Below are 56171 nucleotides of genomic sequence, written 5' to 3'. Positions count from 1 at the left end.
CGGCGCACAGGGCGCCCTCCTCCATCGCCAGCTCGAAGGGGTCGCCGCAGCAGGCGCAGACCGGCGGGCCGAGGAAGGTGACGGCGGCGAAGCAGTCCGGGCACAGCGCCCCCGGCTCGCTCACCACCGCCCCGCAGGACAGGCAGCGCGGCGGCAGCAGAAGGTCGAGCAGGGCGCGGGCGAGGCGGGGCATGGCGGCGGGCGGGCGGCAGCGGCGGCGATGAACGGCCCCGCCATTAAGCCACCACCGCCGCGCCGCCGCCACTGCCGCCTACGCCCGCGACTCCGCCACCGCCTCGCGGGGGCCGCCGCGGGGGCGGGCGGGGGGGCGGCGCGGGTGGCAGAGCGGCGCGGGCCGCCGCCGACGGCGACCGGGCGGGCCGTCTCGCCGTCCAGCCGCAGGAACAGGGTCTTGCCGTCGCGGCGGCGCACCGGCGCCACCCCGCCCGGCGGCGTCAGGGCATGGCCGAGCAGGTCGGCAAGGCGCAGGTCGAGCACGTCCTCGATGCCGGTGCGGCCGAGGTCTTCCGGGGCGATGCGCAGCAGGGCGGCGCCGGCCCGGTTGATGCCGACGATGCGGCCGCCGCCGTCCAGCGCCACCAGCCCTTCCGCCACCGTGCCGATGCCGGTGGCCTGGGGATGGACGCGCAGGCGGGCGGCGGCGGTGCCGTGGAAGGCCTCGAACAGCCGGTTCTCGATCATGTGCGCCGCCACCAGCACCAGGCTGGCGGTATGGGCGCTGCGGCTGCGGCAATGGCCGGAAATGTCGAGCGCCCCCAGCAGCACCCCGTCCGGCCCGGCCAGTGGCGCGGCAGAGCAGGTGAGGAAGGTGTTGCGCTCCAGGAAGTGCTCGCCGCCGTGAACGGTGACCGCCGCGCCCTCGGCCAGGGCGGTGCCGATGGCGTTGGTGCCGCGATGGTGCTCGTGCCACGAGGCGCCGGGGCGCAGCGCCACCCGGTCGGCGCGGTCGATGAAGTCGGCATCGCCCAGGGCGTCGAGCACGAAGCCGCGATCATCGGCCAGCAGCACCATGCTGCCGGAGCCGCGGGTCTGCGCGTGCAGGTATTCCAGCACCGGACGGGCGCGGGTGAGCAGGTGGTGGCGCCGCTCCACCGCCCGGGCGAGGCCGTCGGCCATCAGGTGCGCCTCGTTGGGGCGGCCGAAGGGCATCAGTCCGGCCTCGACGCTGCGCTGCCACGAGCGCGCGACGGTGGCGTCGAGCATGCCGGGCGGCGGCACGGTGCCGCGCTCCAGCAGGTGACGGGCATGGCGCAGGGCGGAGCCCTGGGAACGGCTCGGTGCGGTGCTCATGCGGGACATCCTCCCCGAGGGGCCTCTGCGTGGAGGCTCACCTTCATCGTTCCGCAAAGTGTTGCGGACCCCGCCGGTGCTGACAAGGGAAAGGTGACAGGTGTCCCGCCTCTGTCCCGTTTCGGGACACCCTGTGCCGCGGCGGGACAGGGGGCAGCGGGGGCGATTGCTGAAGTTTCAAGGGGTTGGCAGTTGGCATGCGGGGTGCTGAAGACCGTGCTGTTCGCCCCCGCAGAGGGGCACCGTCCAAAGACAGCACCCAGGGAGGGTTCTCCATGCTCTATGCCGCGCCCGGTTCGCCCGACGCCCCCGTGCAGTTCAAGACCCGCTACGACAACTTCATCGGTGGCGAGTGGGTGCCGCCGGTGGAAGGTGCCTACTTCGACTCGGTGACGCCGATCACCGGCAAGCCCTTCACCCAGGTCGCCCGCTCCACCGAACGCGACGTGGAACTGGCGCTGGATGCCGCCCATGCCGCCGCCGACCGCTGGGGCCACACCAGCGTCGCCGAACGCGCCCTGGTGATGTCCCGCATCGCCGACCGCATGGAAGCCAACCTGGAAAAGCTCGCCTATGCCGAGACGGTGGACAACGGCAAGCCGATCCGCGAGACGCTGGCCGCCGACATCCCGCTCGCCATCGACCACTTCCGCTATTTCGCCTCGTGCATCCGGGCCCAGGAAGGCAGCCTGGCGGAGATCGACGCCGACACCGTCGCCTATCACCTGCACGAGCCGCTGGGCGTGGTCGGCCAGATCATTCCGTGGAACTTCCCCATCCTGATGGCGGCGTGGAAGCTCGCCCCGGCCATCGCCGCCGGCAACTGCGTGGTGCTGAAGCCGGCGGAACAGACCCCGGTCGGCATCCTGGTGCTGATGGAGCTGATCGCCGACCTGCTGCCCAAGGGCGTCATCAACGTCGTCAACGGCTTCGGCCTGGAGGCCGGCAAGCCGCTGGCGTCGAGCAAGCGCATCGCCAAGATCGCCTTCACCGGCGAAACCTCCACCGGCCGGCTGATCATGCAGTACGCCAGCCAGAACCTGATCCCGGTGACGCTGGAACTGGGCGGCAAGTCCCCCAACATCTTCTTCGGCGATGTCGCCAATGCCGATGACGAGTTCTTCGACAAGGCCATCGAAGGCTTCGTCATGTTCGCCCTCAACCAGGGCGAGGTCTGCACCTGCCCGTCGCGCGCCCTGGTCCACGAAAGCATCTACGACCGCTTCATGGACCGCGCCCTGTCGCGGGTGCAGGCAATCCGCCAGGGCAACCCGCTCGACACCGGGACCATGATCGGCGCCCAGGCCTCCGACGAGCAGTTGAAGAAGATCCTGTCCTACATCGACATCGGCCGGGGCGAAGGCGCCAAGGTGCTGACCGGCGGCGGCGCGGCCAAACTGGGCGGTGATCTCGACGGCGGCTATTACGTGCAGCCGACCGTGTTCCACGGCAGCAACTCCATGCGCATCTTCCAGGAGGAGATCTTCGGCCCGGTGGTCGCCGTCACCACCTTCAAGGACGATGCCGAGGCGCTGCACCTGGCCAACGACACCCTCTACGGCCTCGGCGCCGGCGTGTGGACCCGCGACGGCAGCCGCGCCTACCGCTTCGGCCGCGGCATCAAGGCGGGGCGCGTGTGGACCAACTGCTACCACCTCTATCCCGCCCACGCCGCCTTCGGCGGCTACAAGCAGTCGGGCATCGGGCGCGAGACCCATCACATGATGCTCGACCACTACCAGCAGACGAAGAATTTGCTGGTCAGCTATAACCCGAAGGCGCTTGGGTTCTTCTGAGGAAAGCCCCATATTTTCTGCGGGCCGGCCGGATCAGGCAGGGACCGGCCCGCAGCTTCCCTCCCCGAGGACCGCGGCGGATGCAGAGGCTGCACCGCCACGGGACTCCAAAGTCAGAAAAATCATGACGCTGGAACCACGTCCAAGGGAGATATGACCGATGGGTCAGACTGCATTCTTCATCCCGTCCCTCAACCTCATGGGCCCCGGCTGCCTCGCCACGGCTGTCGACAGTATACGCGGCTACGGCTATCGCCGGGCGCTGATCGTCACCGACGCGGTGCTGGCGCGCATCGGCCTTGCCGCCAAGGTGGCGGACCAGCTGGCCGGCGCCGGCGTGCGCAGCACGGTGTTCGACGGCGTCCACCCCAACCCCACCACCGCCAACGTGGAAGCCGGGCTGGCGCTGCTGCGGCAGGACGACTGCGATTGCGTGATCTCGCTTGGCGGCGGCTCGCCGCACGACTGCGCCAAGGGCATCGCCCTGGTGGCGGCCAACGGCGGCACCATCCGCGACTATGAGGGCATCGACCGCTCCGCCCGGCCGCAGCTGCCGCTCATCGCCATCAACACCACCGCCGGCACCGCCAGCGAGATGACGCGCTTCTGCATCATCACCGACGAGGCGCGGCACGTGAAAATGGCCATCGTCGACCGCCACGTCACGCCCATCCTGTCGGTCAACGACCCGGAACTGATGCTCGGCAAGCCGGCCGGACTGACCGCCGCCACCGGCATGGATGCCCTCACCCACGCGGTGGAAGCCTATGTCTCCACCGCCGCGACGCCCATCACCGACGCCTGCGCCCTGAAGGCGGTGGAGCTGATCAGCACCCACCTGCGCACCGCCGTGGCCGACGGGCAGAACCTCGCCGCCCGCGAGGCCATGGCCTATGCACAGTTCCTGGCCGGCATGGCGTTCAACAATGCGTCGCTCGGCTTCGTCCACGCCATGGCGCACCAGCTGGGCGGCTACTACGACCTGCCGCACGGGGTCTGCAACGCGGTGCTGCTGCCGCATGTGGAGGAATACAACGCCCCCGTCGCCGCCGCCCGCCTGAAGGACGTCGCCAAGGCCATGGGGGTGGACGTCAGCGGCCTGGACGATGCCGCCGGCGCCAAGGCGGCCATCGCCGCCATCCGCTCGCTGTCGTCGGACATCGGCATCCCCGCCGGCCTCGCCGAACTGGGCATGAAGGATGAGGACGTGCCGGTGCTGGCGGCCAATGCCATGAAGGACGCCTGCGGCCTGACCAACCCGCGTCCGGCCGACCAGTCGGCCATCGAGGCCATCTTCCGCGCCGCCGCCTGACCGGGCCGGCGCCCCCGCTTGTTCTCCCCGCCCACTGCCGGGAGCGGCTGCCTGCCGCTCCCGGATTTTTTCAGCGGTGGCGGCGGACCAGCCGCAGCGGGCGCGGCAGGCCGAAGGGGCGCACCTCCACCACCGTCGCCACATGGCGCCAGCCGGCCTTTTCGTTGGCGCGGCGGGATGCGGTGTGGGAATGCCACACCCGGCTGAACACCCGGCGGAAGCCCAGTTCCTTCAGCTCCCACGCCGAATAGGCCTTGATGGCGGGGCCGAGGCCGCGCCCGCGCAGGGCGGGCACGGTGTAGAACTCCACCGACTTGGCCTCGTCGGCGGCGAGCGGCCAGAAATTGCGCTGGCGGTAGCGGTCGCCGAACCAGTGGAACTGCACGCAGACCAGATCGCCGCCGTGGCGGATGCCGTAGCTGGCGGAGCCCGGCCCGGCGTAGTGGGCGCGCTCCCGCAGGCCGGAGTCGGCCGCCGCCTCCACCTCGCCGCGGCTGACCGGGCCGAAGGTGAAGCCGGCCGCCTGCCAGGGGCCGAGGTCGGGCGGCGTCACCGCCTCCAGGTCGAGGCCGTAGATGGCGTAGATCTGGTAATCGCCCAGCACCAGCCGGGCGGCCTGCTTGGCGGCACCAAGGGCGAGGGCGGCGGCCATGGCGGCGGCCCTCAGGCGGTGCCGCGCATGAGGCGGCGGACGCGGGCCTTGAGGCCGAGGGCGTCAAGGCCGTCGCCCACCCGCTGCACCGCCTGCTCCACCGCCGTCTGCAGGGCGATGCCGCGCCACGCCCGCAGGGTCGGACGCAGGACGTACAGGTCGATGCACTCGCGGCTGGCGGTGGAGAACAGCTCCTTGTGCGGCCCTTCGCCCTGGGTGAAGTCGAACACCCGCACCGCCGGATCGGCGAACTGATCCTCCAGCAGCAGCCACTGCAGCACCGTGCCGGGCGACAGCGCCGCCAGCGCCGGGTCGTAGCCGGTGTAGGCATAAAGCGCGATGCCGTCGTCCACCGGGCAGTAGGTATAGGCCGCCGGCTGCCCGTCGCGGAACAGCAGGTAACCGCGGGCGGCATTGCGCTCCGCCCGCGCCGCCATGTCGCGCAGGAAGTCGGGCGAGTCGGGCAGGCCGGCGTCCATCAGCCGTTCCTGGTAGGTCGAGGCCGACAGCGGCCGCGCCAGCCGGTGGAACTCGGCCAGTTCGGCGGCGGTGCGGTAGACGCGGAAGTCGCAGGCCTCCGCCCCGTCGCCGGCGAACTTGCGCACCTTGCGGCGCAGGGTGGAGCGGGTCTTGCCGGAGAAGGCGGCAACATAGGCGTCGTGGCTGCCGGTTGTATCGACCCAGTGGCGCAGGTAGCGGCGCGGGGCATAGAGCAGGTGGCGGCCGTGGCGGCGGATGCGGAAGGCATCGCCGGAATAGGGCTGCGACGGGATCATCAGCCCGTCCACGCCGGCCGGCAGGGCGGGCGGCACGGCCGCCTCCAGGTCGTCGCCGAGCGCCGTGAAGTGGGTGTCGCGCACCAGCAGCGCCAGCCGCAGCACGGTGACGTAGCGGTCGCCGACGGAGATGCGCAGCGGCAGGGTCTTGCGGCTCCAGCCGGCGGCGAGGGGATCAGCGGTCATAGGCGCCACACCAGGTCGTTGAGGCGGTTGCTGACGAGGCCCGGCAGGACGGAGACGAACTCCACATCCAGCGGCGGTGCCGGCACGCGGGCGGGGGCGGTCAGCGGCGCGCAGGCGGCGGCATCGCTGACGGTGGCCATGCGGAAGTCGGACGGGTGGGCGGCGACGAAGGCGCACAGGTCGGCCAGCCGGCGCTGGTTGATGCGGTTGGGGCGCAGGTCGCGGAAGGTGAAGTCGCGCCGCTTCACGAACTCGAACGGATGGGTCAGCAGCACCACCGGGCCGCTGCCGGCGGCGCGGGCGGCGCGCAGCAGCCGGCGGGTGGTGCCGAGGCCAGTGCCGGTGGTGGTCAGGCACTTGCGCCGCGACGGGCGCAGCGGCAGGCCGACGTCGTAGGTCAGCACCGGCAGCTCCACCACCCCTTCCACCTGATGGGCGCCGCCGGCCAGATGCAGCGACGGATCGCTGCTGCGGTGGATGCCGAGGCCGATGTTGGAGGCCACGGTCAGCCCCAGCCGCCGCATGGCGCGGTAGATGCCGCGGTCGGCCATCAGGTTGCCCATGCGCAGGGACCGCGGCCGCGGCAGGCCCCAGCGTTCCATCACCGCCATGCCGTTGGCGATCACCGCCTCCACCTCGTGCGGCGGGCGGTCGCACAGGGTGTCGGAGACGGCCAGCGGCCGCCGCACCCGGTCCGGCCAGTCGGGGAAGCGGAACACCTGCCAGCAGGGGTGCAGGTGCAGGCCGACCTCGTGCCCCGCCTCGGCGATGCGGCGGGCGTAGCTGCGCATGGGCTCGTCGCCGAAGTGCTGGGTGCACAGGGTCTCGACGAAGAAGGTGCCGCGCTGGCCGTGCGCCGCCAGGGTGCGCAGCAGGAAGTCGAGCCCGTGGCCCTCGCCGTTGACCGTGCAGGCCACCACCGGCTCGGCCAGGGGCTTGAACCGGCGCGGATCTTCGAACGCGCCGGCGATGCTGAACTCCACATCGACGGTGATGCAGAGGTCGGTCGGGGCCCTGGGTGCCATGCTCTCCCGCCTGTGTGGTCGCGGCTGCCGTGGAGGGGTGGAGGATCGCAGCGCGTGCGCCAGTGTGCCACCGCACCCCGCCGGAGCCAGCGGTGCATGGGTCGTACCACGCGGGGCGGACGCCGGCGGCCGACCGTCGGCAGCCGGCCATCCACCCCCTTCGTTTGATTGACGGAGGACATGCTTTCGGCCACTGTCGGCGAAGGGTCGGAGGGGGTAGATGAACCTCGAAGAGATGAAGGCCGGCATCAAAGGCGCTATCACCAGCCTGCTCTTCTGGCTTGTGCTGGTGTACGTGCCGGTTGCCGTGGTCGATGTGCCGGCGCTGCTCGGCCTTGATCTCGACGCCATGGCGCCGGGCGATCCGGCGCGCATCGGGCTGCTGGTGTTCCTGTGGGGGGCGCTGGTGGTGTTCTTCGTCTTCGGGCTGATTGCCGGCGTGCGCGGCGAGCGGCAGGCCGCCTGGGCCGCCCGTCACCGCCGCAGCGACGCTCCGGCCGCGGACGAAAAGCCCGTCCGCCATGCTGGCACCGGCTGACTGGCGGCGTCTCTCTCCCATTTTTCCCCGGTGCTGCGCTTGGCATCCCGGCCGGGCTTCCGGGGGGAGGCGGGGCCTGTTCGGGCGCGCACTTGTTCCGAGGACGTTCCCGAGCGCGCTCATGGGCACCCACAGAATGTGGTATCGGCCCCGGCCTAATTGCTTCCGGCTCGGCTAAGATTGCGCGGCGCTCCTCCCGTCCCCGTGCGTCATACTTGACCTCCGCATTGGCAGGAGGATCGCATGAAAGTTCGGGCTCCTTTCGTTGCTTCCATTGCCCTTCTCGCTCTTCCCGGCCTCATCGGCTGCATCGCACCGCGCGGATCCGAGGCTCCGCTGGCGGCACGGGCGGAGGCAGTCGCCGAAGACGTCGATTGGGGCGTCGCGCCGACGGCGGAGATTCGGATGGCGGAGTACCATGCCCCGACCCCGACGCGGGTTGCCGGTGGAAACGTCATCGGTACGGCCTCGCTCGCCTCGATGATGCAGGAGCAAGACCCGGTCATCGTCGATGTCCTCGGGGGAGCACGGCATCCTGGTCTTCCCGGCGCGGTATGGCTTAAGGGAGCGGGGCTCGGTACAGGCTACGACGACGACGTGCAGGCCCGGCTGGAGGCCAAGCTCGCCGAGCTGACCGGCGGTGACAGATCCCGCCCCGTAGTCTTCTACTGCCTCGATCCGCAGTGCTGGTTGTCTTATAACGCCGCGCTTCGTGCCGCCCGCATGGGATACGAAAATGTCTACTGGTATCGCGGTGGCATCAACGCCTGGCAAAGCGCAGGCCGACAGACTGTCGAGGTCTCCGAAACGGCTTGGTGACTGATAGGTGGCTCACGGGCGACGCCAGGATCTGCTCCGCGTTGGGAACGTCTACGGCATTGCCCGATGCCCACCAGCATCCTGATAGCTGTCCACGGCACGGCGGATATATGCAACCGCTCGGAGGCCGAACGCACAGGTCCGCCGACCGGGATGCTGGTGGGGACGGCGGGACTTGAACCCGCAAGGCCGAAGCCGGGCGATTTTAAGTCGCCAGAGTTTACCAATTTCTCCACGTCCCCGCGTGGCCAGAGGCCGGCATTTTTTCGTTTGCGGACAACGTTGTCAATGTTGATGCCAAGCACCTGGCAGGTCTAAGCTCCACACTGGAAAATGCACCAGCGCTCTCCCTGCCCTCGCCGCTCAGCTTTCCAGCATGCGGCGGAGCAGGTTGACGTCTTCCGCGAAGGCGGGGTCCTGCCCGATAAGTTCTTCCACCTTCTTGACCGCATGCATTACTGTCGTGTGATCACGACCGCCAAACTTGCGGCCGATTTCCGGCAGCGAGCGGCTGGTGAGCTGCTTGGCGAGGTACATGGCCACCTGCCGCGGCCGGGTCACGGCGCGGGCGCGGCGGGCGGAGTGCATGTCGGAAATGCGGATCTGGAAGTGTTCCGCCACCTTCTTTTGGATTTCCTCGATGGTCACCCGGCGGTCGTAGGCGCGCAGCAGGTCGGCCAGCACCTCGTGCGCCGTCTCCAGGCTCAGCTCGCGGCCGACCAGCTGGGCGTGGGCGACCAGGCGGGTGAGCGCCCCTTCCAGCTCGCGGGCGTTGGAGGTGATCTTGTGGGCGAGGAATTCCTTCACCTTCACCGGCACCGCCACACCCATCTGGTCGGCCTTGGAGTCGAGGATGCCGAGGCGCAGCTCGTAGGTGGTCGGGTGGATGTCGGCGACGAGGCCCGAGGCCATGCGCGAGCGCAGGCGGGCGCCGATCTCTTCCAGGTCGTTGGGCGACTTGTCGGCGGAAATCACGATCTGCCGGCCCTGGTCGACCAGGGCATTGAAGGTGTGGAAGAACTCTTCCTGGGTCGAATCCTTGCCGGAAATGAACTGCACGTCGTCGATCATCAGCACGTCGACGGTGCGGAACTGTTCCTTGAAGCTGATGGTGTCCTGGTGGCGCAGGGCGCGCACGAAGGAATACATGAACTTTTCCGCGCTCATGTAGATCACCCGGCGGTCCGGCCGGCGTTCGCGCAGGCGGTGGGCGATGGCGTGCATGAGGTGGGTCTTGCCGAGGCCGACGCCGCCGTAGAGGAACAGCGGGTTGAACGACACCTGGTCGGAGTCGGCCACCCGGTTGGCGGCGGCATAGGCAAACTCGTTGGGCTTGCCGACGACGAAGTTGGCGAAGGTGTAGCGGGCATCGAGCGGCGCCGACAGGTCGTCCACCACCGGCGCCACCGGCAGCGCCGCCGGGGCGGCGGGTAGGCTCGGCAGGGCGGGCACGGCGGGACGCGGCGACTCGACCATGAACGGACGCTCCGGCAGGGCGGCAACGGCGGCGGTGAGGGCGGGGCTGGCGACCACGGCCGCCGCCGCCCGCGGACGCTGCTCCGCCACCGCCCGCGGCGCACCGGCGACTACGGCGATGTCGATGGAGCGCACGGCCGGGTTCTCGCCGTTCCACAGGGTGCGGATGCGGTCGGCGTAATGGGTGAGCACCCAGTCGCGGATGAAGCGGGTGGGCACCGCCAGGGTCACCGCGCCGTCGCGCAGGCCGGCGACGGTCATCGGCTTCACCCAGCTCTTGAAGGCGGCATCGCCGAACTCTTCCCGCAGACGATCCTGGACGCGGTCCCACTGGGTGGCGAGTCCGACGTCCATCCGGCCATGGTCCATAAACGACTCCGACGCGCTCTCAACCTGCAACGATGCCCGAGACACCGCGGCCTCCCCAATCGAGTTTCACAGGGAACCGGCCCGCCGTGCCCCGAGCAACGACAAAGGCCACGCCGGACCCCATTTCCGGTGGGTCCGGTGGTTCCACGCTTATCCCATGCGTTCCGTCGCGCTGACGCGGCGGCCTCTTCCCCCGTCGCCCTGGTGGCGGCGCCTGCGCCGGCGGTGCCGGCAACGCCGTCGCGCTGCCCCGGCGGGAGCCGGGGAGAAGGCGCCGGGCGGCGCGCCTCCTGTCCGTTGCGGTGCGCCCGGCCGGCCTGGGAGGCCAGCTGATCGGCACCGGCCGCGCCATGGCGGCAGCGGGCGGCCTCTGAGAGGACTCGCCCCGGACCCGTTAATGATTCCCCAAAACGCCCCGGCAAGAAAGCCGAATCTTTGGCATAATGATCCGGGCACCAGGCCAGAACAGGCAAAAGGAAATCACGCCCTTCAGAGAAATTCTGAAAGACTACATAAAACTTTTTCTATTTCGATGATGGCGCCCCTGGACGGGATGCCTCCCTAAGCAAGCCATGACGGCTGGCCGAAGGCAATATGTCCGAATAGGGAACGCATGACTTTTTGGTGGGGCGAGCGCCCGTACAGCGCGCAAAAGGCCGCGCCTCCGCCGGGCGGAGGGCGGCCCCGGCCGAATCCGGTCCCGGCTGCAACCCTGCCGACAGGCGGCAGGGGCGGCCGGACGGCAATGGACGTTACGCGGCCTTCAGCGCCTTCACGCGGGCGTTGAGGCGGGAGATCTTGCGCGACGCGGTGTTCTTGTGCAGCACACCCTTGGTCACGGCGCGGGCGATCTCGGGGCCGGCGGCGGTCATCGCGGCCTGGGCCTGATCGTAATCGCCGCTGGCGATGGCCAGCTCGACCTTCTTCATGAAGGTGCGGGTGCGGGACTTGCGGGCGTGATTGATCTCGTAACGCTTGGCGTTGCGGACGATGCGCTTCTTAGCCGACTTGTGATGGGCCATTGCCTAACCTTGTCTCTCTGTCCGTTCTATAACCGGCTTCGTACCGTGAAGCGCGGGTTATAAGGAATCACGGGCATGCCGTCAACCGGCAGCTTGTGGAAAACCTCCGAAAGGCCCGGCGAACCGTGCCTTTGCGGAGTCGCGGCAGCCGCCGCACGGGGCGGCGGCCGGTGGCTGCGGGGGCGACTCCGCCCCTCAGCGGTTCTTGAAGTTGGGCTGGCGCTTCTCCACGAAGGCCGCCATGCCTTCCTTCTGGTCCTCGGTGGCGAAGGTGGAGTGGAACAGCCGCCGCTCGAACATCACGCCCTGCTGGAGGGTGGTTTCATAGGCGGCGTTGACCGCTTCCTTGGTCATGAGCACGGCCGGGCGCGACATGCCGGCGATGCGCTCGGCGGTCTTCACCGCTTCGTCCACCAGGTCGGCCACCGGCACGATTCGCGACACCAGGCCGGCGCGCTCGGCTTCGGCGGCGTCCATCTGGCGGCCGGTCAGGCACATTTCCATGGCCTTGGACTTGCCGACGAATCGGGTCAGGCGCTGGGTGCCGCCGGAGCCGGGGATGGTGCCGATGGTGATTTCCGGCTGGCCGAACTTGGCGTTCTCGGCGGCCAGGATGAAGTCGCACATCATGGCGATCTCGCAGCCGCCGCCGAGGGCGTAGCCGGCGACCGCGGCGATGATGGGCTTGCGGCAGGTGGTGATGCGCTGCCAGCCGACGGTGATGAAATCCTGGAGGTAGGCGTCCATGTAGGACTTGTCGGCCATTTCCTTGATGTCGGCGCCGGCGGCGAAGGCCTTTTCCGACCCGGTCAGGACGATGCAGCCCACCTCGTCGTCGGCCTCGAAGGCATCAAGCGCGGCGCCCAGGTCCTTGATCAGCCCGACGCACAGGGCGTTGAGGGCCTTCGGCCGGTTGAGGGTGATGAGGCCGACGCGACCCCGCGTTTCCACCAGGATGTTCTCGTAGGGCATCGGAAAATGCTCCGTGGTCGATGGCTTGGTTAATGGTCTTGGACGAATGGGGCCGGGGCGGGCGGGGCGGTCAGTCGGGCGATACCTCGAACCGCACCACCAGGCCGGCGGGCCCGCCCGGGTGGGGGCGGGGAAACTCGATGCGCAGGGACTCGCCCTCGCGGCGGAACTCGCTCTGCCCCACCTGCTGCCAGCCCAGCTGCGGCAGGGTGGCGACGTAGAAGTCGAGCACCTGCTGCGGCGTCGTGCTGCCGGTGGCATAGGCCTCGACGATGCGGCCGTAGGGCGTGTCGAACAGGGTGGTGGCGTCGTCGCTCTGGCGCAGGGCGGGCATCAGCGGCAGGTCTTCGAAGCCGTCGAGGAACGACTCCGCCCGCCCGCTGCCGGCCGCCGCCAGCACCGCCAGGACCGCGAGCACCGCACCGGATGCCCGTATGAACGCCGGAATGCGCATGGCGCTCACGCTATCTCACCGCTGTCGTTTGGCACAGAAAAAAGTCGAACGGCCGGCCTGCACGATGCGCCGGATGCCGGGCGCCGCGCCGTCGGCGGCACCGCAGTCGCAGCCGGGGCAGGGGTGGCCGGCGCGGTCGTAGACGGCGAAGCTGTGCTGGAAGTAGCCCAGTTCCCCCGACGCCTGGCGGTGATCGCGCAAGGACGAGCCGCCGGCCGCGATGGCCTCCGCCAGCACCGCCTTGATGGCCTCCACCAGCCGCGCCAGCTGCGGCCGCGAGACGCTGCCGGCCAGCCGGGTGGGGGCGATGCCGGCGCGGAACAACGCCTCGCACACATAGATGTTGCCAAGCCCCGCCACCACGCCCTGGTCCAGCAGCGCGCTTTTCACCGGCGTGCGCTTGCCGGCGAAGGCGGCGCCCAGCACCGCCGGGGTGAAAGCGTCGGACAGCGGCTCCGGCCCCATGGCGGCCAGCAGCGGGTGCTGCTCCACCTGATCCACCGTCGACAGGGTCATCAGGCCGAAGCGGCGCGGGTCGGCGTAGGTGACCACCGCCCCCTCGTCGGTGGTGAACAGCACATGGTCGTGCGGCCCGGCCGGCGCGAAGTTGCTGCCCGGCGGGCTGACCACCATGGAGCCGGACATGCCGAGGTGGCCCAGCAGCACGGTGCCGGAATCCAGCTCCCAGATGTAGTACTTGCCGCGCCGGCGGATGCGCTCCACCCGGCGGCTGGTCAGGGCCAGGGCGAAGTTGGGCGGGAAGGGCAGGCGCAGGTCGGGGCGACGCACCTCCACCTGCACGAGCCGCCGCCCCTCCAGCACCAGGGAGAGGCCGCGGCAGACGGTTTCGACTTCAGGCAGCTCGGGCATGATGGCTGCACCATAGCGGCTTCGGCGGCGCTGTGAAGGGGGCGCGGAAGGCGGCCCGCCCCTCCCCCGGCTCAGGCTCAGGCTCGTCCCAGGCTGCCCTGAGGGCACCTCAGGGCAGCCGGGCAGGCGCGACCGCGCGCCGCCGCCAATGCGGCGTGAGCCAAGGCCGCGCCAGCGGCCGCCCGGCGCCCGGGGGCGCTACTCTCACTCATAACTCCGTTCATCGCTGATGACCTTGCCGTCGTTGGGCAGGCTGGCCGGGTTCACCAGTTCGACCGCGCCCTTCAGCTTGACCACCTCGCGCAGGGTTTCGGCCACCGCCGCCGCCAGGGCCGGCTCGGTGGAGGTGCTTTCGGCCTTCAGGGTCATCTGGTCGACGTTGTCGAGGCTGGTGACCACCAGGCGGGCCTTCAGCAGCTCCGGGTGACGCTTGACCACGGCGGCCACCTGTTCGGGGTGGACGAACATGCCCTTCACCTTGGTGGTCTGGTCGGCGCGGCCCATCCACCCCTTGATGCGCATGTTGGTGCGCCCGCAGGGGCTGATGCCGGGCAGCACGGCGCTCATGTCGCCGGTGCCGAAGCGGATGAGCGGGTATTCGCGGGTGAACACGGTCACCACCACCTCGCCGACCTCCCCCTCGGGCACCGGGTCGCCGGTGCCGGGGCGGACGATCTCCACCAGCGCGCCTTCGGAGCAGATCATGCCCTCCATGGCCTCCGACTCGTAGGCGATGACGCCCAGGTCGGCGGTGGCATAGCACTGGTAGGCCAGCACGCCGAGATCCTTGATCTGCGCCCGCAGCGACGGCGGCAACGCCTCGCCCGACACCAGCGCCTTCTTCAGCGACGAACAGTCGAGCCCAAGCTCCGCCGCCTTTTCCAGGATGATGCGCAGGAAGCTGGGGGTGCCGGTGTAGCCGGCCGGCTTCATGGCCGCCACCGCCTGGGCCTGCAGTTCGGTCTGGCCGACGCCGGCGGGGAACACGGTGCAGCCGAGCGCGCGGGCGCCGTTGTCGAGAATCCAGCCGCCGGGGGTGAAGTGATAGCTGAAGGTGTTGTGGACCAGATCACCGGGGCGGAAGCCGGCGGCATAGAGGGCGCGGGCGGCGCGCCAGTAGTCGGCGCCAATGCCTTCCGGCTCGTGGATGGGGCCGGGGCTCTGGAACACGTGGCCGAGCGGCAGGCCGGTCGCCACCAGCCCGCCGAAGGGCGGCGCCTTCTGCTGCAGGGCGATCAGGTCGTGCTTGCGGGTGACCGGCAGCCGGGCGAGGTCGGCGCGGCTGCGGATCTCCTGCGGGTCGACCCCGGCCAGCAGCTCGGCGAAGTAGGGGGTGGCGGCCTTGGCGTGGGCCACGGTCTCGCGCAGCGACACCATCAGCGCGGCCTCGCGCGTCTCGGCGTCGCGGGTTTCCAGGGCGTCGAAATGCTGGGTCATGGCGCGGGGCTCCCGGTGGCGTGGCGTGGTCGGTCGGTCGGTCAGGTGCGGATAGGATGATAGGCAGGGAAAGGGGCCGTGCAAGCCTGCGCGCACGGCCCCCGTTTCCGCTGCCCGAGGCGGGTTACAGCCAGCGCTTGCGGCGGCGGTAGTGCTTGACGTCGCGGAAGCTCTTGCGGTCGCCGCCGGAGAGGCCGAGGTAGAATTCCTTCACGTCGTCGTTCTCGCGCAGGCGGGCGGCATCGCCTTCCATCACCACGCGGCCGTTTTCCAGGATGTAGCCGAACTTGGCGTAGCGCAGCGCCACCATGGTGTTCTGCTCGGCCAGGATGAACGACACGTTTTCCTGTTCGTTCAGCTGCTTGACGATCTCGAAGATTTCCTCGACCAGCTGCGGCGCCAGACCCATGGAGGGCTCGTCCAGCAGGATGACCTTGGGCCGGGCCATCATGGCGCGACCGATGGCCACCATCTGCTGCTCGCCGCCGGAGGTATAGCCGGCCTGGCTGGTGCGGCGTTCCTTCAGGCGCGGGAAGTAGTGGTAGACGCGCTCCAGGTCTTCCTTCACCGCCCCGGCCCCGTCGCGGCGGGTGTAGGCGCCGGTGAGCAGGTTTTCCTCGACGGTCAGGTGCTCGAAGCAGTGGCGGCCTTCCATCACCTGGACGACGCCGCGCTTGACCAGATCGGAGGGGGTGAGCGCGTCGATGCGTTCCCCGCGGTATTCGATGGTGCCCTTGGTCACCTCGCCGCGCTCGGCGCGCAGCAGGTTGGAGATGGACTTCAGGGTGGTGGTCTTGCCGGCGCCGTTGGCGCCCAGCAGGGCCGTGATGCCGCCCTCGTGAAGCTGGAGCGACACGCCCTTCAGGACCAGGATGACGTGGTCGTAGATGACTTCGATGTTGTTGACGGAGAGGATGGGCTGCGCAGTCTGCGCGGCCGGCGAGTCCCCGACAACCTTCACGGCGGCTTCGCTCACGGCTTTACCTCATGCAAAACGGTTCTCTGTCGCGGCGGGCGGTCCGGGCGGCGGCGCGGCTGCGTCGTCGCCCGGCCGGGCCAAGTGGCCCGGCGCCGCGAGAGCGGCGGGAGCCAAGGGCGCGGAGGCGCCCGCCCGGCGCCTGAGGGCGCCGGGGATCGCACCGCGATCCCCGGCAGAACAGGACAAGACTACTCAGCTTTCCTTCGAGCAGTCGCGCGGCTCGATGCCCTTCTCCTTGGCGTAGGCGGCCGCGGAGTCTTCGTACATCTTGCGCAGGTACTCGTCGCGGTTCGGCATGATCCAGTCGGACACCGGCGACCAGGTCTTGCCGTCCCACTGCTGGATGATGACGGCGCCGCCGCCTTCGTGGTCGTTGCACGACAGCTTCACCGGGTTGAGCAGGCCGGTCAGGCCCAGTTCAGCCAGGCGGGCTTCGCTCAGGTCGATGTTCTCGATGCCCCAGCGCACTTCTTCCGGGGTCAGCGGACGGGCGCCGAACCGCTTCTGGGCGGTGGAGATGCCCTCGGCGGTGAACACGGCGGAGATCAGGCCGCGGTTGTAGAGGATGTTGCCCACTTCCTCCTTCGGACCGGCGCCCTTGTTCTTGCCGTGAACGTGGGTGAGCACGTCCTGCAGGACCGGGAAGTCCGCACCGGCGCCGTGGAACTGCGCCGACAGGTAGCCCTTGGAGACCGGACCGGCGGCGTTGGTGTCCACTTCCGAACCCGACCACCAGGTGCCGATGAACTTGTCCATCGGGTAGCCGACGGCCGCCGCTTCCTTGATGGCGGTGGAGTTCATGACGCCCCAGCCCCACATGATGGTCCAGTCAGGACGGACCTGACGGCCGATCTTCAGCCAGGTGGCCTTCTGCTCCAGACCCGGGTGGGCGACCGGGAACAGCTCCAGCTTGAAGCCGTGCTTCTCGGCCAGGTATTCCAGGGTCTTGATGGGCTCCTTGCCGTAGGCGCTGTCGTGGTAGACCAGCGCGATGGTCTTGCCCTTCAGGTCGCCTTCCTTGCCGGCGATGTACTGCACGATGGCGTCGGCACCGGCCCAGTAGGTGACCGGCAGGGTGAAGACCCACGGGAACACCGAACCGTCGGAGGCGTCGGCGCGGCCGAGGCCGGAGGTGATCATCGGGATCTTGTCGGCCTTCACGCGGTCAAGCAGCGCGTAGGTGATGCCGGTCGACAGCGGCTGGAAGACGGACGGGCTCTTTCCCTTCATCTTCTCGTAGCACTCGACGCCCTTGTCGTTGTTGTAGGCGGTATCGCACTCTTCATAGGCGATCTTCACGCCGCCGATGCCGCCGTCGCGCTCGTTCAGCAGCGCGAAGTAGTCGGCATAGCCGTTGGCCCAGGGAATGCCGCCGGGGGCATAGGGGCCGGAGCGGTAGACGGTGCCCGGAACGTACTGCTCGTTGGCCATGGCGGCGGTGTCGACGGCCAGGGTGGCGCCGAAGCCGATCGCCAGCGCAATGGCGGCGGAGGAAAGCGTCTTGAACATCATGTCTGAAAGTCCTCCCATGGACCTTAGGTCGGGTCTTTTGTTGTGGTCGTTGCGGTGCCCGCGCCGGCCGTGACCGGGGCGGGTGCGGCGCCGCACCTTCTTCGAGGGTCTTCGCGCCGCAAATCGACAGTGGCCGGATCAGTCCCTTCGCGTCAGTACGGGAACGGCCACAGGCGAAGCTTTTCCTTCAGGATCTGCCACAGACGGGCCAGGCCGTGCGGCTCGACGATCAGGAAGAAGATGATGAGCGCGCCGAAGATCATGAACTCAAGGTGCGACACCACGTCGACCGCGATGTTCAGGCCGAGCAGCGACGGCGCGTTGGTCAGCAGGATCGGCAGCGCGATGATGAAGCCGGCGCCCAGGAACGACCCCAGGATGGAGCCCAGGCCGCCGATGATGATCATGAACAGCACCTGGAACGACCGGTTGATGTCGAACGCCAGCGGCTCCACCGAACCGGTGTACAGGAAGGCCCACATGGCGCCCGCCACACCGCAGTAGAAGGAGCTGATGGCGAAGGCCGACAGCTTGGTCTGCAGCGGCTTGATGCCGATGATTTCCGCCGCGATGTCCATGTCGCGCACCGCCATCCAGCGGCGGCCGATGGACGACCGCACCAGGTTCTTGGCGGCCAGCGCCAGGATCACCACCATGGTCAGGGCGAACAGGTACTTCGCTTCGGCGGTGGCCTGCGGGCCGGTGACGTAGATGTCGGTGAACAGGATGGTGCGCGGCGGGGCGGAAATGACGCCCGAGGTGGAGTAGTTGGTGAACCACGGCACCTTGTTGTACAGCCACAGCAGGAAGAACTGCGCCGCCAGCGTCGCCACGGCAAGGTAGAAGCCCTTGATGCGCAGGGACGGGATGCCGAACAGCACGCCGACGCCGGCGGTGATCAGGCCGGAGGCGAGGAACACCGCCTCGATCGGCATGCCGGGGAAGGCGGTCGACAGCTTGTAGGCGGCGAAGGCGCCCGTCGCCATGAACCCGCCGGTGCCCAGCGACAGCTGGCCGGCATAGCCGGTGAGGATGTTGAGGCCAAGGGCCGCCATGCTCATGACCAGGAAGGGCATGAAGATGGTCATCAGCCAGTACTGGTTCGACAGCGCCGGCACGGCGATGAAGGCGATCGCCAGCATCCCGAAGACCACGATGCGGTCCTGCGCGATCGGGAAGATGGACCAGTCCCTGGCGTAGCTGGTCTTGAACTGGCCTGCTTCACGGTAAAGCATGTGTCACGATCTCCCGGCTCAGACGCGCTCGATGATCTTCTCGCCGAACAGGCCCTGGGGCCGGAACAGCAGGAAGACAAGAGCCAGCATGTAGGCAAACCAGTCCTCGATGGCGCCGCCGAAGGCGGAGCCCCAGAACACTTCCGCCACCTTCTCGCCGACGCCGACGATGAGGCCGCCGACGATGGCGCCGGGGATGGAGGTGAAGCCGCCGAGGATGAGCACCGGCAGGGCCTTCAGCGCCACCAGGGCAAGGCTGAACTGCACGCCGAGCTTGGAGCCCCACATGATGCCGGCGACCAGGCCGACCAGGCCGGCGACGGTCCACACGATGGCCCAGATGGTCTTCAGCGGAATGCCGACCGACAGGGCGGCCTGGTGATCGTCGGCAACGGCGCGCAGGGCGCGGCCGACGCGGGTCTTCTGGAAGAACACCGCCAGCACGAACACCAGCAGGCCGGCGACGACGGCGGCGAAGATGTCGAACTGGTTGATCAGCACGCCGCCGATCTCGATCGGGGTCTGCGGGATGCCGATGTCCAGCACCTTGACGTCGGAGCCCCAGATGGTCTGGCCGAAGCCGTCAAGGAAGTAGGTGATGCCGATGGTGGCCATGAACAGGATGATGTGCGGCTGGTTGACCAGCTTGCCCAGCACCAGCCGTTCGACCGCGATGGCCACCAGGGCCATGATGCCCATGGTCAGCGCCAGCGCGATGGTCCAGTGCAGGCCGTGTTCCATCAACCCGGCGAAGGACAGGGCGGCGAACAGCACCATGGCGCCCTGGGCGAAGTTGAACACGCCGGAGGCCTTGAAGATCAGCACGAAGCCGAGCGCCACCAGAGAGTACATGACGCCCGACAGCAGGCCGCCGATGACCACTTCGACGAAGAACAGCGGATAGCTGCCGATCTGCACGAAGGGGTCGATGAAGATGGAGGAAAGGAAGTCCATCACGCGACTCCTCGGCTTGAGATGGTCATCAGGGCGGGGCGACGGGTCCGTCGCACGCCGGCAGGGGCGCCCGAACGCAGAGTGTCCTTACGCGGCATGGCTCACCCCCAGGTAGGCGTCGATGACTTCCTGGTTGGCGCGCACCGCATCGGGCACGTCCTCGGCCAGCTTGCGGCCGTAGTCGAGCACCACCACGCGGTCGGAGATGTCCATCACCACGCCCATGTCGTGCTCGATCAGCACGATGGTGGTGCCGAACTCGTCGTTGACGTCGAGGATGAAGCGGCACATGTCCTCCTTCTCCTCCACGTTCATGCCGGCCATGGGCTCGTCCAGCAGCAGCAGTTCCGGCTGCGCCGCCAGGGCGCGGCCCAGCTCCACCCGCTTCTGCAGGCCGTAGGGCAGGCGGCCGACCGGCGTCTTGCGGATCGACTCGATTTCCAGGAAGTCGATGATCTTCTCCACGTACTCGCGGTGGGCGACCTCTTCCTTCTGGCCGAGGCCCCAGTACAGCGCCTGGGCGAAGATGTTCGACTTCATCATGGTGTTGCGGCCCGTCATGATGTTGTCGAGCGCGCTCATGCCCTTGAACAGGGCGATGTTCTGGAAGGTGCGGGCGATGCCCTGGCGGGCCGCCTCGTGCGGCTTCATGCGCGAGCGCGCCTGCCCCTTGTAGGTGATCACCCCTTCCTGCGGATGGTAGAAGCCGTTGATCACGTTGAGCATGCTGCTCTTGCCGGCGCCGTTCGGGCCGATGATCGACAGGATCTCGTGCTCGCGCACGGTGAAGCTGATGTTGGTGAGGGCGCGGACGCCGCCGAAGGACAACGAGATGTTGTCGACCTTCAGCACCACGTCGCCGATGCGCCTGCCCTTGTCCTGACCGCTGGCGGACATGCAGTGCCTCCCTGGTGTGTCCTGGTGCGGGCGGTGCTCTTGCGGCATCTGCCCGCATTGGTTGTCGTGTGAGCGTCGCCGCCGGCGCTGCGGCCGGCCGCCGGGGCAGGGCCCCGGGCGGCACCGCCGCTGCCGCGCGTCGCCTTACGCCGTCTTGCGCAGAAGCTGTTCGACCGGCCGGACCGACTCGAAGCCCTTGACCTCGCCGATGCGCAGGTCGGCCTTGAGCACGCCCTTGCGGCCGTCCTCGAAGGTGACCTCGCTTTCCACCTTCACCATCGGCACGCCGGCATACAGCGCGTCGATCTGCGGGGCGTAGCGTTCGGCGATGAACCGGCGGCGCACCTTGCGGGTGCGGGTCAGTTCGCCGTCGTCGGCGTCCAGTTCCTTGTGCAGGTTGAGGAACCGGCGGATCTGGCAGTGCGACAGCATGGGGTCCTTCTTCAGGTCCTCATTCACCTTCTGCACGCACTCTTCGATCAGGTCGTAGATCTCGCTGCGGGCGGCCAGGTCCTGGAAGCCGGAATACGGGATGCCGCGCCGTTCCGCCCAGTTGCCGCAGGCTTCCAGGTCGATGTTGACGAAGGCGGTCACGTAGTCGCGCTCGTTGCCGAAGGCCACCGCTTCCTTGATGAAGGGGAAGAACTTCAGCTTGTTTTCCAGGTACTTGGGCGGGAACATGCCGCCGTTGGTCAGCTTGCCCACGTCCTTGGCACGGTCGATGATCTTCAGCTGGCCGTCGTTGTCGAAGTAGCCGGCATCGCCGGTGTGAACCCAGTTGTCGGCGGTCTTGGTTTCCGCCGTGCCTTCGGGGTTCTTGTAGTAGCCGACGAACACGCCGGGGCTGCGATAGAGCACCTCGCCGTTGTCGTCGATCTTCACTTCCACTTCGGGCGCCGGCAGGCCGACGGTGTCGGACTTGATGGCGCCGGTCGGCTGCACGCAGACGAACACCGAGGCTTCCGTCTGGCCGTAGAGCTGCTTGGTGTTGATGCCGAGCGAGCGGTAGAAGTCGAAGATCTCCGGCCCGATGGCCTCGCCGGCGGTATAGGCCAGCTTCAGCCGCGACAGGCCGAGCACGTTCTTCAGCGGCGCGTAGACCAGGATGTTGCCGAGCCAGTACTTGAAGCGGTCGCCGAACGGAACCGACTTGCCGTCCAGGATCTGCGGCCCGCACGTCTTGGCGACGTCCATGAAGTAGGCGAACATCTTCCGCTTCATCGGCGCCGCATCTTCCATGCGGATCATCACCGAGGTCAGCAGGTTTTCATAGATGCGCGGCGGGGCGAAGTAATAGGTCGGCCCGATCTCGCGCAGGTCGTTCATCAGGGTGTCGCTGCTTTCCGGGCAGTTCACCGTGTACCCGCAGACATAGGCCTGGGCGAGCGAGAAGATATGGTCGCCGACCCACGCCATGGGCAGGTAGGCCACCGTTTCCTCGGTGTGGTCCAGGCCCTCCATGGCGGAGGCGTTGCGGGCGGTGATGAGCACGTTGTCGTAAGACAGCATCACGCCCTTGGGCTTGCCGGTGGTGCCCGAGGTATAGAGCATCACACCAATGTCGCTGCCCGTGGTCTTGGCGATCTCGGCATCCAGGAAGCCCGGGTTCTTCTGCAGGAACTCGCGGCCCAGCTGCTGGATCTTTTCATAGGCGTGCAGGAACGGCTGGTCATAGTGCCGCATGCCGCGCTCGTCCTCGAACACCACGGTTTCGAGCCTGGGGCAGCGATCCTTGATTTCCAGCAGCTTGTCGACCTGCTCCTGGTCCTCGACGACGGCGATGCGGGCCTCGGCATGGTCGAGGACGTACTGCATCTCCTCGGCCACCGAGTCCTGGTACATCGGCACCGGCGTGGCGCCCAGGCACTGGGCGGCCACCATGGCCCAGTACATGTGCGGCCGGTTGTCGCCGACGATGGCGAGCACCTCGCCCCGCTTCAGGCCGAGCGCGGCCAGGCCGCCGGCGAAGGCGAAGATCTCGTCCTTCATCTGGGCCCACGACCACGTCTGCCAGATGCCGAGGTCCTTCTCGCGCATGGCCGGATGACCCGGTCGCACCGCGACATGGTGCAGCAGGAGCTTGGGGAACGTGTCCATCTCGCGGGTGGAGGTGATGCCGCTCATCGGGCGGCCCTCCCGCGCTGCGCGGTGGACGGAATACGGGCGTAATGAGCCCGCAGTGCGGGCGTGACCTCGGACATTGAACAACCTCCCTAAGCCGTCGAGGCGCCGTTGTTTTTCCGGCGTTGACCTCGCGAAAGCCGCCTCCCGCTGCGACCGTTGGTCGGTCGTCCATGCCAGGAGGGCCATCATTGCATACACACGGCCTCTGTTTTGTATCAAGTAACCTGAATCCCCGGCGGGGGTCAAGCGGCTTGGCTCATAATTTTTATGCCCGCAGGTGCCATTTTTGCGACATGCCGTTTCGCATAAGACGCTGAAGACGCAACGGCATTCGCAAATGGCCCGCTTGGCCCACCCGCGCGCCCTACCCGGGCGGGTGGCTCCCCTGCGCCCTCTGCCCCCGCCGCCCCACCCCATTGCACACGCGCAGGGCGGCAACATATTGGGTAAGACAAAACCCGAGCAGCGCAGGCGGGCTCTGCCGCGCCCCACCCACCCGAGCCGAGGAGCCATCCATGCCCCTGTGTGGACACGACACCCTGAAGACACGTCGCACCCTCAGCGTCGGCGGCACCGACCACGACTACTTCAGCCTGAGCGCCGCCGCCGAGGCCGGCCTGGGCGATGTGTCGCGGCTGCCGTATTCCATGAAGGTGCTGCTGGAAAACCTGCTGCGCTATGAAGACGGCCGCAGCGTCACGGTGGACGACGTGAAGGCGGCGGCGGAATGGCTGCGGACCCGCAGCTCGACGCGGGAGATCGCCTATCGCCCGGCGCGGGTGCTGATGCAGGACTTCACCGGCGTGCCGGCGGTGGTCGACCTGGCCGCCATGCGCGATGCCGTGGTGGCCATGGGCGGCGAGCCGCGGCGCATTAACCCGCTGTCGCCGGTCGACCTGGTGATCGACCACTCGGTGATGGTCGACTTCTTCGGCACCCCCGACGCCCTGCAGAAGAACATGGACCTGGAGTTCGAGCGCAACGGCGAGCGTTACGCCTTCCTGCGCTGGGGCCAGAAGGCGTTCGATAATTTCCGCGTCGTGCCGCCCGGCGCCGGCATCTGCCATCAGGTGAACCTGGAGCACCTGTCGCGGGTGGTGTGGACCGGCGCCGACGACTCGGGCCGCCTGCTCGCCTACCCAGATACGCTGGTGGGCACCGACAGCCACACCACCATGGTCAACGGCCTTGGCGTGCTCGGCTGGGGCGTGGGCGGCATCGAGGCGGAGGCGGCCATGCTCGGCCAGCCCATCTCCATGCTCATCCCGGAGGTGATCGGCTTCAAGCTCACCGGCCGCCTGCAGGAAGGCGTCACGGCCACCGACCTGGTGCTGACGGTGGTGCAGATGCTGCGCAGGAAGGGGGTGGTCGGCAAGTTCGTGGAATTCTACGGCACCGGCCTCGATCACCTGCCGCTGGCCGACCGCGCCACCATCGGCAACATGGGCCCGGAATACGGCGCCACCTGCGGCATCTTCCCGGTGGACGCGGAAACCCTGCGCTACCTGCGCACCACCGGCCGCGGCGACGACCAGATCGCCCTGGTGGAGGCCTATGCCAAGGCGCAGGGCATGTGGCGCGACTCGACCACGCCCGACCCGGTGTTCAGCGACACCCTGGAGCTGGACATGGGCACGGTGGAACCCTCGCTGGCCGGTCCGAAGCGGCCGCAGGACCGCATCGCGCTCGGCGGCGTCGCCGGCAGCTTCCGCGACACCTTCGCCGCCGAGGGCAAGGGCGCCGCGGCCGACCGCGCCGTGCCGGTGGAGGGGGAGGGCTACGGCCTCACCGATGGCGCCGTGGTGATCGCCGCCATCACCTCCTGCACCAATACGTCCAACCCCAGCGTCATGCTGGCCGCCGGACTGGTGGCCAAGAAGGCGGTGGAGAAGGGGCTGGTGCGCAAGCCGTGGGTCAAGACCTCGCTGGCGCCGGGATCGCAGGTGGTGCAGGACTACCTGGAGAAGGCCGGCCTGCAGGGCTACCTCGACCAGTTGGGCTTCACCATCGCCGGCTTCGGCTGCACCACCTGCATCGGCAACTCCGGCCCGCTGGACGAGCCCATCGCCGCCGCCATCGACGGCAACGACATGCTGGTGGCCGCCGTGCTGTCGGGCAACCGCAACTTCGAAGGCCGCATCAGCCCGCACGTGCGCGCCAACTACCTCGCCAGCCCGCCGCTGGTGGTGGCCTATGCCCTGGCCGGGTCGGTGAAGGTCGACCTGACGACGGAGCCGCTGGGCACCGGGTCGGACGGGCAGCCGGTCTACCTGAAGGACATCTGGCCGACCAGCCACGAGGTCAACGAGGCGGTGGAGCAGAACATCACCAGCGCCATGTTCCGCAACCGCTACGACAACGTCTTCGCCGGGCCGCAGATGTGGCAGAACATCGCCGTCACCGGCGGCGAGACCTATGCCTGGGACGACAGCTCCACCTACGTCAAGAACCCGCCCTACTTCGTCGCCATGGACAAGACGCCACAGGGCTTCAGCGACTTCACCGGCATGCGGCCGCTGGCGATCCTGGGCGATTCGGTGACGACGGACCACATCTCCCCCGCCGGCTCCATCAAGGTCGACAGCCCGGCCGGCAAGTACCTGATCGAGCACGGGGTGGAGCGCAAGGACTTCAACAGCTACGGCGCCCGCCGCGGCAATCATGAAGTGATGATGCGCGGCACCTTCGCCAACATCCGCATTCGCAACGAGATGGCGCCCGGCACCGAGGGCGGCGTCACCACCCTGCAGCCGGCCGGCGAGGTCATGCCGATCTACGACGCCGCCATGAAGTACGCCGAAACCGGCACGCCGCTGGTCGTCATCGCCGGCAAGGAATACGGCACCGGCTCATCCCGCGACTGGGCGGCCAAGGGCACCAACCTGCTGGGCGTGAAGGCGGTGATCGTCGAAAGCTTCGAGCGCATCCACCGCTCCAACCTGGTGGGGATGGGGGTGCTGCCGCTGCAGTTCAAGGACGGCATGGACCGCAAGACCCTGAAGCTGGACGGCACCGAAACCTTCGACATCGTCGGCATCGCCGGCGGCATCACGCCGCGCCAGGACATCGACGTCACCATCCACCGCGCCGACGGCAGCAGCGAGACCATCCAGGTGCTGTGCCGCATCGATACGGTGGACGAGGTCGATTACTACCGCCACGGCGGCATCCTGCAGTACGTGCTGCGCAACCTGGCGGCCTGAGGAGGATCGACGGCGCCGTCCGCCCGCGGGCGGCGCCGGTCCTGTCCGCTCCGCTCCCCTCTGCCGTCCGGCCGGGTCACACCCGGCGGGCGGCGGCGAGGGCGGCGCGGCCGCGGTCGTGGCCGCCGCTGGCCGGGGTGCCGGGCAGGCTGTCGAAGTCGCCGCGCAGGGCCTTGAGCGCCATGCGCTCTTCCTCGATCTCGCGGGCGGTGCGGACGCCGCGCCGGCGCAGCACCATCAGCGGCGGGCACCAGCCCTGCAGGGCGTGCTGCAGCAGGAAGCCGCCGACCACCGCCGGCAGCGCCGCGAACCGGCGGTCGACGAAGGCGGCAAGCAGGCTGCCGGCCACGGTGAGGGTGGCGGCATTGGCCATCAGCACCCGTTCCACGTCCCACTCGCGGTCGATGTCGCGCAGGCGGCTGTCCAGGTCGTCCAGGCGCCCTTGCAGTTCCTGCAGGCGATGGGCCGCCGTCAGCACCCGCCGTTCGGTCTCGTCGTCGATGCGCCGGTTGGCGCGGTCGGCGGAGCTGCTGCGGATGCGGGCGGCGGTGGCGGGGAACATGGCCGGCTCCTTCGGGCGAGGGGGGAGGGTATGCGCCCGAAAAAACGTCCGCCCGCGCCGCCGGTTGCGTGTACCGCCGTCAGCCGATGGTCAGCGAATGGGCAGCGGGTAGAGCAGCCCGCCGTCGGTCCACAGGGCGTTCAGGCCCCGCTCCATCTTGTAGCGCGAGCCGGCGCCGAGGTTGCGGTCGAAGATCTCGCCGTAATGGCCGACGGCGGCGATGATGCGGCGGGCCCAGTCGTCATCCAGCCCCACCGGCGCGCCGATGCCGGGATCGAGGCCGAGCAGCCGCCGCACCTCGGGGTCGTCGGTCTCCTGCCGAGCCCGCGCCGCGGCGGCGGTGACGCCCTTGGCCTCGGCCAGGATGACGGCATTGACGGTGAAGCGGATGATGGCCTCCCACTGCGGATCGTTGTTGCGCACCGCCGGCGACAGCGGCTCGCGCGAGATGACGTCGGGGAACACCACGAAATCGTCGGGGTCCGGGGTGCGGTCGCGCAGCGCCATCACCATGCCGGCCAGGTCGTTGGTCATCAGGTCGCAGTTGTGGGCAAGAAAGGCGTTCCACGCCCCGTCGGAGGTGACCAGTTCCACCGGCTTGACGTCCTTGCCGGTGGACCTGATCCACGCCCGCAGGTTTTCCACCGTGGTGGTTTCGGCGATGACGCAGACCACCGCCCGTTCCACGTCCGCCAGGCTGCGGTAGCCGAGGTTGCGATGGGCGATGAAGCCCTGGCCTTCGAAGAAGTTGGTGCCGGTAAAGTGGATTCCGAAGGCCGATTCGCGGGCCAGCGTCCAGGTGGCGCCGCCCAGCAGGACGTCGATCTCGCCTTCCGCCAGCGCCTTGAAGCGGGCGGCGGAGAACAGCGGCACGAAGGTCACCGCCTCGCCGTCGGCCAGCACCGCCGCCGCCACCGCCCGGCACAGGTCGGCGCGCAGGCTGACGTAGCGGCCGCTGGCGTCGCGCTGGGCGAAGCCCGATTCCTCGTTGACGCCGCACAGCAGCACGCCGCGGTCGCGCACCTTCGCCAGGGTGCCGGTGTCCGGCACCGGCGGCGACGCCGGGGCTTCGGCCGTGGCGGCATCGGCCCCGCCGGAAAACGCCAGCGCGGCGGCGATGGCGACGGCGGCGGCAAGGCGCGCCAAGGGGTGGGCTTGCATCGGACGGTCCCCCATGTGTGGTCTCAGCGCAGCGGCAGCGGGTAGAGCAGCCCGCCGTCGGTCCACAGGGCATTGAGGCCGCGCGGCATGCCGAAGCGGGACCCCTTGCCCAGGTGGCGGTCGAAGATCTCGCCGTAGTTGCCGGCGGCGGCGATGGCGCGGCGGGCCCAGTCGTCATCCAGGCCGAGCGGCTGGCCGACGCCGGGATCGATGCCGAGCAGGTGGCGCGTTTCCGGGTCGCTGGTGGAGACCGGGGTGCCGGCCAGCGCCCCGGTGATGTCCTTTTCCTCGGCCAGGATGAGGGCGTGCATGACGAAGCGCACCAGCCCCTCCCACCGCGAATCGCCCAGCCGCACCGCCGGCGCCAGCGGCTCGCGCGAGATCATGTCGGGCAGCACCACGTAATCCGCCGGCTCCGGCACCCGGTCGAGCAGGTCGGCGATCAGCGCCGTGCGGTCGTTGGTGATGAGGTCGCAGCCGCGGGCGAGGAAGGTTTCCCAGGCCCCTTCGCGGGTCACGCTCTCCACCGGCTGCAGCCGCTTGCCGGTCTGCAGGGCGTAAAGCCGCAGGTTCACGGCCGAGGTGGTGTCGGCCACGGTGCACACCCGCGCCGCCTCCACATCCTCCAGCCGCTGCCAGCCGTGGTGGCGATGGGCGGCGAAGCCCTGGCCGTCGTAGAAGGTGACGGTGGCGAAGCGGATGCCGAGCCCGGCCTCGCGCCCCAGGGTCCAGGTGGTGCCGGCGAACAGCACGTCGACGTCGCCGGCCAGCAGCGCCTCGAAGCGGGCGCTGGCGATCAGCGGCACGAAGGTCACCGCCTCGGGGTCGCGCAGCACGGCGGCGGCGATGGCGCGGCAGAAGTCGGCGCGGGTGCCGATGTAGCGGCCGGTCGAGTCGCGCTTGGCCAGCCCGGCGATCTCGCCGACGCCGCACACCAGCACGCCGCGGTCCTGCACCGCCGCCAGCGTGTCGGCCGGCGCCTCCCCGGCAGCCGCGGCCGGCGCCTGGATCAGCCCGGCCAGCACCGCCGCGGCCGCCAGCCACCGGCGCAGCGGCCGGCGGCGCCCCCCAGGCGCCTTCCGGCCTTGCAACCCCGCCCTGCACATCCCCATCCTGTGCATCCCCCTGTCGTGTGACGCTGCCTCAGGTCTGTAATTCCCTTCTGACGGGTGATGATACATAATGTCACCGATTTTGCGATGGGCGTCGTCGATCCCGGGCCGTGGCCGGGGCGACGCACCCGCCGCCGCAGCGCGAGGCAACGGGGGGAGGCGGCATGAGCCGCTGGCGCATCGGTGTTGCGTTCCGGGTGTTGGCGGCCCTGCTGATCATCGTCGGCCTGACGGTGATGCTGGGGGCGTTCGCCCTGCACACATTCGCCGACCTGCGGGGGCAGGTGGGCGGGCTCGCCCGCGAACGCCTGCCGGCCATCCTGACGGCCGCCAAGCTGGATCGCCAGTCGGCCCTGCTGTCGGCCCAGGCCTCGGCGCTGGTGCTGACGGAAACCAACGGCGCCCGCGAGACGGAGATGATGCGCATCCTTGATCTGGTGCGCACCCTCGACCGCCTCACCGACGAGCTGGCCGACAGCGGCAGCCCGGAGGAAAACGTCGCCACCATCCATCGCCTGAAGACCGGCTTCGTCGAAACCCTGGACGAGCTGGACTCGCAGGTGGCCGAGCGCCTGCGCCTGCGCCGCCAGCTGGAGGAAACGGTCGGGCTGGTGCTGAAGCGCGGCATCGCCCTCACCGATTCGCTGACGCCGCCGCAGGCCTGGCACGCCGACGCCCTGATCGCCCTGCGCGCCCTGCAGGCGGCGGCCATCGCCTCCCACCGTGCCGTGTTCGAACGCGAGGCGCGGGCGGCGGGCGAGGCGCTGGAGCGGCTGCAGGGGCATCTGGCGACGATGCCGGCCGAGCAGCGCGCCGCCGCCGCCGCCATCCACCGCGACCTGCGCCTGTGGGCGGTGGACGATGCCGCCGGCGTGCTGCCGCTGCGCCGCCGCCTGCTGGAACTGGAAGACGCCATCCGCGGCACCCTGTCGCGCAACCGCAGCCTTGCCGACCTCATGCGGGCGGCCTCGGCGCAGCTGTTCTTCGAGGGCGAGCAGTCGGCCCGCGACGCCGCCAACGCCGCCGCCGACCGCTTCGACCGCTCCCAGGTCACCTTCGCGGCGGTGCTGGCGGCCACCGCCGTGGTCATGCTGCTGACCTTCCTGTACCTGCGCGAAAGCGTCATCCTGCGCCTGCGGGCGCTGCAGGGGGCCATGGCCGCCCACATCGCCGGCAAGGCGGCGCCGGTGCCGACCGAAGGCAGCGACGAGATCGGCGACATGGGCCGCAGCCTGCGGTTCTTCCTCGACGTCATCGCCGCCCGCGAGGCCGAGCTGCGGGAAAGCGAGCAGCTGTTCCGCATGCTGGCGCTCACCGCCCCCTTCCCGCTGGTGATGGCGCGCAGCCGCGACGGCGTGGTGCTGCAGAGCAACCAGCGGGCGCAGGAGCTGCTGGGCCTGGGCGAGTCGGCGCGGGCCTGCGACTTCCTCATCGACGCCCGCGACCGCGCCGCCATCGGCGAGGCGGGCGGCGCCCCCGTCACCGACCGCGAGGTCGCCATCCAGACCGCCGACGGCCGCCGCGGCTGGGGCCTGCTGTCGGCGGCGCCGGCGGTGTTCAAGGGCGAATCGGTGATGCTGCTGGGGCTGGTCGACATCGGCGCCCGCCGCCAGGCCGAGCAGGCGGTGCGCGAGAGCGAGCGGAAGTACCGCAGCCTGCTGGAAAACCTGAAGAACCACGCCGTCTTCGCGCACGATCTCGACGGTCGCTTCAGCTACCTCAGCCCGTCGGCGGAGGACGTGATGGGCCATCCGCTGGAGGATCTGCGGGCCGACTACACCCGCTTCATGCCGGCCGACGAACTGGCCCGCTGGCGCGAGCGGCAGGCCCAGCTGGCGGCCGGGGTGCCGTTCACCCGCTCCTACGAATGCTCCTACATCCACAGCGACGGCAGCGTCCACATCCTGGCGGTGGTGGAGGCGGCGGTGCTGGACGAGGCCGGCCGCGTGGTGGGGGTGGAAGGCGTCGCCCACGACGTCACCGCCCAGCGCTCCTACCAGGAAAACCTGCGCGCCCTGGTGCGGGAACTGGAACAGTCCAACGCCGAGCTGGAAGACTTCGCCTACGTCGCCAGCCACGACCTGCGCGAGCCGCTGCGCATGGTCACCAGCTACCTCAGCCTGCTGGAGCGGCGCCACGGCACCACCCTGCCGCCGGAAGCGCGCGAGTTCATGGACTACGCCGCCGAAGGCGCCCGCCGCATGGACCGCCTGATCCTCGACCTGCTGGATTATTCCCGCGTCGGCCGGGCAGAGCGCCAGGAAGGGCCGGTGGCGCTGCACGATCCGCTGCAGACGGCGCTCGCCAACCTGAAGGTGGCGCTGGACGAGGCCGACGCCCGCGTCACCGTGGACGAGAACCTGCCGGCGGTGCACAGCGACGTCAGCGACATGGTGCGCCTGTTCCAGAACCTCATCGGCAACGCCGTGAAGTACCGCCACCCGGAGCGGGCGCCGGAAATCGCCATCACCACCACCGTGGACCGCGGCCATGTGCGCCTGACGGTGCGCGACAACGGCATCGGCATTCCCGCCGACCAAACCGAGCGCATCTTCAAGATCTTCCAGCGCCTGCACCCGCGCAGCCGCTATGAAGGCACCGGCATCGGGCTGGCGGTGTGCCGCAAGGTGGTGGAACTGCACGGCGGCCGCATCTGGGCGGAGCCCAACCCCGACGGCATCGGCACCAGCTTCCACGTCAGCCTGCCGGTGGCCCGTGCCTCGGCGGCGGCCTGACCCTAGTCGGCGAACAGCGACCGGTACTGCAGGTCTTCCTCCAGGATGTGGGACATCATCCAGGTCTTGAGGAAGGTCTCAATCTCCGCCGTCAGGGCGGTGTCGGGGTGCGACAGGTGGCGGCTGCGGAAGTCCTCCACGCTCTGGCGCAGGGCGGCGTGGGCGGCCTGCTGATCCGCCAGCCGGGGGTAGCCGTGTTCGGCCAGCAGCCCTTCCTCGCGGCGGAAATGGTAGTCGGTGTACATCAGCAGCTCGTCGACGATGCCGAGCCGCACGGCCAGATCCTCGCCGCTCTCCCACGCCTCATGCAGCATGTTGAGGAGGTCGACCAGGTTCTGGTGGTCCTGGTCGAGATCCGGGTGGCCGACGCTGTAGGCGGGGGTCCAGGTGATCAGCGGCATGGGGCGGGCCTTCGTGTGATGACGGCGGGGGGACCGTCAGGGCGGGTCGGCCGTCTGCGGCTGCGGACAGGGGCACGGGCAGGCGCCTTCGCCGCAGCTGCGGCGGTCGCACAGCCGGCAGATGCGGCGCGCATGGGCAGGCTCGCGCACCACCGCCGTCAGCAGGCGGTCGAGAAGGCGATCAAACTCCTTGCGCTCCTTCTTGTCCAGCACCTCCACCACGTCGCGCAGGGCGGTCAGCCGGCGGGCCTGCATCAGTTCTCCGGCACGGCGGCCGGCGTCGGTCAGCGCCACCGGCACCACCCGGCCCTGGGGCGGCAGGCGGCAGGCGTAGCCGTCGGCCACCAGCCGGTCGATCATGCGGGTGCAGGCCGGCTGCGACAGGCCGATGATGCCGGCCAGCTCGGTGGTGCCGAGGCTGGCGTGGTGGCGCAGCGTCAGCACCGCGGCGGCGGCGGAGGGCGACAGGTCGCCGAAGCCCTCGCCGGCGGCATCCACCAGGGCGAGGGCGAGGGCTCCCAGCTTGTTGGCGGTGGCCTTCTTGGTCATGCAGGCAACATGCACGCCGCATCGGCCGCTTTCAACCCTGCGGCGGCGATTTCCTGGGGTGCGGTGCCGCCCCGCCGGTCAGTCGGGAATGTCGGCCTGCCGCGCCGCCACTACCGCGAAGCGGTCGGCCAGCGCCGCCAGTTCCACCCGGTGCAGGGTATCGGCATCCACCACCGCCGCCTCGCCGCCCGTGCCCGTCGCCGCCGCCGGCAGCGGCCCGGTGGTGCAGGCGGGCGCCACCCCCCCGCTTTGAGGTCATCCCGCCACCACCGTGCTGCGACAGCCGTGGTCGAGCGCCGCCCGCACGGTGGCGCTGACGCACATGTGGGTCATGAAGCCGACGACAATCAGCTCGCTGCGGCCGGTGGCGCGCAGGCGGGCCTGCAGGTCGGTGCCGGCGAAGGCATTGGGCAGGCGCTTGGGCACCACCGCCTCGCCGGGGGCCGCCGCCACCGCATCCATGATGGCGCCGCGCGGCGCCTCGGGGTCGAAGGGGCCGCCGGCGCCGCCCTGGTGGACCACATGCACCACCGGCGTGCCGGCGGCGCGGGCGCGGCGCAGCAGCGCCGCCGCCTCGTCGGCCGCTGCGGCGGCGCCGGGCAGCGCCAGCGGCCCCTGCAGGTACTCGTTCTGGCAGTCGATGAGCAGCAGCACGGCATCGGCCAGCCGCGACGGCGTCAGATTGAGGCCGGCCATGGCCAGCAGGGTGAGCGGGGCGGCAGGGGCGGCGACGGGGGAGGTCATGGCGAGGTCGGTCTCCGGCAGGGGTGAGGGTGTCGTGCGGTCAGACTAGCCCTTGCACCGGCGCAGGGCGTAGCCGAGACTTCGCCGCAGCAGTCTGCATTTTTGCAGGGAAGGGAAGGGAAGGGAACGGATGCACTGGGACGACGTGCGCATCGTGCTGGCGGTCAGCCGCAGCGGCAGCCTGTCGGCGGCGGCGCGGCAGCTGGGCGTGAACCAGACCACCGTCGCCCGCCGGCTGGCGACGCTGGAGCAGGCCCTCGGCGCCACCCTGTTCACCCGCGCCGACGGTCGTCAGGTGGCGACGGCCCTGGGGGAGGCGGTGGCGGCGCGCGGCGAGGCCATGGCGGCGGAGGCGGAAGCCATCGCTCGCCTGGCCCGCGACGGTGGCGACGGCGCCGCCGCCGGCAGCGTCCGCCTGACCGCCACCGAGAGCATCGCCGCCCGCTTCCTGGTGCCGCGCCTCGGCAGCTTCTGGCGCCGCTGGCCGCAGATCGCGCTGGAGATCGTGCCGTCGTCGGGCACCCTCAACCTCACCCGGCGGGAGGCCGACATGGCGCTGCGGCTGGCACGGCCACGCGATTCGGGCGTGGTGGCGCGCAAGGTGGGGGAGTTCGGCTGCGCCCCCTACGGGCGTGCCGAGGATGGTCCCGGCCTCGCCGGCCGCCGCTGGGTTGCCTATGACGACAGCCTCGCCCACCTGCCGGAAGCTCGCTGGGCGGCGCGGGTACGGGGCGACGCGCCGGTGGTGCTGCGGACGTCCCACGTGCTGGCGCTGCTGGAGGCGGTGCGGGCCGGCCACGGCGTCGGCATGCTGCCGTGCTGGCTGGCCGACGCCGACCCCGCCCTGCGGCGGTTGTCGGCGGATGTGCCGGTGCGGCGGGAGGCGTGGCTGGTGATCCATGCCGGCCTGCGGCGGCAGGCGCGCATCCGTGCCGTCGCCGAGTGGGTGACGGCGGAGTTCGCCGCGGCGGCGGCCGACCTCGCCGGCGACGGCTGAGCCCGGTCAGACCGCCACCCGCACCGCCCCGTCGTCCACCGGGCGCGGCAGCCCGGCGGCGGCGAAGGGCCAGCGGGCGAGGCGGGTGAAGCCGGCGCGGGGCGGGGGGGGCGAGGGCCCGGGGGGCGAGGGGGGGGAAGCCGGCGGCGGCGGCGAAGTCCCGCTGCACCGGCGCCGGCACCGGGCCGGTGAAACAGGCGACGTCGGGCAGGGCAGGGGCCGGCTGCGGCGGCACCGGCGCGGCCTCCGGGCCGGGGGCCTCGGCCAGCACCTGCGCCAGCCGCCGCGCCACCGGCTCCGCCGGGTCGAGCCAGGACAGGCCGGCGGGCAGCGCCGCCTCCAGCTCCGGCCGCAGGATGGGGTAGTGGGTGCAGCCCAGCACCGCCACATCCACCGCCGCCGCCTCCGGCGCCAGCAGCGGCGCCAGATCGGCCCGCAGGCGGGCGGCGTCCACCGGCAGGCCGCGCGCCTTGTCCTCGGCCAGGGCGGCGAGATGGCGGCAGCCCACCCGCACCACCCGGCAATCGGCGGCGAAGCTGGCGATCAGGCGGTCGACGTAGGGGGTGCGGATGGTGCCCTCGGTCGCCAGCAGGGCGATGGTACGGCTGCGCGACTGGGCGGCGGCCGTCTTCACCGGCGGCACCACCCCCACCATGGGCACCGGCACGGCCGGGCGCAGGGCATCCAGGGCGATGGTGGTGGCGGTGTTGCAGGCGATCACCACCGCATCCAGCCGCCAGTGGGCCAGCGCCTCCGCCACCAGGGTGCCGACCCGCGCCGTCAGTTGCTGCGGCGACAGCCGGCCGTAGGGGAACCAGGCCGAATCGGCCAGGTAGGTGACGGCGGTGCCGGGGCAGGCGCGGCGGATCGCCCGCACCACGGTCATGCCGCCGATGCCGGAATCAAGAACCAGAACGGCGGTCGGCCGGGCGGGGCCGGAAACAGGGTCGGTCATGGAAGGCGGCCGGAAGAAACCGTTGCGCGTGTTGGCTGGCCGCAACTCTACCCCTTTTGACCGCCGCAGCGGAAGGGGGTCGCGCGTCAGGCGCCGTCGGGCAGGGGCAGGGCGATGGTGCAGTGGACGCCGCTGCTGTCCAGACGGTAGGAGGTGCGGGCGCCCAGGGCATAGGGCAACGCCCGCTCGATCAGCTTGCGGCCGTAGCCGCCGCGATCGGTGACGGCCGGCGGCGGCAGCGGCTCAGCCACCTCCTCCCGCCAGTCGAGGGTGAGCAGCCGGCCGCCGTCGGCCGCCGGCTCCACCGTCCAGCTGACCCGCAACCGCCCGGCCCCCTGCTTGAGGGCGCCGTACTTGCGGGCGTTGGTGGCCAGTTCGTGCAGCGCCAGGGTGAGGGTCTGCACCACCGTTTCCGGCAGCGCCACTTCCGGCCCGTCCAGGTCCACCACCAGCGCCTCGCCGTCGGTGCCGAGGGCATCCATCTCCATGCGCAGCAGGCCGCCGATGGTCACCGCCGCGCGGTCGGGACGGGCGAGCAGGTCCTGCACCCGCGACAGCGCCTCCAGCCGGTCGCCGAAGCGGAGGGAGAAGTCGTCCAGGCCGCTGCTGGCGGTGAGCGTCTGGTTGGCGATGGAACTGACCAGCGCCAGCAGGTTGCGGCCGCGGTGGTGCAGTTCCTCCACCATCACTCGCAGGGTTTCCTCCCACCGCCGGCGTTCGGTGGTGTCCTCCATGACGCCGATCATGCGCACCGGCCGGCCGCGGTCGTCGTAGAGGAAGGTGCCGCGGCCGTAGCACCAGCGCACCGTGCCGTCCGGGTGCAGAGTGCGGAAATGGTGGGAATAGGGGGTGCGGCTGTCGCGCGCCCGCTGCAGCGCCGCTTCGGTGGCAGCGCGGTCGTCGGGATGGACGCGGCTGATCCAGGCGTCATAGCTCGGCCGCACGGCGCCGACGCCATAGCCCATCATGCGGTAGTGGGAGTCCGACCAGGTGATCTCGCCGCGATCCATGGCCCAGTCCCAGGTCGCCAGGTTGCCGGCGTCCATGGCCATGCGCAGGCGTTCCTCGCTGGACCGCAGCGCCTCCGCCACCTGGCGGCTGTCGGTGATGTCGCGGAACACCGCCGCCACCCGCTGCCGCCGGGGCGGGCCGAGCGGCAGCACGAAGATGTCGAGCCAGATGCCGAGGCTCGCCACATGCAGCTCCCGCCGCTCGCCCTGGCCGGTGGCCAGCACCCGCGCCCACAGGTCGCGCCACAGCGGCAGGCCGCGCGGGTCGATGGCGCTGAGGGCATGGCCGGTCAGCGACCGCCCGAGGATGCGGGCGGCGGCCGGGTTTTCCGTGGTGATCACGATGTCGCGCGGCGCGCCGGCGGCATCGTGCTCCAGGCGACCGATGACGACCCCCTGGTCCATGCCATCGATGAAGGCCCGCAGGTCGGCGGGCGGCGCTGGCGCCATTGTCCGCTCCGGGCAGAGATGTCCCGACTTCCGTTTCGGTACCAAAGCATGACAGTTTCATGCCGTTGCGAGTAACCAACTTCCAGGCTGCGGCTTTCCTCCATGAGACTTACGACCCCACCCGTGACGCTTGCATGAACATCAGTGTCTTCTTATGTAACCAGCATCCGCACCCTTGTCCGTCCGGGAGCCCGCCATGACCGCCGCCGCCGACGCCACCTCCGCCGCCCGTCAGATCGCCTGCCCCAAGTGCCTGGCCGCCAATCGCGTGCCCGCCGACCGGCCGGCGGAAAAGGCGCGCTGCGGGGCCTGCGGCACGCCGCTGTTCGACGGCCATCCGGTGGAAGCGACGGAGGCCACCTTCGACGCCCTGATCAGCCGCACCCACATTCCGGTGGTGGTCGACTTCTGGGCCCCGTGGTGCGGCCCCTGCCGCATGATGGCCCCGGCCTACGAGCAGGCGGCGGCGCAGCTGGAGCCGCAGGTGCGGCTGCTGAAGGTGGACACCCAGGCCAACCCGGGCCTTGCCGCCCGCTACGGCATCCGCTCCATCCCGACGCTGGCGGTGTTCGGCGGCGGGCAGGAACTGACCCGCCAGTCGGGCGCCATGCCGCTGCCGCAGCTGCTGCGCTGGATCGAGGCGGCGACCGCCTACGCCTGAGCCTCAGCGCCCGGCGTAGCGGCCGCCCTCCAGGCTGCGGGCCTGCGACAGCTTCACCAGGGTTTCCAGCACCTCAGCGACGCGCTGTTCGCGCTCCTTGCGGGCCTTGGCGAACAGGCGGTTGACCTCCGCCGCCGTCAGCGGCCGGTCCTGGCCGGCCAGCAGGTCGCGCAGCAGGCGAGCGCGTTCCGGCAGGCTGCGCGGCCACGCCGGCTTTTCGTCCGCTTCCGCCAGGGTGACGTCGAGGTCGCGGCCGCTGTCGGGCGCCCTGGCCGGCGCCTTGCGCGGCACCAGGCCGGCGCGCTGCTTCTGGTAGTCGGGGCGCAGCCAGTGGACCACGTTCCGCTGCCGCTCCTCCAGCGCCCGCTGACGGTTGAGCGCCACCAGCCGGGCCAGCACGTCGCCGTCGGCCAGGGTCGCCGGCCAGCCGTAGGCCTGGAAGACCAGAGCGTCGAGGCGGTCGTGCAGATGCCTCAGCACGGTGATAAGGCCGCGATCCTTGATGCGCCGCTCCGCCTCGTCGAGCGGCCGCTCGGCGCGCATCTTCTCCAGCACGTTGTACATCTGGGTCAGCGTCAGGTCGGGATGCTCCGCCTGCCGCGCCTTGCGGTGGGCATCCAGTTCCTCCGCTAGGGCGCGGATCTCCTGCGCGATGTCGGGCGCCGGCAGGGGGAAGGGGAATTTGTCGAAGCAGTTGGATTTGGAGTAGCGCGGATCGTTCCCCACCCCCAGCCGAGCCCCCGCCGCCAGCGCCCAGACGACATGTATACGGCTGGAGAGGACGCCAAGGTGATAGGCGTCGTCCAATGCGACGCAAACCAGCATGTTGTCCGGCCTGACCCCTACGGGGAGAAAAACAAAGGTCCTGAAACGCGACGTTTCGACGGTGGCAATGTAGCGTGACAATCCGGCGATGGCGGTTCGGAGGTCAGTATTCTTCCGTCCGAACAACCACCAGTTCGTTCGCCGGTACTCCTCGTTATTGAGGTCTCGCTCCGGCTTCACCGTCTCCAGAACATGCTGATAGACAGCGGGGAAGCGTTGTCGAACCTGCACCTCGCTCAGCCCGTGCAGGTCGATGACCATGACTCCCCGGGACCGACCGGTTAAGTCGCGGCCATTGAGATAGGGCCGGATATGCTTCTCCAGCCCCTTCACCTTGCCCAGCCCAAGCTCTCCCGCCTTGGTCGGCGTGACGATGAACCCCTTGCCGTGCAGCTTCACGCCCGGCGAGCACAGCCAATCATTGGCCATCAGCGGCAGGGCCTTGCTGACGTCGGCGCCGATGGTGAGGTCGGCGTTGATGCGGCCGGTGCGCTCGTCCAGCTCCACCCGCCGGCCTTCGCCGTCGCCGCCGCTTTCGGCCGTCACCCGCAGCAGGCGGCCGTCGTGGCGGCCGGCGGCGGCGATGGTCATGGCGATGCGCACGGCGGCGCCGTCTGCGGCGTCCACCCACGGGTGGTCGGGGATGGCGAACAGCAGCGACAGCGCCCGGCGCCCGGTCATGTGCATCTGCACCACCCGGCGGCTGAAGGTCTGCGGCAGGCTGTTGGTGGTGATGAAGCCGAACCGCCGCACCGGCCCGCGGCGCACCAGATCGGCCGCCTTGTGCCACCAGTACATGACATAGTCGATGGACTGCGGCAGGTCGGAGTAGACGCTCCACAGGGCCTCGGCATAGCCCTCGCCCAGGGTGTCGCGGATGTCCTTGCCGCCCAGGAAGGGCGGGTTGCCGACGATGAAGTCGGCCTCCGGCCAGTCGGTCGGGCGCGGTTCGATCAGGCGGGTCAGCGGCACGCGGGCGCCGGTGTCGGGCACCCAATGGCCGGTCACCGGGTCGAGGCGGCGGGTCTCGCCGTCCCAGCGGGTGAGCGGGCGGCCGGCGTCGTCGCGCCGGGGTTCCTCCCGCGTCCAGGTCAGCAGGGCGTCGCCTTCCACGATGTTGCGGAAGTTGCGCAGCACCGGCTCGGCCGGCTGGGTGCGGCCACGGGTGCGGAAGTGCCACTGCAGGTAGCCGATCCACAGCACCAGCTCGGCCGCCGCCACGGCGCGGGGGTTCTTCTCGATGCCGAGGAACTGGTGGGGGTCGACGGTGTGGCGGTCCAGTTCCAGCAGGTACTGGGACTGGCCCAGTTCCTCCAGCAGGTCGAGCACCTCGCCCTCCAGCCGCTTCATGTGCTCCAGCGCGACATAAAGGAAGTTGCCCGAGCCGCAGGCGGGGTCGAGCACCCGCACCGCGCACAGGCGGGTGTGGAAGGCCAGCGCCTCCGCCTGCGCCTTCGGCAGGTCGCCGTCGCCGGCCAGCAGCAGGGCGGCGGCCTTCACCGCGTCCCACTCGCGGCGCAGGGGCTCGATCACCGTCGGGATCACCAGCCGCTCCACATAGGGGCGGGGGGTGTAGTGGGCGCCCAGCTTGTGGCGCTCCCTGGGTTCCAGGGCGCGTTCCAGGATGGTGCCGAAGATGGCCGGCTCCACCGCCGTCCAGTCGGCGCGGGCGGCGCGGGCGAGCAGGCGGATCTGCTGCGCCGTCAGCGCCAGGGCGCGGCTGTTGCGGAACAGGCCGCCGTTGAAGTGCGCCACCTTGCGCTTGATGACGGCGGAAAAGCCGCCCTTGTCCATGGCGCGCCACAGGTCTTCCAGCATGGGCCGGAAGGTGGCGGGGTCGTCGATGTGGGCGACCAGGAAGTCGCGGAAGCAGTCGGCCGGCTTCAGCAGCCCGACGTCCTCGGCGAACATGGTGAACACGCAGCGCATGAGGAATTCCGACACCCGCCGCGGCTCGTTGCCGTCCTTCTCCAGCGAGCGGGCGAGGGCGGCCAGCATGCGGCCGACGTGACGGGTCACCGCCTCCGCCCGCCGCGACGGATCGAGCGACGCCGGCGCCGTCCACACCGCCGCCAGCCGGTGCTGCACCGCCGGGTCGTGCAGGTCGGCAAGCGTCAGGCGGAAGGATCGGCCATCGGGGAACTGGGTGTAGTGGTTGCCGGTGCGCGAGAAGTCGGCATACAGCTCGATGCTGTGGCCGACGTCGGCGACGATCATGAACGGCGGACATTCCCCGGTTTCGGCGGCGATGGCGCGGGCATAGGCGTGGGCCTGGCCGCGCGCCCGCAGCATGGCGTCGCTCCATTCCCGCCCGCCGCGGGTGCCGGCGCCCTTCTGGCGGCGCGGCGGAGCCTCAGCGGCGGCGGCGGCGGCGAAGGGCCGCAGCGCCCGTTCGGCGGCGATCTGCTGCTGCACCCCCTGCTTGGCCTCCAGCACGAAGCAGCCGCGCTTGTAGAGGTCGATGCGGCCGGTGGTGGTCTCACCCACGCCGGGGATGACCACCTGCCGCTCGAACACGTAATCGTTGAGGTGGGTGTCGGCCCGCGCCGGTTCCGGCCGGTCGAGCCGCAGCAGGTCGCACAGCTCGGTCAGGAACAGGGCGTAGTTGGCCAGTTCGGCCCCGCCCGAGGGCTCCCAGCGGGCAATGAACGCCGCCACCTCCGCCGCCGACGCCCGTGGCGCCGCCGGTTCCTCCACGTCGCGCATGACCGAGTCTCCCCCCTCTCGCGAAGGGGGAGGTGCTTACTCTTGCAATTTGCAAGAGTCGAGTCCTAATCGAAAGAGAGTTGCTCAACTCTCGCGCGGGAAGCATTGCACGCCGGTGCGCTGCAGGGTCTCGCAGGCGCGGTTGGCCTCGCTGCGGCTGGCGAAGCCGCCGGTGGACAGGCGCCACAGGCCGCCGCCTTCCACGATGCGCGGCTGCGCCCCCGGCAGCACGCTGCCGACGCGGGCCTGCCAGCGGCTCCACGCCTGGCGGGCGGCTTCCTCGCTGGACACGGCGGCCAGCTGCAGGGTCCAGGGCGAGTCGGCGCTGGCGGAGAGGGCGATGCGGCTGGAAGCGGCGGCCGGCGCTGCCTCGGTCCGCACCGGCTCGGCCGCCGCGGCGGCGGTGACGGCGGCGGCGGCGGCGGCGGCGGCGGCGGCGGCCGGCGGCGCCAGCGGCCCGTCCAGCGACTCGCGCTCCACCCCGGCGGAGGACGGCACCGGCGAGCCGGCCAGCGGCTCGGCGGTGGCGACCACGCCGGCATCGCCGCCGCTGGAGGGGCGGAAGGACACCAGTTCCTTCTTCTCCATGCGGCCGTCGACGTCGCGCAGCTCCATCACCGTGTTCTTGATCTCGGGGGCGTAGTACAGCGTCTCGAACCGGCCGCCGCGCTGGCAGAACACCTCCACCGCCGTGAAGGCGCCGGCCGGCACGGTCAGCTGGCGCGGGCCACGCACCTCGCAGGTGTGTTCGATGGCGCGTTCCATGCGGCCGTCGTCGGCGGAGGTGATTTCGGTGCGGTAGGCGGCGGCCTTGCCCACCTGCAGCGGGAACAGGGTGAGGTCCGGCAGGGTCGGCGGGGTGTAGAGCAGCACCGTCTGCGGCCCCGCCTCCGGCATGACGCGGGCGGCGGGCAGCAGCGGGTCGCCCAGGCTTTCCCAGCGGCGGCCGTCGGTGGTGGCGAAGGTGACGCGGCCGTCCTCCCCCACCGCCACCACCTTCTCCACCACTTCCTCGCCGTCGAGGATGTAGGTCCAGGTGTCGTCGGCGGTGTATTGCGGCAGCACCGACCGCGCCATCACGTCGCCCTGGGCCGGCGGCGTGCTGCGTCCGCCCCCGCCGCCGCCGGTGAGCGAGCAGGCGGACAGGGCAAGGCCAGCGGTGGCGACGAGCGCAACGGCGCGGACGGAGAACATGGCGGCTCCCGGAGTGGTACGTCGAGTCGGGCCATGATAGTCGGCACCGCGCCCAGCACCAATGAAACTTGCCACCCCGTCAGCGCAGCCCCTGCGCCTTCTTCCACCGCCGCAGCCGGGTGCGGGCGTTGGCATAGGGGGCGGAGGTGTTCCAGTGGACCATGCGGCCGAAGGGGTAGGTCTTGTACCACGGCGCCGAGAACAGGGTCGCCGCATCCGCCGCCACGACGCGGGCGAGGATGGCCTTCTCCGCCCGCTCCAGCCGCGCCAGCCGGTCCTGCCACGTCAGGCCGGCGTAATCGGCGTAGAACTTGCCGGCCAGCCGCCCGAGGTCGTTCCAGCCGTAGCCCTCCGCCGGGAAGGCGACCTCCTGCCCCGAGTCGCGGCCGGCGCACCACGACAGCAGCAGCTCGTTCCAGCCCACCAGGTAGGCGACGAGGTCGGCGGCGCTCATGTGCGTGCCCTTGGCGTGGCCCTCCAGCGTCGGGTCGTCGGTGCGGTCGGCGGGGAGGGTGGCCAGGTCCGCCACAAGCCTGGCGTAGCTGTCTTCGATGGCGGCGATCAGTGCCACCTTGTCGCCTGGAACGGCCATGTCCGGGCCTCCTGCCATTGCCTCCGCCAGTACAATCGCGGCCGCCGGGGGGCGCAACGGCCGGCGGCGGCGGGGCAGCCATGGCAGGCAGGGGCTTGCGCGACGGCCCGGTTGCGCCTATAAACACGCCCTTCCAAAAAGGGAGCGGCCAGGCGATGGCTCCCCCGGCGTCCAGGGTCTTCCTGGCGGCGGGTGTTCGGGCCAAGGGCATGCCGACCCGCTCATGACGGTCACCCAAGCTTCAGAGGACCAAAATGCCCAAGCTGAAGACCAAGAGCGCTGCCAAGAAGCGCTTCCGTACCACCGGCACCGGCAAGGTGCGCGCCAACGTGGCCTACAAGCGCCACATGCTGCGCAACAAGCCCCAGCAGATGAAGCGGCAGGCGCGCGGGACGTTCATCCTGTGCAAGTCCGACGCCGAAATCGTCAAGAAGTTCTTCCTGCCCTACGCTTAATCACGCCGGTCGGAGTTTAAGACATGTCCCGAGTCAAGCGCGGCGTTACCACGCACGCCCGTCACAAGAAGGTCCTGAAGCTCGCCAAGGGTTACCGCGGCCGCTCCAGCACCAACTTCCGCATCGCGATCGAGAAGGTCGAGAAGGGCCTCCAGTACGCCTATCGCGACCGCCGCAACAAGAAGCGCGATTTCCGCGGCCTGTGGATCCAGCGCATCAACGCCGCTGTCCGCGAGCACGGCATCAACTACTCGACGTTCATGAACGGCCTCAACAAGGCCGGCATCGAACTCGACCGCAAGGTGCTGTCCGACCTCGCCATCACGCAGCCGGAAGCGTTTGCGTCCCTGGTCAAGCAGGCCCAGGCGGCCCTCGACTAGGACGGCGGATTCGGTCATACCCGGCGCGAGCCGGGCGACGCCTGAAGATTCGAGGAGGGGCTGCCCGGCCGTGGCAGCCCCTTCTTGCCGTCTGGAATGATTTTCTTCTGCCCTCAGGCGCCGGGCGGGCGCTCCTCGCGCCCTTGGCTCCCGCGGCAGGGGCCGCGCGGCGCAGTCGCGCCGGAGGCGCGCTCTTAACAGGAGCGACCCTTCGGTCGCGGGTCGCGCCGGCCAGACTGCGGCGAGTCAAGCTCGCCGCAGTCTGGTATAAGCGTCCACATTTTCAAACCGTCTGGGGATTTCCCCGCCCCACAAGCACAAGGGAAGACCATGAGCACCATGGAGGACTTGCGGGCCGAACTGCTGGCCGCCGTCGCCGGCGCCGCCGACCGCGATGCGCTGGAACAGGTGCGCGTCGCCGCGCTCGGCAAGAAGGGCCGCATCACCGACATGATGAAGGGCCTCGGCGGCATGACCCCCGACGAGCGCCGCGAGGCCGGCCAGCAGCTCAACGCCCTCAAGGACGTCGTCGCCGCCGCCCTGGACGAGCGCCGCACCGCCCTGGAAGAGGCCGAGCTGAACGACCGTCTGGCGCGCGAGCGCATCGACGTCACCCTGCCCGTGCGCCCGGAAGGCGCCGGCAGCCTGCACCCCATCAGCCAGACCATCGCCGAGCTGACGGCGATCTTCGGCCAGATGGGCTTCACGGTGGCGGAAGGGCCGGACATCGACGACGACTTCCACAACTTCACGGCGCTCAACTTCCCGCCCGACCATCCGGCGCGCCAGATGCACGACACCTTCTTCCTGCCGGAGAAGGCCGACGGCTCGCGCCTGATGCTGCGCACCCATACCTCCACCGTGCAGGTCCACACCATGACCAGCACGAAGCCGCCCATCCGCATCATCGCGCCGGGCCGGACGTATCGCTGCGACTACGACATGACGCACACGCCCATGTTCCACCAGGTGGAAGGGCTGGTCATCGACAAGACCACCCACATGGGCCACCTGAAGGGCTGCCTGATCGAGTTCGTGCGCACCTACTTCGAGCTGGACGAACTGCCCGTGCGCTTCCGCCCGAGCTTCTTCCCCTTCACCGAGCCCAGCGCCGAAATGGACATCGGCTGCTCGCGCGCCGGCGGAGAACTGAAGATCGGCGCCGGCGACTCGTGGCTGGAGATCCTCGGCTGCGGCATGGTGCACCCCAACGTGCTCAAGGCCTGCGGCATCGACCCGACCGAGTACCAGGGCTTCGCCTTCGGCATGGGGATCGAGCGCATCGCCATGCTCAAGTACGGCATCCCCGACCTGCGCACCTTCTTTGAAAGCGATCTGCGCTGGCTGCGCCACTACGGCTTCGCCGCCCTCGACGTGCCCAGCGTGACCGGAGGCCTGACCCGATGAAGTTCACCCTCTCCTGGCTCAAGGACCACCTGGAGACCGACGCGCCGCTCGACGTCATCGTCGAGAAGCTGACCGCCGTCGGCCTGGAAGTGGAAGAGGTCCACGATCCCGCCAAGGATCTGGCGCCCTTCATCGTCGGCCATGTGGTCGAAGCCGGTCCGCACCCCAATGCGGACCGCCTGAAGGTCTGCCGCGTCGACACTGGCGCCGAGGTCATCCAGGTGGTGTGCGGCGCCCCCAACGCCCGCCAGGGCCTGAAGGTGGCGCTCGCCCGCCCCGGCGACCGCATCCCCGACAGCGGCGAGGTGCTGAAGAAGGGCAAGATCCGCGACGTCGAAAGCCAGGGCATGATGTGCTCGTGGCGCGAACTCGGCCTCGGGTCGGACCACAGCGGCATCATCGAACTGCCGGACGATGCCGCCGTGGGGGCGAAGCTGACCAGCGTCGTCAACCTCGACCCGGTGATCGAGGTGGCGATCACGCCCAACCGCATGGATTGCCTGGGCGTGCGCGGCATCGCCCGCGACCTCGCCGCCGCCGGCCTCGGCACCCTGAAGCCGCTGGACGAGCCGGCCATCCCCGGCACCTTCCCAAGCCCCGTCGGCGTGGCGCTGGAGCATGACGGCTGCCTGATGTTCGTCGGCCGCTACGTGCGCGGCGTGAAGAACGGCGACAGCCCCCAGTGGCTGAAGGACCGGCTGGAGGCGGTGGGCCTGCGCCCCATCTCCGCCCTGGTGGACATCACCAACTACGTCACCGTCGACCGCGGCCGCCCGCTGCACGTCTTCGACGCCGCCAAGCTGTCGGGCACCGTGCGCGCCCGCCCCGGCCGCCCCGGCGAGACGCTGCTGGCGCTCAACGGCAAGACCTACGAGCTTGACGAGCAGATCGTGGTCATCGCCGACGACGCCCGCGCCCTTGGCCTCGGCGGCATCATGGGTGGCGAGGACGAAGGCGCGACGGCCGACACCACCGACGTGTTCATCGAATCGGCGCTGTTCGATGCCGTTGCCGTCGCCAACACCGGCCGCCGGCTCGCCATCGACTCCGACGCCCGCTACCGGTTCGAACGCGGCGTCGATCCGCAGTCGGCGGTGTGGGGCTGCGAGCTGGCGACCCGCCTGATCCTCGACCTATGCGGCGGCGAGCCGTCGGAGCTGGTGGTGGCCGGCGCGCCGCCCGCCGGCCCCGGCGCCATCGCCGTGCGGCCGGAGCGGGTGGCGGCGCTGGGTGGCGTCGACCTGTCGAAGGACCGGGTGGTGGAGATCCTGCGGGCGCTCGCCTTCACGGTGGAAGAGACCGCCGACGGCCGTCTGGCCGTGGTGCCGCCGTCGTGGCGCCTGGACGTGACCGCGGAACACGACGTGGTCGAGGAGGTCATCCGCATCCACGGCTACGACAACATCCCGGCGCTGCCGCTGCCGCGCTCGCCCATGCCGCCGGTGGTGCTGACGCCGCGCCAGCGGCAGCGGGAATTCGCCCGCCGCACCCTGGCGACGCGCGGCATGATGGAAACGGTGACGTGGTCGTTCATGGCCCGCGCCCACGCCGATCTGTTCGGCTTCGGCGACGAGGCGCTGGTGCTGTCCAACCCCATCAGCAGCGACCTCGACACCATGCGTCCGTCGGTGCTGCCGAACCTGATCCAGGCCGCCGGCCGCAACGCCGCCCGCGGCTACCCGGATGTGGCGCTGTTCGAGGTCGGGCCGGACTTCCAGGACGACACCGCCAAGGGCCAGCGTCTGGTCGCCGCCGGCGTCCGCGCCGGCCGCACCGGCCCGCGCAACTGGGTGCAGGCGCCGCGTGCCGTGGACGCCTTCGACGCCAAGGCCGATGCGCTCGCCGCCCTGGAAGCCGCCGGCTGCCCGGTGGACAACATCCAGGTGACCACCGACGCGCCCGGCTGGTACCACCCCGGCCGCTCCGGCGCGCTGCGCCTGGGTCCGACGGTGCTGGCGTGGTTCGGCGAGATCCACCCGCGGGTGCTGAAGGGCCTGGATGTCAAGGGCACCGTGGTCGGCTTCGAGGTCTTCCTTGAAGCGGTGCCGCAGCCCAAGACCAAGGGCGGCGCCGCCGCCGGCAAGACCCGGCCGCTGCTGCGCCCGTCGCCGTTCCAGCCGCTGGAGCGCGACTTCGCCTTCGTCGTCGATGCCGACACCCCGGCCGAAAAGCTGATCCGCGCCGCCAAGGGCGCCGACCGCAAGCTGATCACCGAGGTGCGGGTGTTCGACGTCTACCAGGGCGACACCGTGGGCGCCGGCCGCAAGAGCCTCGCGCTCTCCATCACCCTGCAACCGCAGGACCGCACCCTGACCGACGAAGACCTGGACAAGGTGACGGCGGCGGTGGTGGCGGCGGTGGAAAAGGCCACCGGGGCGACGCTGCGGTCGTAACGCCGCACGTCCGACGCCGATACGAAAAGGGGGGAGGCAGCCGGCCGGTTGCCTCCCCCTTTCTCTTCGTCGGTCGGGAGAAACCCTACCCGTCCATCGGCACGGCGCGGCGGGAGAGGGCGGCGAGCAGGGCGGCCACCAGCGCCACGGCGGCGAGCAGGCCGAGCCAGGGCAGGCCGGCGGCGGCGACCACGGCGCAGCCGATCAGGCCCAGGTTGGCGACCGCCACCGCGCCGCTCACCCGGCCGTGGCTGAGGCCGCCGCGCACCGCCCGCTGATAAAAGTGGCTGCGGTGGGCTTCCCAGGGCTTTTCGCCCCGGCGCAGGCGGCGCAGCAGGGTGAGGGTGGCGTCGGCGATGTGGTAAAGCGGCAGGATCAGCGCCGCCGCCAGCTGGCCCTCGACCGCCAGGGTGATGAGCAGCAGGCCGAGCAGGAAGCCCAGCGGCACGCTGCCGACATCGCCCATGAACAGCTTGGCCGGATGCCAGTTCCACACCAGGAACCCAAGCGCCGCCGCCAGCACCACCACCCCGGGGCCGAGCAGCACCGGCGCCGCCAGTCCGGCCGCCGCCAGCACCGCCACGCCGCCGCCGATGGAGGCGGTCTCGACGCCGGTGATGCCGTCGATGCCGTCCATGAAGTTGTAGAGGTTGATGAACCACAGCCAGCCGAGCGCCGTCAGCAGGCGGTCGAGCGCCAGCGGCAGGGCGCCCTGGAACACCAGTGCCTCGCCGGGCAGCAGCGCCAGCACCACCGCCACCGCCAGCCCTTGCGCCAGAAAGCGCGGCAGCGGCGGCAGGCCGCGCAGGTCGTCCAGCCACGACACCGCCGCCAGCCCGGCAGCGCACAGCAGCGCGATCTGCACCGGACCGGCGCCGCCGGCCAGACTGTCGGGCGCGGCGAGGCCCCAGGCCGGCAGCAGCACCGCCATCACCGCCAGTCCGCCGCCGCGCGGCGTCGGCAGGCTGTGGCTGGAGCGGTCGTTGGGGCGGTCGAGGATCTGGCGGCGGCGCAGCCAGCGCAGCACCAGGCCGGTGGCGAGCACCACGGCGGCGGCGACGGCGGCGAACAGGGGCAGGGCGAGGGCGGGCGTCATGGCGCGGATGATGCCGCGCCGGCCGCCGGATGCAAGCGAAACCGGCCGCGCCGGGAACACATGACAGGGGGCGGCGGCGGCTCTATAGTCCCCCTCCGCCCGCCCGGAGGCTGTGACCAGGCGGGCCGCGACCACTGATCCCCCGCAACGCTCGAAGGCAAGGACCAGGCGTATGACCAAGCAGGCAGACAAGATCGGCGTGATGCTGTGCGGCCACGGCAGCCGCGACGTCGGCGCGGTGACCGAGTTCACCCGCCTGGCCGAGCACCTGCGCGCCCGCCTGCCGCAGTATCCGGTGGAGAGCGGCTTCCTGGAGTTCGCCCGCCCGATCCTGCGCGACGGCATGGAAAAGCTGCGCGACGCCGGCGTCACCCGCATCCTGGCGGTGCCCGGCATGCTGTTCGCCGCCGGCCACGTGAAGAACGACCTGCCGTGGGAGATCAACTCCTTCGCCGCCGAATACCCCGACATCAGCGTCGAGTACGGCCGCGAACTGGGCATCGACCCCAAGCTGCTGAAGGCGAGCGCCGCCCGCATCGAGGAAGCCGAGGCCGCCTGCGCCACCACCGTGGACCGCAAGGACACCCTGCTGATGGTGGTCGGCCGCGGCACCAACGACAGCGACGCCAACTCCAACGTCTGCAAGGTCGCCCGCATGCTGTGGGAAGGCATGGGCTTCGGCTGGGCCGAGACCTGCTATTCCGGCGTCGCCCACCCGCGCGTCGACGACGGGCTGGAGCGCGCCGTGAAGCTGGGCTTCAAGCGCATCATCGTGTTCCCCTACTTCCTGTTCACCGGCATCCTGGTCCGCCGCATCTATGACCAGACCGATGCCGTCGCCGCCGCCCACCCGGATGTGGAGTTCGTCAAGGCGCCGTACCTGAACGACCACCCGCTGGTGATCGACAGCTTCGTGGAGCGCGTTGGCGACATCCTGGCCGGCTCGGTCGCCATGAACTGCCAGCTGTGCAAGTACCGCGAGCAGGTGATCGGCTACGAAAGCGACGTCGGCGCCGTGCAGGCCGGCCATCACCACCACGTGCGCGGCATCGGCACCGACGGCGACCACCATCACCACCATCATGGTCACCATCATGACCATGGGCATGGTCACGGGCATGGGCACCATCATCACCATGACCACGGGCACGACCATGCCCACGACCACGGGCATGGGCATGGGCACGATCACGGCCACGGGCACCACCATCACGGCCACGGCCATGACCACGACCACGGCCACGATCACCCGCACCCCCATGGGCACGACCACGCCCATGATCCCGCCAAATCCTGACGGCGGGACGGAGCGCCGGGCATGAGCGGGCGGTACACCTACCAGCGCGATCCCGCCGCCATCTATCGCGACAGCTTCGCCACCATCGAGCGCGAGGCCGACCTGTCGGCGCTGCCGCCCGATCTGCGGCCGCTGGCGGTGCGGGTCATCCACGCCTGCGGCATGACCGATGCCGCCGCCGATCTGGTCGCCTCGGCCGATGCCGTGGCGGCCGGTCAGGCGGCGCTGGCGGCCGGGCGGCCGGTGCTGACCGATGTGGAGATGGTCGCCCACGGCGTCATCCGCCGCCGCCTCAGCGGCCCGGTGATCTGCACCCTCGGCCGGCCGGAGGTGGCGGACCTCGCCCGCGCCGGCGCCACCACCCGCTCCGCCGCCGCCGTCGAGCTGTGGCGGGACCATCTGGACGGCGCCGTGGTCGCCATCGGCAATGCGCCGACGGCCCTGTTCCGCCTGCTGGAACTGCTGGCCGACGGGGCGCCGCGCCCCGCCGTGATCCTCGGCTTTCCGGTCGGCTTCGTCGGCGCCGCCGAGAGCAAGCAGGCGCTCATCGACGACGCCCCCGGCCTTGGCGTGCCCTTCGTCACCCTGCGCGGCCGGCGCGGCGGCTCGGCCATGGCGGCGGCGGCGGTGAATGCGCTCGCCGCACCGCTGTCGGCGGAACAGGAGGAGCGGGCATGACGCCGCCGCCCGCCCCCTGGCTCACCGTGGTCGGCATCGGCGAGGACGGCCTGCCGGGCCTCTCCGCCGCCGCCCGGTCCGTCATCGAAACCGCCGCCGTCCTGGTCGGCGGCGCCCGTCAGCTCGCCCTGGTGCCCGACACCGGCGCCGAGCGGCTGGAGTGGCGCGGCCTGCGCGAGACGCTGGCCGCCGCCGAAGCCCTGCGCGGCCGCCCGGGCGTGGTGGTGCTGGCGAGCGGCGATCCGCTGCACTTCGGCCTCGGCACCACGCTCACCCGCCGGCTCGATCCCGCCGAGCTGGTGGTGCTGCCGCATGTGTCCTCCTTCGCGCTGGCGGCCGCGCGGCTGCGCTGGTCCATCCCCGACTGCCGCCTGCTGACCGCCCACGGCCGGCCGGTGGAGGGCATCGTGCCGCACCTGATCCCCGGCGCCCGCCTGCTGGTGCTGTGCGCCGACGGCACCACGCCGGCGGCGCTGGCCGACCTGCTGCGCCGCCACGGCTTCGGGCCGAGCCGCCTCACCGCCCTGTGGCACCTGGGCGGCCCCGCCGAAGGCCGCCGCGACGCCACCGCCGACGCCTGGGCGCCCGACCCGACGCCCGATCTGGTGGTGATGGCGGTGGACTGCGTCGCCGCCGCCGGTGCCCGCGTCCTGCCGCGCACCCCCGGCCTGCCCGACGATGCCTTCCGCCACGATGGCCAGCTGACCAAGCGGGTGGTGCGCGCCGCCACCGTCGCCGCCTTGCAGCCGCAGCCCCATGCCCTGCTGTGGGACGTCGGCGCCGGCTGCGGCTCCATCGCCATCGAGTGGATGCGCGCCGCCGACCACGCCCGCGCCGTCGCCATCGAGAGCCATGACGGCCGCCGCGCCCTCATCGCCGACAACGCCCTCGCCCTCGGCACGCCCGGCCTGACCATCGTCGCCGGCCGCGCCCCCGAGGCCCTGGCCGAGGCCGGCCCCGCGCCCGATGCCGTGTTCGTCGGCGGTGCCGTCTCCCGCCCCGGCGTGCTGGAAGCCTGCTGGGACGCGCTGAAGCCCGGCGGCCGCCTCGTCGCCAATGCCGTCACCGCCGAGGCCGAGGCCCGCCTGCTGGAGCGCCGCGCCGCCTGGGACGGCGACCTGACGCGGCTCGCCGTCTCCCACCTCAAGGAAACCGCCGGCGGCCTGCACCTGTGGGAGGCGCTGGCGCCCGTCACCCAGCTCGTGGCGGTGAAGCCGTGAGCGCGCCGGGCACCCTCATCGGCGTCGGCGTCGGCCCCGGCGACCCGGAACTGGTGACGCTGAAGGCGCTGCGGGTGATCCGCGAGGCGCCGGTGCTCGCCTGGCCGGCCAATCCGGACGGCCACAGCATGGCGCGTGCCGTGGTGGCGTCGTGGATTCCGCCCGGCAAGGTCGAGATCGCCGTCACCATGGATTTCGTCTCGCGCGGCCGCGAGTCCGCCAATGCCGCCTACGACGACGCCGCCGCCGCCATCGCCGGGCATCTGGACGCCGGCCGCGACGTCGCCGTGCTGTGCGAGGGCGACCCGCTGTTCTACGGCTCCTTCGCCTACATCCTGGCGCGGCTGGAAGGGCGGTATCCGGTCGCCGTCGTGCCCGGCATCACCAGCATGACCGCCTGCGCCGCCGTCGCCGCCCGCCCCATCGTGCTGCTGGACGAGGTGCTGACGGTGCTGCCGGCGACGCTCGCCGAGGACGTGCTGGAAGCCCGCCTCGCCGCCGCCGATGCCGCCGCCATCATGAAGCTCGGCCGCCATCTGCCCAAGGTGGCGGCGGTGCTGGGGCGCCTCGGGCTGGCGGAGGCGGCGCGCATCGTCGTGCGCGCCGGCCATGCCGACCAGCGCCTGCTCACCCTGCCGGAGGCGCTCACTGCGGGCGTCCCCTATTTCTCCCTGCTGCTCGTGCGGAAGCGCCCATGACCTCTCCCGTCTTCGTCGCCCTCACCGGCCCGGGCCTCGCGCTCGCCCGCCGCCTCGCCGCCACCCTGCCGGAGGCGCAGGTCCACGGCCTCGCCGGACGGACGGAGGGCGCGGACGCCACCTTCGCCGACACGCTCGCCCACCTGCGCGACCTGTTCGCCGCCGGCCGGCCCATCGTCGGGGTGTGTGCCGCCGGCATCCTCATCCGCGCCGTCGCCCCGCTGCTGGCCGACAAGCAGGCGGAGCCGCCGGTGATCGCCGTCGCCCAGGACGGGTCGGCGGTGGTGCCGCTGCTCGGCGGTCACCACGGCGCCAACGCCCTGGCCCGCCGGCTGGCCGAGGTGCTGGGCGTCGCCGCCGCCGTCACCACCGCCGGCGACGTGGTCCACGGCGTCGCCCTGGACGAGCCGCCGTCGGGCTGGCGTCTCGCCGATGCCGCCGCCGCCAAGCCGGTCATGGCCGCGCTCGCCGCCGGGGAGCCGGTGCGGGTCGACGGCGCCGCCCCCTGGCTCGCCGCCCTGCCGCAGAGCCCGGATGCCGCCCAGGCCATCACCGTCACCGAGGGCCGCGACGGCGCCGGAGTGGTCATCCACCCGCAGACCCTGGCGCTGGGCGTCGGCTGCGAGCGTGGCGCCGACCCGGCCGAGCTGCGCGATCTGGTGGCGCGCACGCTGGCCGAAGCCGGATTGTCGGAGAAGGCCGTCGCCTGCGTCTGCTCCCTCGACCTGAAGGCCGACGAGGCGGCGGTGCGGGCGCTCGCCGCCGATCTCGGCGTGCCGGCGCGGTTCTTCACCGCCGCCGAACTGGAGCGGGAGACGCCGCGCCTCGCGACGCCGTCCGACGTGGTCTTCGCCGAGGTCGGCTGTCATGGCGTGTCCGAAGGCGCGGCGCTTGCCGCTGCCGGGCCGGAGGCGGCGCTGGTGGTGCCCAAGGCCAAGTCCCCGCGCGCCACCTGCGCCGTCGCCCGCAGCCCGACGCCCATCGACGCCGCTGCCGTCGGGCGCGGCCTCGGGCGGCTCACCGTGGTCGGCATCGGGCCGGGGCAGGCGGGCTGGCGCACGCCGGCCGTCTCCGCCGCCGTGGCGCGGGCGACCGATCTGGTCGGCTACGGCCTCTACCTCGACCTGCTCGGCCCGGCCGCCGCCGGCAAACGGCGCCACCAGTCGGACCTGGGGGCGGAGGCTGACCGCGCCCGCGCCGCCCTCGATCTGGCCGGGCAGGGGCGCGACGTGGCGCTGGTGTGTTCGGGCGATGCCGGCATCTACGCGCTGGCGACCCTGGTGTTCGAGCTGATCGCCCACGAGGCCGACCCGGCGTGGCGCTTCGTGGAGGTGACGGTGGAGCCCGGCGTCTCCGCCATCCAGGCGGCGGCGGCGCGGTCCGGCGCCCCCATCGGCCACGATTTCTGCACCATCTCGCTGTCGGACCTGCTGACCCCGTGGCAGGTGATCGAGGCCCGCCTGAAGGGCGCCGCCGCCGGCGATTTCGTCGTCGCCTTCTACAACCCCGTCTCCAAGCGCCGCCGCGACCATCTGGCGCGGGCGCGGGAGATACTGCTGACCGGCCGCCCCGGCGCCACGCCGGTGGTGCTGGCGCGCAACCTCGGCCGGCCGGACGAGTGCGTCACCTTCACCACCCTGGCCGAACTTTCGCCCGATATGGCCGACATGCTGACCCTGGTGCTGGTCGGCAACCGGGAAAGCCGGCTGGTCGACCACGGTGGCCGCCGCTGGCTCTATACGCCGCGCGGCTATGCCGCCAAGCTGGGTGATCCCGTCGTGCTGGGAGAAAGCGCATGATCCGCCGTTTCCTGCTGCTCACCGCCGCCCTCGCCACCGTCGCCCTGGCCGCGCCGGCCGTCGCCCAGCCGCCGGAGGGCAAGGGCAAGCCGGACCACGCCGGCCACGGCGACAAGGGCCATGCCGACAAGGGCAAGCCGGAGAAGGCCGGCCCCGCCCGTCCGGCCGGCCCCGACCTGGGCGACGTGGTCACCGCCACCGTGCTGAGCGAGATCGAGCGGCGGCTGATCGGCGACTACTTCCGCACCACCCCGACCGCCGCCCTGCCGCCGGGTCTGGCGAAGAAGGACAAGATCCCTCCCGGCATCGCCCGCCAGATCCAGCGCGGCCAGCGCCTGCCGCCGGAGGTGGCGATGCTGCCCCTGCCCGACGACCTGCTGCGCCGCCTGCCGCCGCGGGCCGGTGCCCGGCCGGTGGTGGTGGGCAGCGACGTGGTGCTGGTGCAGGAAGGCACCCGCCTCATCCTCGACATTCTGGAAGGCGTTCTCTGACCATGACCGTCCACTTCATCGGTGCCGGCCCGGGCGCCCCCGACCTCATCACCGTGCGCGGCCTGAACCTGATCCGCCGCTGCCCGGTGGTGCTCTATGCCGGCTCGCTGGTGCCGCGCGAGGTGGTGGCCGAGGCCCCCGCCGACGCCGAGGTGGTGGACACCGCCCCCCTGCACCTGGACCAGATCATCGCCCTGATGCAGCAGGCCCATGCGGCGGGGCAGGATGTCGCCCGCGTCCATTCCGGCGACCCCAGCCTCTACGGCGCCATTGCCGAGCAGATGCGGCGGCTGGACGCGCTCGGCATTCCCTACGACGTCTGCCCCGGCGTGCCGGCCTTCGCGGCGGCGGCGGCGGAACTGTGCCAGGAACTGACCCTGCCCGACGTGGCGCAGACGGTCATCATCACCCGCACCGCCGTGCGCTCCTCGGCCATGCCCAATGACGAGACGCTGTCGACGCTTGGCAAGGCGGGCGGCACGCTCGCCATCCACCTGTCCATCAACAACCTGAAGCATGTGGTGGACGAGCTGACGCCGCTCTACGGCGCCGATTGCCCGGTGGTCATCGTCTACCGCGCCACCTGGCCGGACCAGCAGATCATCCGCGGCCGACTGGCCGACATCCGCGCCCAGGTGAAGGCGGCCGGCCTCACCCGCACCGCGCTCATCCTGGTCGGCCGGGTGTTCGAGCCGGAGGGCGCCTTCACCGACAGCCGCCTCTACGCCGCCGACCATACCCACGTGCTGCGCCCGGCGGCGGCGGACTGACGGCCATGGAGGCCCTGCTTTCGGCCGACCCGTGGTTCCTGGCGGGCATGGTGGCGGCGCTGCTGGTCACCGGCGTGGTCGGCGGGCTGCTGGCCGGGCTGCTGGGGGTGGGCGGCGGCATCGTCATCGTGCCCATGCTCTACCACCTGTTCACGCTGCTCGGCGTCGACGGCGACGTCCGCATGCATGTGGCCGTCGGCACCTCGCTCGCCACCATCATCGCCACCTCCGCCTCCTCCATCCGCGCCCATCACCGCAAGGGGGCGGTGGACGTGGAGCTGCTGAAGCGGTGGGGACCGGCCATCTTCGCCGGCGTCATCCTCGGCACCCTCGTCGGCGGGCAGGCCGACGGCGAGGTGCTGACGGCGGTGTTCGCCGTGGTGGCGCTGCTGGTGGCCGCCAACATGGCCTTCCGCAAGGAAGGCTGGACGGTGCGCGACAGCCTGCCGTCCAAGCCGGCGCAGGCCGGCATCGGCGTCGTCATCGGCACCATTTCGGTGATGATGGGCATCGGCGGCGGCACCCTGTCGGTGCCCATCCTGTCGGCCTTCGCCTATCCCATCCGCCGCGCCGTCGGCACCGCCGCCGCCATCGGCTTCATCATCGGCATTCCGGGCACCATCGGCTTCCTGCTGTCCGGCCTCGGCCAGGACGACCTGCCGCCGGGCTCGGTCGGCTACGTCAACCTGATCGGGCTGGCGCTGATCCTGCCGTGTTCGGTGCTGGCGGCACCGTGGGGCGCCCGCATCGCCCACGCCATCGACCCGCGCAAGCTGCGTGCCGCCTTTGCCGTATTCCTGTTCCTGACCTCGGCGCGGATGATCTACGGCCTGCTGACCTGACGCCGCCCGCCGCCGCTCGCCCGCCGCGTCAGCGGAAGACGACGGTCTTGGCGCCGTTGATGAGCACCCGGC

49 protein-coding genes, 1 tRNA gene and 1 pseudogene (1 of these 51 running past the window's edge) are annotated in these 56171 nt (G+C 70.8%); 20 read left to right on the top strand and 31 right to left on the bottom strand.

What is annotated here, in order from left to right:
• Positions 1 to 193, bottom strand: the 5' portion of a protein-coding gene (locus ABD056_RS00255; RefSeq protein ID WP_343863266.1) for a ComF family protein. Its footprint begins 578 nt before the window's first position; 193 of the gene's 771 nt are visible here — the first part of the coding sequence; the start codon lies at positions 191 to 193; the stop codon falls past the left edge of the window.
• A complete protein-coding gene (locus ABD056_RS00250) occupies positions 121 to 1311 on the bottom strand; it encodes a sigma-54-dependent Fis family transcriptional regulator (protein ID WP_343863265.1) in 1191 nt (396 codons plus the stop codon). Before ABD056_RS00250 ends, ABD056_RS00255 begins: the two co-directional genes overlap by 73 nt.
• A gap of 275 nt (positions 1312 to 1586) precedes the next feature.
• Here ABD056_RS00250 and adh point away from each other — a divergent pair, with 275 nt between their 5' ends.
• On the top strand, positions 1587 to 3107 hold the full coding sequence (gene adh / locus ABD056_RS00245) for an aldehyde dehydrogenase (RefSeq protein ID WP_343863263.1): 1521 nt from the start codon (positions 1587 to 1589) through the stop codon (positions 3105 to 3107).
• A 160-nt stretch (positions 3108 to 3267) separates the two neighbouring features.
• Entirely contained in the window at positions 3268 to 4419 is a 1152-nt protein-coding gene (gene yiaY / locus ABD056_RS00240; RefSeq protein ID WP_343863261.1) for an L-threonine dehydrogenase, read from the top strand.
• Between the two features lie 70 nt (positions 4420 to 4489).
• On the opposite strand, the gene ABD056_RS00235 is transcribed toward yiaY, so the two are convergent.
• Genes ABD056_RS00235 through ABD056_RS00225 form a run of 3 tightly spaced genes read right to left on the bottom strand, consistent with a single transcriptional unit; the run spans position 4490 to position 7058 of the window.
• The gene (locus ABD056_RS00235; protein WP_343863259.1) at positions 4490 to 5071 is read right to left on the bottom strand and encodes a GNAT family N-acetyltransferase; all 582 of its coding nucleotides are present in this window, start codon (positions 5069 to 5071) and stop codon (positions 4490 to 4492) included.
• An 11-nt stretch (positions 5072 to 5082) separates the two neighbouring features.
• Entirely contained in the window at positions 5083 to 6033 is a 951-nt protein-coding gene (locus tag ABD056_RS00230) for a GNAT family N-acetyltransferase (RefSeq protein ID WP_343863257.1), read from the bottom strand.
• Entirely contained in the window at positions 6030 to 7058 is a 1029-nt protein-coding gene (locus ABD056_RS00225; RefSeq protein ID WP_343863255.1) for a polysaccharide deacetylase family protein, read from the bottom strand. The genes ABD056_RS00230 and ABD056_RS00225 overlap by 4 nt, the downstream gene beginning before the upstream one ends.
• A gap of 220 nt (positions 7059 to 7278) precedes the next feature.
• Between ABD056_RS00225 and ABD056_RS00220 the strand changes: the two genes are divergently transcribed.
• Positions 7279 to 7596 (top strand): hypothetical protein, encoded by a 318-nt coding sequence (locus ABD056_RS00220; RefSeq protein WP_343863253.1) that lies wholly within the window; start codon positions 7279 to 7281, stop codon positions 7594 to 7596.
• A 243-nt stretch (positions 7597 to 7839) separates the two neighbouring features.
• Positions 7840 to 8415, top strand: coding sequence for a rhodanese-like domain-containing protein (locus ABD056_RS00215; protein ID WP_343863252.1), 576 nt, complete (start codon positions 7840 to 7842; stop codon positions 8413 to 8415).
• A 157-nt stretch (positions 8416 to 8572) separates the two neighbouring features.
• Here the strand turns inward: ABD056_RS00215 and ABD056_RS00210 are convergent.
• The 13 genes from ABD056_RS00210 to ABD056_RS00150 all read right to left on the bottom strand — a co-directional run bounded on the left by ABD056_RS00210 (position 8573) and on the right by ABD056_RS00150 (position 22716).
• Positions 8573 to 8657 (bottom strand) — tRNA-Leu (locus ABD056_RS00210).
• A gap of 121 nt (positions 8658 to 8778) precedes the next feature.
• Positions 8779 to 10245 carry a chromosomal replication initiator protein DnaA gene (dnaA, locus tag ABD056_RS00205; RefSeq protein ID WP_343863251.1) on the bottom strand — a complete coding sequence of 489 codons (1467 nt, stop codon included), beginning with the start codon at positions 10243 to 10245 and terminating at the stop codon, positions 8779 to 8781.
• Between the two features lie 767 nt (positions 10246 to 11012).
• The gene (rpsT, locus tag ABD056_RS00200) at positions 11013 to 11282 is read right to left on the bottom strand and encodes a 30S ribosomal protein S20 (RefSeq protein WP_343863250.1); all 270 of its coding nucleotides are present in this window, start codon (positions 11280 to 11282) and stop codon (positions 11013 to 11015) included.
• A gap of 195 nt (positions 11283 to 11477) precedes the next feature.
• Complete coding sequence (locus tag ABD056_RS00195; RefSeq protein WP_343863249.1) at positions 11478 to 12254, bottom strand: enoyl-CoA hydratase; 777 nt, start codon at positions 12252 to 12254, stop codon at positions 11478 to 11480.
• Positions 12255 to 12324: 70 nt separating this feature from the next.
• Positions 12325 to 12672, bottom strand: a complete 348-nt coding sequence (locus tag ABD056_RS00190; protein WP_343863248.1) for a hypothetical protein — start codon at positions 12670 to 12672, stop codon at positions 12325 to 12327.
• 51 nt (positions 12673 to 12723) lie between these two features.
• On the bottom strand, positions 12724 to 13578 hold the full coding sequence (gene mutM / locus ABD056_RS00185) for a bifunctional DNA-formamidopyrimidine glycosylase/DNA-(apurinic or apyrimidinic site) lyase (protein WP_343863247.1): 855 nt from the start codon (positions 13576 to 13578) through the stop codon (positions 12724 to 12726).
• 204 nt (positions 13579 to 13782) lie between these two features.
• On the bottom strand, positions 13783 to 15015 hold the full coding sequence (locus ABD056_RS00180) for a phenylacetate--CoA ligase family protein (protein ID WP_343863246.1): 1233 nt from the start codon (positions 15013 to 15015) through the stop codon (positions 13783 to 13785).
• Between the two features lie 124 nt (positions 15016 to 15139).
• Entirely contained in the window at positions 15140 to 15991 is an 852-nt protein-coding gene (locus tag ABD056_RS00175; protein WP_343863245.1) for an ABC transporter ATP-binding protein, read from the bottom strand.
• A gap of 195 nt (positions 15992 to 16186) precedes the next feature.
• Positions 16187 to 17506 carry an ABC transporter substrate-binding protein gene (locus tag ABD056_RS00170; protein ID WP_343863244.1) on the bottom strand — a complete coding sequence of 440 codons (1320 nt, stop codon included), beginning with the start codon at positions 17504 to 17506 and terminating at the stop codon, positions 16187 to 16189.
• A gap of 152 nt (positions 17507 to 17658) precedes the next feature.
• Positions 17659 to 18741, bottom strand: coding sequence for a branched-chain amino acid ABC transporter permease (locus ABD056_RS00165; protein ID WP_343863243.1), 1083 nt, complete (start codon positions 18739 to 18741; stop codon positions 17659 to 17661).
• Positions 18742 to 18759: 18 nt separating this feature from the next.
• Positions 18760 to 19695, bottom strand: a complete 936-nt coding sequence (locus ABD056_RS00160; RefSeq protein WP_343863241.1) for a branched-chain amino acid ABC transporter permease — start codon at positions 19693 to 19695, stop codon at positions 18760 to 18762.
• Between the two features lie 87 nt (positions 19696 to 19782).
• Positions 19783 to 20592, bottom strand: coding sequence for an ABC transporter ATP-binding protein (locus ABD056_RS00155; protein ID WP_343863239.1), 810 nt, complete (start codon positions 20590 to 20592; stop codon positions 19783 to 19785).
• A gap of 144 nt (positions 20593 to 20736) precedes the next feature.
• A complete protein-coding gene (locus ABD056_RS00150) occupies positions 20737 to 22716 on the bottom strand; it encodes an AMP-binding protein (RefSeq protein WP_343863237.1) in 1980 nt (659 codons plus the stop codon).
• Between the two features lie 515 nt (positions 22717 to 23231).
• Here ABD056_RS00150 and acnA point away from each other — a divergent pair.
• The gene (gene acnA, locus ABD056_RS00145) at positions 23232 to 25919 is read left to right on the top strand and encodes an aconitate hydratase AcnA (protein ID WP_343863235.1); all 2688 of its coding nucleotides are present in this window, start codon (positions 23232 to 23234) and stop codon (positions 25917 to 25919) included.
• A gap of 76 nt (positions 25920 to 25995) precedes the next feature.
• Here acnA and ABD056_RS00140 read toward each other — a convergent pair whose 3' ends face one another.
• The 3 genes from ABD056_RS00140 to ABD056_RS00130 form a co-directional block, all read right to left on the bottom strand.
• Complete coding sequence (locus tag ABD056_RS00140; protein ID WP_343863233.1) at positions 25996 to 26481, bottom strand: hypothetical protein; 486 nt, start codon at positions 26479 to 26481, stop codon at positions 25996 to 25998.
• Between the two features lie 90 nt (positions 26482 to 26571).
• Positions 26572 to 27642, bottom strand: a complete 1071-nt coding sequence (locus ABD056_RS00135; RefSeq protein ID WP_343863231.1) for an amino acid ABC transporter substrate-binding protein — start codon at positions 27640 to 27642, stop codon at positions 26572 to 26574.
• A gap of 23 nt (positions 27643 to 27665) precedes the next feature.
• On the bottom strand, positions 27666 to 28754 hold the full coding sequence (locus ABD056_RS00130) for a type 2 periplasmic-binding domain-containing protein (RefSeq protein WP_343863229.1): 1089 nt from the start codon (positions 28752 to 28754) through the stop codon (positions 27666 to 27668).
• Between the two features lie 164 nt (positions 28755 to 28918).
• Between ABD056_RS00130 and ABD056_RS00125 the strand changes: the two genes are divergently transcribed.
• The gene (locus ABD056_RS00125; protein WP_343863227.1) at positions 28919 to 31489 is read left to right on the top strand and encodes an ATP-binding protein; all 2571 of its coding nucleotides are present in this window, start codon (positions 28919 to 28921) and stop codon (positions 31487 to 31489) included.
• Between the two features lie 2 nt (positions 31490 to 31491).
• Here ABD056_RS00125 and ABD056_RS00120 read toward each other — a convergent pair whose 3' ends face one another.
• From ABD056_RS00120 to ABD056_RS00105, 4 genes are all read right to left on the bottom strand, one after another.
• Positions 31492 to 31890: a bacteriohemerythrin gene (locus ABD056_RS00120; RefSeq protein WP_343863225.1), complete on the bottom strand. Its 399-nt coding sequence runs from the start codon at positions 31888 to 31890 to the stop codon at positions 31492 to 31494.
• Between the two features lie 36 nt (positions 31891 to 31926).
• Positions 31927 to 32439, bottom strand: coding sequence for a MarR family winged helix-turn-helix transcriptional regulator (locus ABD056_RS00115; RefSeq protein WP_343863223.1), 513 nt, complete (start codon positions 32437 to 32439; stop codon positions 31927 to 31929).
• 78 nt (positions 32440 to 32517) lie between these two features.
• Positions 32518 to 32679, bottom strand: a complete 162-nt coding sequence (locus ABD056_RS00110; protein WP_343863222.1) for a hypothetical protein — start codon at positions 32677 to 32679, stop codon at positions 32518 to 32520.
• 15 nt (positions 32680 to 32694) lie between these two features.
• The gene (locus ABD056_RS00105) at positions 32695 to 33183 is read right to left on the bottom strand and encodes an isochorismatase family protein (RefSeq protein WP_343863220.1); all 489 of its coding nucleotides are present in this window, start codon (positions 33181 to 33183) and stop codon (positions 32695 to 32697) included.
• Positions 33184 to 33313: 130 nt separating this feature from the next.
• Between ABD056_RS00105 and ABD056_RS00100 the strand changes: the two genes are divergently transcribed.
• Positions 33314 to 34180, top strand: a complete 867-nt coding sequence (locus tag ABD056_RS00100; protein WP_343863218.1) for a LysR family transcriptional regulator — start codon at positions 33314 to 33316, stop codon at positions 34178 to 34180.
• A gap of 319 nt (positions 34181 to 34499) precedes the next feature.
• Here ABD056_RS00100 and ABD056_RS22875 read toward each other — a convergent pair.
• Both ABD056_RS22875 and ABD056_RS00090 read right to left on the bottom strand, forming a co-directional pair.
• A pseudogene (locus tag ABD056_RS22875) lies at positions 34500 to 35066 on the bottom strand (glutamate racemase); the annotation flags it as partial.
• 155 nt (positions 35067 to 35221) lie between these two features.
• Positions 35222 to 36595, bottom strand: a complete 1374-nt coding sequence (locus tag ABD056_RS00090; RefSeq protein WP_343863214.1) for a sensor histidine kinase — start codon at positions 36593 to 36595, stop codon at positions 35222 to 35224.
• A 196-nt stretch (positions 36596 to 36791) separates the two neighbouring features.
• Between ABD056_RS00090 and trxC the strand changes: the two genes are divergently transcribed.
• A complete protein-coding gene (gene trxC, locus ABD056_RS00085) occupies positions 36792 to 37256 on the top strand; it encodes a thioredoxin TrxC (protein WP_343863212.1) in 465 nt (154 codons plus the stop codon).
• A 3-nt stretch (positions 37257 to 37259) separates the two neighbouring features.
• Here the strand turns inward: trxC and ABD056_RS00080 are convergent, their stop codons facing one another.
• The 3 genes from ABD056_RS00080 to ABD056_RS00070 all read right to left on the bottom strand — a co-directional run bounded on the left by ABD056_RS00080 (position 37260) and on the right by ABD056_RS00070 (position 42573).
• Positions 37260 to 40787 (bottom strand): class I SAM-dependent DNA methyltransferase, encoded by a 3528-nt coding sequence (locus tag ABD056_RS00080; RefSeq protein ID WP_343863210.1) that lies wholly within the window; start codon positions 40785 to 40787, stop codon positions 37260 to 37262.
• Between the two features lie 84 nt (positions 40788 to 40871).
• Positions 40872 to 41981, bottom strand: a complete 1110-nt coding sequence (locus ABD056_RS00075; RefSeq protein ID WP_343863208.1) for an SPOR domain-containing protein — start codon at positions 41979 to 41981, stop codon at positions 40872 to 40874.
• 79 nt (positions 41982 to 42060) lie between these two features.
• A complete protein-coding gene (locus ABD056_RS00070; protein ID WP_343863206.1) occupies positions 42061 to 42573 on the bottom strand; it encodes a ClbS/DfsB family four-helix bundle protein in 513 nt (170 codons plus the stop codon).
• A gap of 254 nt (positions 42574 to 42827) precedes the next feature.
• On the opposite strand from ABD056_RS00070, the gene rpmI reads away from it, so the two are divergent.
• The 4 genes from rpmI (at position 42828) to pheT (ending at position 47208) form a co-directional block, all read left to right on the top strand.
• Positions 42828 to 43028 carry a 50S ribosomal protein L35 gene (gene rpmI / locus ABD056_RS00065; protein ID WP_343863204.1) on the top strand — a complete coding sequence of 67 codons (201 nt, stop codon included), beginning with the start codon at positions 42828 to 42830 and terminating at the stop codon, positions 43026 to 43028.
• Positions 43029 to 43051: 23 nt separating this feature from the next.
• Entirely contained in the window at positions 43052 to 43408 is a 357-nt protein-coding gene (gene rplT, locus ABD056_RS00060; protein WP_097279243.1) for a 50S ribosomal protein L20, read from the top strand.
• 330 nt (positions 43409 to 43738) lie between these two features.
• Entirely contained in the window at positions 43739 to 44815 is a 1077-nt protein-coding gene (gene pheS, locus ABD056_RS00055) for a phenylalanine--tRNA ligase subunit alpha (RefSeq protein WP_343863199.1), read from the top strand.
• Positions 44812 to 47208: a phenylalanine--tRNA ligase subunit beta gene (gene pheT, locus ABD056_RS00050; RefSeq protein WP_343863197.1), complete on the top strand. Its 2397-nt coding sequence runs from the start codon at positions 44812 to 44814 to the stop codon at positions 47206 to 47208. The genes pheS and pheT overlap by 4 nt, the downstream gene beginning before the upstream one ends.
• A gap of 85 nt (positions 47209 to 47293) precedes the next feature.
• On the opposite strand, the gene ABD056_RS00045 is transcribed toward pheT, so the two are convergent.
• On the bottom strand, positions 47294 to 48304 hold the full coding sequence (locus ABD056_RS00045) for an MraY family glycosyltransferase (protein ID WP_343863195.1): 1011 nt from the start codon (positions 48302 to 48304) through the stop codon (positions 47294 to 47296).
• Between the two features lie 172 nt (positions 48305 to 48476).
• Here ABD056_RS00045 and ABD056_RS00040 point away from each other — a divergent pair, with 172 nt between their 5' ends.
• Genes ABD056_RS00040 through ABD056_RS00005 form a run of 8 tightly spaced genes read left to right on the top strand, consistent with a single transcriptional unit; the run spans position 48477 to position 56099 of the window.
• Positions 48477 to 49601, top strand: a complete 1125-nt coding sequence (locus tag ABD056_RS00040; RefSeq protein ID WP_343863192.1) for a sirohydrochlorin chelatase — start codon at positions 48477 to 48479, stop codon at positions 49599 to 49601.
• 21 nt (positions 49602 to 49622) lie between these two features.
• Positions 49623 to 50279, top strand: a complete 657-nt coding sequence (locus ABD056_RS00035) for a precorrin-8X methylmutase (RefSeq protein ID WP_343863190.1) — start codon at positions 49623 to 49625, stop codon at positions 50277 to 50279.
• A complete protein-coding gene (gene cbiE / locus ABD056_RS00030; protein ID WP_343863188.1) occupies positions 50276 to 51499 on the top strand; it encodes a precorrin-6y C5,15-methyltransferase (decarboxylating) subunit CbiE in 1224 nt (407 codons plus the stop codon). The genes ABD056_RS00035 and cbiE overlap by 4 nt, the downstream gene beginning before the upstream one ends.
• Complete coding sequence (cobI, locus tag ABD056_RS00025) at positions 51496 to 52197, top strand: precorrin-2 C(20)-methyltransferase (RefSeq protein WP_343863187.1); 702 nt, start codon at positions 51496 to 51498, stop codon at positions 52195 to 52197. The genes cbiE and cobI overlap by 4 nt, the downstream gene beginning before the upstream one ends.
• Positions 52194 to 53996, top strand: a complete 1803-nt coding sequence (gene cobJ / locus ABD056_RS00020) for a precorrin-3B C(17)-methyltransferase (RefSeq protein ID WP_343863186.1) — start codon at positions 52194 to 52196, stop codon at positions 53994 to 53996. Before cobI ends, cobJ begins: the two co-directional genes overlap by 4 nt.
• Entirely contained in the window at positions 53993 to 54487 is a 495-nt protein-coding gene (locus ABD056_RS00015) for a hypothetical protein (protein WP_343863184.1), read from the top strand. The genes cobJ and ABD056_RS00015 overlap by 4 nt, the downstream gene beginning before the upstream one ends.
• A 2-nt stretch (positions 54488 to 54489) precedes the next feature.
• Positions 54490 to 55257 (top strand): precorrin-4 C(11)-methyltransferase, encoded by a 768-nt coding sequence (cobM, locus tag ABD056_RS00010; RefSeq protein ID WP_343863182.1) that lies wholly within the window; start codon positions 54490 to 54492, stop codon positions 55255 to 55257.
• A 5-nt stretch (positions 55258 to 55262) separates the two neighbouring features.
• A complete protein-coding gene (locus ABD056_RS00005) occupies positions 55263 to 56099 on the top strand; it encodes a sulfite exporter TauE/SafE family protein (RefSeq protein ID WP_343863180.1) in 837 nt (278 codons plus the stop codon).
• Positions 56100 to 56171: the final 72 nt, after the last annotated feature.

The organism is Caenispirillum bisanense, assembly GCF_039523075.1.
GTDB lineage: Bacteria > Pseudomonadota > Alphaproteobacteria > Rhodospirillales > Rhodospirillaceae > Caenispirillum > Caenispirillum bisanense.
Note: the sequence above shows the minus strand (reverse complement) of the source record. Positions and strands in the feature narration are given on the sequence as shown.

Bases quoted from the DNA above. Each gene is read 5' to 3' on its own strand.
- ABD056_RS00130 (WP_343863229.1), bottom strand. From the start codon at position 28,754: ATGGGGATGTGCAGGGCGGGGTTGCAAGGCCGGAAGGCGCCTGGGGGG.
- cbiE (WP_343863188.1), top strand. From the start codon at position 50,276: ATGACGCCGCCGCCCGCCCCCTGGCTCACCGTGGTCGGCATCGGCGAG.
- yiaY (WP_343863261.1), top strand. From the start codon at position 3,268: ATGGGTCAGACTGCATTCTTCATCCCGTCCCTCAACCTCATGGGCCCC.
- ABD056_RS00155 (WP_343863239.1), bottom strand. From the start codon at position 20,592: ATGTCCGCCAGCGGTCAGGACAAGGGCAGGCGCATCGGCGACGTGGTG.
- ABD056_RS00005 (WP_343863180.1), top strand. From the start codon at position 55,263: ATGGAGGCCCTGCTTTCGGCCGACCCGTGGTTCCTGGCGGGCATGGTG.
- ABD056_RS00075 (WP_343863208.1), bottom strand. From the start codon at position 41,981: ATGTTCTCCGTCCGCGCCGTTGCGCTCGTCGCCACCGCTGGCCTTGCC.
- ABD056_RS00035 (WP_343863190.1), top strand. From the start codon at position 49,623: ATGAGCGGGCGGTACACCTACCAGCGCGATCCCGCCGCCATCTATCGC.
- dnaA (WP_343863251.1), bottom strand. From the start codon at position 10,245: ATGGACGTCGGACTCGCCACCCAGTGGGACCGCGTCCAGGATCGTCTG.
- ABD056_RS00135 (WP_343863231.1), bottom strand. From the start codon at position 27,642: ATGCAAGCCCACCCCTTGGCGCGCCTTGCCGCCGCCGTCGCCATCGCC.
- ABD056_RS00045 (WP_343863195.1), bottom strand. From the start codon at position 48,304: ATGACGCCCGCCCTCGCCCTGCCCCTGTTCGCCGCCGTCGCCGCCGCC.
- ABD056_RS00070 (WP_343863206.1), bottom strand. From the start codon at position 42,573: ATGGCCGTTCCAGGCGACAAGGTGGCACTGATCGCCGCCATCGAAGAC.
- cobM (WP_343863182.1), top strand. From the start codon at position 54,490: ATGACCGTCCACTTCATCGGTGCCGGCCCGGGCGCCCCCGACCTCATC.
- ABD056_RS00090 (WP_343863214.1), bottom strand. From the start codon at position 36,595: ATGGCGCCAGCGCCGCCCGCCGACCTGCGGGCCTTCATCGATGGCATG.
- ABD056_RS00195 (WP_343863249.1), bottom strand. From the start codon at position 12,254: ATGCCCTACGAGAACATCCTGGTGGAAACGCGGGGTCGCGTCGGCCTC.
- ABD056_RS00100 (WP_343863218.1), top strand. From the start codon at position 33,314: ATGCACTGGGACGACGTGCGCATCGTGCTGGCGGTCAGCCGCAGCGGC.
- ABD056_RS00040 (WP_343863192.1), top strand. From the start codon at position 48,477: ATGACCAAGCAGGCAGACAAGATCGGCGTGATGCTGTGCGGCCACGGC.
- pheT (WP_343863197.1), top strand. From the start codon at position 44,812: ATGAAGTTCACCCTCTCCTGGCTCAAGGACCACCTGGAGACCGACGCG.
- ABD056_RS00165 (WP_343863243.1), bottom strand. From the start codon at position 18,741: ATGCTTTACCGTGAAGCAGGCCAGTTCAAGACCAGCTACGCCAGGGAC.
- ABD056_RS00115 (WP_343863223.1), bottom strand. From the start codon at position 32,439: ATGACCAAGAAGGCCACCGCCAACAAGCTGGGAGCCCTCGCCCTCGCC.
- ABD056_RS00180 (WP_343863246.1), bottom strand. From the start codon at position 15,015: ATGACCCAGCATTTCGACGCCCTGGAAACCCGCGACGCCGAGACGCGC.
- ABD056_RS00220 (WP_343863253.1), top strand. From the start codon at position 7,279: ATGAACCTCGAAGAGATGAAGGCCGGCATCAAAGGCGCTATCACCAGC.
- acnA (WP_343863235.1), top strand. From the start codon at position 23,232: ATGCCCCTGTGTGGACACGACACCCTGAAGACACGTCGCACCCTCAGC.
- ABD056_RS00230 (WP_343863257.1), bottom strand. From the start codon at position 6,033: ATGACCGCTGATCCCCTCGCCGCCGGCTGGAGCCGCAAGACCCTGCCG.
- rplT (WP_097279243.1), top strand. From the start codon at position 43,052: ATGTCCCGAGTCAAGCGCGGCGTTACCACGCACGCCCGTCACAAGAAG.
- trxC (WP_343863212.1), top strand. From the start codon at position 36,792: ATGACCGCCGCCGCCGACGCCACCTCCGCCGCCCGTCAGATCGCCTGC.
- ABD056_RS00170 (WP_343863244.1), bottom strand. From the start codon at position 17,506: ATGATGTTCAAGACGCTTTCCTCCGCCGCCATTGCGCTGGCGATCGGC.
- ABD056_RS00150 (WP_343863237.1), bottom strand. From the start codon at position 22,716: ATGAGCGGCATCACCTCCACCCGCGAGATGGACACGTTCCCCAAGCTC.
- ABD056_RS00015 (WP_343863184.1), top strand. From the start codon at position 53,993: ATGATCCGCCGTTTCCTGCTGCTCACCGCCGCCCTCGCCACCGTCGCC.
- cobJ (WP_343863186.1), top strand. From the start codon at position 52,194: ATGACCTCTCCCGTCTTCGTCGCCCTCACCGGCCCGGGCCTCGCGCTC.
- rpmI (WP_343863204.1), top strand. From the start codon at position 42,828: ATGCCCAAGCTGAAGACCAAGAGCGCTGCCAAGAAGCGCTTCCGTACC.
- ABD056_RS00215 (WP_343863252.1), top strand. From the start codon at position 7,840: ATGAAAGTTCGGGCTCCTTTCGTTGCTTCCATTGCCCTTCTCGCTCTT.
- ABD056_RS00125 (WP_343863227.1), top strand. From the start codon at position 28,919: ATGAGCCGCTGGCGCATCGGTGTTGCGTTCCGGGTGTTGGCGGCCCTG.
- mutM (WP_343863247.1), bottom strand. From the start codon at position 13,578: ATGCCCGAGCTGCCTGAAGTCGAAACCGTCTGCCGCGGCCTCTCCCTG.
- ABD056_RS00080 (WP_343863210.1), bottom strand. From the start codon at position 40,787: ATGCGCGACGTGGAGGAACCGGCGGCGCCACGGGCGTCGGCGGCGGAG.
- ABD056_RS00160 (WP_343863241.1), bottom strand. From the start codon at position 19,695: ATGGACTTCCTTTCCTCCATCTTCATCGACCCCTTCGTGCAGATCGGC.
- adh (WP_343863263.1), top strand. From the start codon at position 1,587: ATGCTCTATGCCGCGCCCGGTTCGCCCGACGCCCCCGTGCAGTTCAAG.
- ABD056_RS00250 (WP_343863265.1), bottom strand. From the start codon at position 1,311: ATGAGCACCGCACCGAGCCGTTCCCAGGGCTCCGCCCTGCGCCATGCC.
- ABD056_RS00235 (WP_343863259.1), bottom strand. From the start codon at position 5,071: ATGGCCGCCGCCCTCGCCCTTGGTGCCGCCAAGCAGGCCGCCCGGCTG.
- rpsT (WP_343863250.1), bottom strand. From the start codon at position 11,282: ATGGCCCATCACAAGTCGGCTAAGAAGCGCATCGTCCGCAACGCCAAG.
- pheS (WP_343863199.1), top strand. From the start codon at position 43,739: ATGAGCACCATGGAGGACTTGCGGGCCGAACTGCTGGCCGCCGTCGCC.
- ABD056_RS00120 (WP_343863225.1), bottom strand. From the start codon at position 31,890: ATGCCGCTGATCACCTGGACCCCCGCCTACAGCGTCGGCCACCCGGAT.
- ABD056_RS00105 (WP_343863220.1), bottom strand. From the start codon at position 33,183: ATGACCTCCCCCGTCGCCGCCCCTGCCGCCCCGCTCACCCTGCTGGCC.
- ABD056_RS00225 (WP_343863255.1), bottom strand. From the start codon at position 7,058: ATGGCACCCAGGGCCCCGACCGACCTCTGCATCACCGTCGATGTGGAG.
- ABD056_RS00140 (WP_343863233.1), bottom strand. From the start codon at position 26,481: ATGTTCCCCGCCACCGCCGCCCGCATCCGCAGCAGCTCCGCCGACCGC.